Annotated in this window: 55 protein-coding genes and 1 tRNA gene (2 of these 56 only partly in view); 26 read left to right on the top strand and 30 right to left on the bottom strand. The window is 34.8% G+C overall.

From position 1 onward, the window contains the following. On the bottom strand, positions 1–628 hold the 5' portion of the coding sequence (locus ACHRWY_RS14870) for an alpha/beta fold hydrolase (RefSeq protein ID WP_395355679.1). It extends 137 nt beyond the left edge of the window; only the first 628 of its 765 coding nucleotides appear in the window; the start codon lies at positions 626–628; the stop codon falls past the left edge of the window. Between the two features lie 378 nt (positions 629–1006). Here ACHRWY_RS14870 and mraZ point away from each other — a divergent pair, with 378 nt between their 5' ends. The 17 genes from mraZ to ACHRWY_RS14785 all read left to right on the top strand — a co-directional run bounded on the left by mraZ (position 1007) and on the right by ACHRWY_RS14785 (position 19004). Next, on the top strand, positions 1007–1480 hold the full coding sequence (mraZ, locus tag ACHRWY_RS14865; RefSeq protein WP_395355678.1) for a division/cell wall cluster transcriptional repressor MraZ: 474 nt from the start codon (positions 1007–1009) through the stop codon (positions 1478–1480). Beyond that, a complete protein-coding gene (gene rsmH / locus ACHRWY_RS14860) occupies positions 1455–2363 on the top strand; it encodes a 16S rRNA (cytosine(1402)-N(4))-methyltransferase RsmH (protein WP_395355677.1) in 909 nt (302 codons plus the stop codon). The genes mraZ and rsmH overlap by 26 nt, the downstream gene beginning before the upstream one ends. Positions 2364–2379: 16 nt before the next feature. Further along, positions 2380–2727 (top strand): FtsL-like putative cell division protein, encoded by a 348-nt coding sequence (locus ACHRWY_RS14855; RefSeq protein ID WP_395355675.1) that lies wholly within the window; start codon positions 2380–2382, stop codon positions 2725–2727. Beyond that, on the top strand, positions 2718–4727 hold the full coding sequence (locus ACHRWY_RS14850) for a penicillin-binding protein (RefSeq protein ID WP_395355674.1): 2010 nt from the start codon (positions 2718–2720) through the stop codon (positions 4725–4727). The genes ACHRWY_RS14855 and ACHRWY_RS14850 overlap by 10 nt, the downstream gene beginning before the upstream one ends. Then, positions 4724–6187: a UDP-N-acetylmuramoyl-L-alanyl-D-glutamate--2,6-diaminopimelate ligase gene (locus tag ACHRWY_RS14845; protein WP_395355673.1), complete on the top strand. Its 1464-nt coding sequence runs from the start codon at positions 4724–4726 to the stop codon at positions 6185–6187. The genes ACHRWY_RS14850 and ACHRWY_RS14845 overlap by 4 nt, the downstream gene beginning before the upstream one ends. Before the next feature lie 49 nt (positions 6188–6236). After that, entirely contained in the window at positions 6237–7472 is a 1236-nt protein-coding gene (gene mraY / locus ACHRWY_RS14840; protein WP_395355671.1) for a phospho-N-acetylmuramoyl-pentapeptide-transferase, read from the top strand. 1 nt (position 7473) lies between these two features. After that, positions 7474–8805, top strand: a complete 1332-nt coding sequence (murD, locus tag ACHRWY_RS14835; protein WP_395355670.1) for a UDP-N-acetylmuramoyl-L-alanine--D-glutamate ligase — start codon at positions 7474–7476, stop codon at positions 8803–8805. Positions 8806–8887: 82 nt separating this feature from the next. Beyond that, entirely contained in the window at positions 8888–10195 is a 1308-nt protein-coding gene (locus tag ACHRWY_RS14830; RefSeq protein ID WP_395355669.1) for an FtsW/RodA/SpoVE family cell cycle protein, read from the top strand. Between the two features lie 42 nt (positions 10196–10237). Beyond that, on the top strand, positions 10238–11323 hold the full coding sequence (murG, locus tag ACHRWY_RS14825; RefSeq protein ID WP_395355667.1) for an undecaprenyldiphospho-muramoylpentapeptide beta-N-acetylglucosaminyltransferase: 1086 nt from the start codon (positions 10238–10240) through the stop codon (positions 11321–11323). Between the two features lie 153 nt (positions 11324–11476). Continuing rightward, entirely contained in the window at positions 11477–12826 is a 1350-nt protein-coding gene (gene murC / locus ACHRWY_RS14820) for a UDP-N-acetylmuramate--L-alanine ligase (protein ID WP_395355666.1), read from the top strand. Beyond that, positions 12813–13535 carry a cell division protein FtsQ/DivIB gene (locus tag ACHRWY_RS14815; protein WP_395355665.1) on the top strand — a complete coding sequence of 241 codons (723 nt, stop codon included), beginning with the start codon at positions 12813–12815 and terminating at the stop codon, positions 13533–13535. Before murC ends, ACHRWY_RS14815 begins: the two co-directional genes overlap by 14 nt. A gap of 6 nt (positions 13536–13541) precedes the next feature. Next, complete coding sequence (gene ftsA, locus ACHRWY_RS14810; protein ID WP_395355664.1) at positions 13542–14963, top strand: cell division protein FtsA; 1422 nt, start codon at positions 13542–13544, stop codon at positions 14961–14963. Between the two features lie 82 nt (positions 14964–15045). Next, entirely contained in the window at positions 15046–17046 is a 2001-nt protein-coding gene (gene ftsZ / locus ACHRWY_RS14805; protein ID WP_395355662.1) for a cell division protein FtsZ, read from the top strand. A 264-nt stretch (positions 17047–17310) separates the two neighbouring features. Beyond that, the gene (locus ACHRWY_RS14800) at positions 17311–17760 is read left to right on the top strand and encodes a GatB/YqeY domain-containing protein (protein WP_395355661.1); all 450 of its coding nucleotides are present in this window, start codon (positions 17311–17313) and stop codon (positions 17758–17760) included. A gap of 66 nt (positions 17761–17826) precedes the next feature. After that, positions 17827–17900: transfer RNA gene (locus tag ACHRWY_RS14795), tRNA-Arg, on the top strand. Between the two features lie 95 nt (positions 17901–17995). Continuing rightward, positions 17996–18319, top strand: a complete 324-nt coding sequence (locus ACHRWY_RS14790) for a hypothetical protein (protein ID WP_395355660.1) — start codon at positions 17996–17998, stop codon at positions 18317–18319. Beyond that, a complete protein-coding gene (locus tag ACHRWY_RS14785; RefSeq protein ID WP_395355659.1) occupies positions 18309–19004 on the top strand; it encodes a TauD/TfdA family dioxygenase in 696 nt (231 codons plus the stop codon). Before ACHRWY_RS14790 ends, ACHRWY_RS14785 begins: the two co-directional genes overlap by 11 nt. A gap of 144 nt (positions 19005–19148) precedes the next feature. On the opposite strand, the gene ACHRWY_RS14780 is transcribed toward ACHRWY_RS14785, so the two are convergent. Then, positions 19149–19760 (bottom strand): helix-turn-helix transcriptional regulator, encoded by a 612-nt coding sequence (locus ACHRWY_RS14780; protein WP_395355657.1) that lies wholly within the window; start codon positions 19758–19760, stop codon positions 19149–19151. Between the two features lie 433 nt (positions 19761–20193). On the opposite strand from ACHRWY_RS14780, the gene ACHRWY_RS14775 reads away from it, so the two are divergent. The 4 genes from ACHRWY_RS14775 to ACHRWY_RS14760 all read left to right on the top strand — a co-directional run bounded on the left by ACHRWY_RS14775 (position 20194) and on the right by ACHRWY_RS14760 (position 26503). Next, positions 20194–20691, top strand: coding sequence for a DUF2480 family protein (locus tag ACHRWY_RS14775; protein ID WP_395355655.1), 498 nt, complete (start codon positions 20194–20196; stop codon positions 20689–20691). A gap of 8 nt (positions 20692–20699) precedes the next feature. After that, positions 20700–21824 carry an efflux RND transporter periplasmic adaptor subunit gene (locus ACHRWY_RS14770; RefSeq protein WP_395355654.1) on the top strand — a complete coding sequence of 375 codons (1125 nt, stop codon included), beginning with the start codon at positions 20700–20702 and terminating at the stop codon, positions 21822–21824. A gap of 5 nt (positions 21825–21829) precedes the next feature. Further along, complete coding sequence (locus tag ACHRWY_RS14765) at positions 21830–24979, top strand: efflux RND transporter permease subunit (protein WP_395355653.1); 3150 nt, start codon at positions 21830–21832, stop codon at positions 24977–24979. A gap of 138 nt (positions 24980–25117) precedes the next feature. After that, positions 25118–26503: an efflux transporter outer membrane subunit gene (locus ACHRWY_RS14760; protein ID WP_395355652.1), complete on the top strand. Its 1386-nt coding sequence runs from the start codon at positions 25118–25120 to the stop codon at positions 26501–26503. 116 nt (positions 26504–26619) lie between these two features. Here the strand turns inward: ACHRWY_RS14760 and ACHRWY_RS14755 are convergent, their stop codons facing one another. The 11 genes from ACHRWY_RS14755 to ACHRWY_RS14705 form a co-directional block, all read right to left on the bottom strand. Further along, positions 26620–27360 carry a hypothetical protein gene (locus ACHRWY_RS14755; protein WP_395355650.1) on the bottom strand — a complete coding sequence of 247 codons (741 nt, stop codon included), beginning with the start codon at positions 27358–27360 and terminating at the stop codon, positions 26620–26622. 37 nt (positions 27361–27397) lie between these two features. Further along, a complete protein-coding gene (locus ACHRWY_RS14750) occupies positions 27398–28237 on the bottom strand; it encodes an SIR2 family NAD-dependent protein deacylase (protein ID WP_395355648.1) in 840 nt (279 codons plus the stop codon). 338 nt (positions 28238–28575) lie between these two features. Beyond that, entirely contained in the window at positions 28576–28914 is a 339-nt protein-coding gene (locus ACHRWY_RS14745) for a hypothetical protein (protein WP_395355647.1), read from the bottom strand. Between the two features lie 126 nt (positions 28915–29040). After that, the gene (locus tag ACHRWY_RS14740) at positions 29041–29580 is read right to left on the bottom strand and encodes a hypothetical protein (RefSeq protein WP_395355646.1); all 540 of its coding nucleotides are present in this window, start codon (positions 29578–29580) and stop codon (positions 29041–29043) included. A 76-nt stretch (positions 29581–29656) separates the two neighbouring features. Beyond that, the gene (locus tag ACHRWY_RS14735; RefSeq protein ID WP_395355644.1) at positions 29657–30652 is read right to left on the bottom strand and encodes a hypothetical protein; all 996 of its coding nucleotides are present in this window, start codon (positions 30650–30652) and stop codon (positions 29657–29659) included. A 13-nt stretch (positions 30653–30665) separates the two neighbouring features. Further along, positions 30666–31214: an STM3941 family protein gene (locus ACHRWY_RS14730; RefSeq protein ID WP_395355643.1), complete on the bottom strand. Its 549-nt coding sequence runs from the start codon at positions 31212–31214 to the stop codon at positions 30666–30668. 44 nt (positions 31215–31258) lie between these two features. Further along, entirely contained in the window at positions 31259–31888 is a 630-nt protein-coding gene (locus tag ACHRWY_RS14725; protein ID WP_395355642.1) for a hypothetical protein, read from the bottom strand. Between the two features lie 365 nt (positions 31889–32253). Then, positions 32254–33003, bottom strand: a complete 750-nt coding sequence (locus tag ACHRWY_RS14720; protein WP_395355641.1) for a hypothetical protein — start codon at positions 33001–33003, stop codon at positions 32254–32256. A gap of 39 nt (positions 33004–33042) precedes the next feature. After that, positions 33043–33915 (bottom strand): class I SAM-dependent methyltransferase, encoded by an 873-nt coding sequence (locus ACHRWY_RS14715; protein WP_395355640.1) that lies wholly within the window; start codon positions 33913–33915, stop codon positions 33043–33045. A 38-nt stretch (positions 33916–33953) separates the two neighbouring features. Then, entirely contained in the window at positions 33954–34715 is a 762-nt protein-coding gene (locus tag ACHRWY_RS14710) for an XAC2610-related protein (RefSeq protein WP_395355639.1), read from the bottom strand. A gap of 91 nt (positions 34716–34806) precedes the next feature. Next, positions 34807–35277 carry a DUF962 domain-containing protein gene (locus ACHRWY_RS14705; RefSeq protein WP_395355638.1) on the bottom strand — a complete coding sequence of 157 codons (471 nt, stop codon included), beginning with the start codon at positions 35275–35277 and terminating at the stop codon, positions 34807–34809. Between the two features lie 235 nt (positions 35278–35512). Here ACHRWY_RS14705 and ACHRWY_RS14700 point away from each other — a divergent pair, with 235 nt between their 5' ends. Continuing rightward, positions 35513–35746 carry a hypothetical protein gene (locus ACHRWY_RS14700; RefSeq protein WP_395355636.1) on the top strand — a complete coding sequence of 78 codons (234 nt, stop codon included), beginning with the start codon at positions 35513–35515 and terminating at the stop codon, positions 35744–35746. A gap of 707 nt (positions 35747–36453) precedes the next feature. Here the strand turns inward: ACHRWY_RS14700 and ACHRWY_RS14695 are convergent. The 4 genes from ACHRWY_RS14695 to ACHRWY_RS14680 form a co-directional block, all read right to left on the bottom strand. Then, positions 36454–36972: a DUF6756 family protein gene (locus tag ACHRWY_RS14695; protein WP_395355635.1), complete on the bottom strand. Its 519-nt coding sequence runs from the start codon at positions 36970–36972 to the stop codon at positions 36454–36456. Next, positions 36966–37772 (bottom strand): hypothetical protein, encoded by an 807-nt coding sequence (locus ACHRWY_RS14690; protein ID WP_395355633.1) that lies wholly within the window; start codon positions 37770–37772, stop codon positions 36966–36968. Before ACHRWY_RS14690 ends, ACHRWY_RS14695 begins: the two co-directional genes overlap by 7 nt. A gap of 26 nt (positions 37773–37798) precedes the next feature. Beyond that, positions 37799–38623, bottom strand: coding sequence for a hypothetical protein (locus ACHRWY_RS14685; RefSeq protein WP_395355632.1), 825 nt, complete (start codon positions 38621–38623; stop codon positions 37799–37801). Positions 38624–38727: 104 nt separating this feature from the next. Continuing rightward, positions 38728–39957 (bottom strand): TMEM143 family protein, encoded by a 1230-nt coding sequence (locus ACHRWY_RS14680; protein ID WP_395355630.1) that lies wholly within the window; start codon positions 39955–39957, stop codon positions 38728–38730. Positions 39958–40163: 206 nt separating this feature from the next. On the opposite strand from ACHRWY_RS14680, the gene ACHRWY_RS14675 reads away from it, so the two are divergent. Beyond that, positions 40164–40583 (top strand): hypothetical protein, encoded by a 420-nt coding sequence (locus tag ACHRWY_RS14675; RefSeq protein ID WP_395355628.1) that lies wholly within the window; start codon positions 40164–40166, stop codon positions 40581–40583. Between the two features lie 295 nt (positions 40584–40878). On the opposite strand, the gene ACHRWY_RS14670 is transcribed toward ACHRWY_RS14675, so the two are convergent. From ACHRWY_RS14670 to ACHRWY_RS14650, 5 genes are all read right to left on the bottom strand, one after another. Beyond that, positions 40879–41712, bottom strand: coding sequence for a GIN domain-containing protein (locus ACHRWY_RS14670; RefSeq protein WP_395355627.1), 834 nt, complete (start codon positions 41710–41712; stop codon positions 40879–40881). Positions 41713–41797: 85 nt separating this feature from the next. Beyond that, positions 41798–42529, bottom strand: coding sequence for a head GIN domain-containing protein (locus tag ACHRWY_RS14665; protein WP_395355626.1), 732 nt, complete (start codon positions 42527–42529; stop codon positions 41798–41800). Positions 42530–42532: 3 nt separating this feature from the next. Further along, positions 42533–44254, bottom strand: coding sequence for a PspC domain-containing protein (locus ACHRWY_RS14660; RefSeq protein ID WP_395355624.1), 1722 nt, complete (start codon positions 44252–44254; stop codon positions 42533–42535). Positions 44255–44257: 3 nt separating this feature from the next. Further along, complete coding sequence (locus tag ACHRWY_RS14655; RefSeq protein WP_008464689.1) at positions 44258–44590, bottom strand: PadR family transcriptional regulator; 333 nt, start codon at positions 44588–44590, stop codon at positions 44258–44260. A 139-nt stretch (positions 44591–44729) separates the two neighbouring features. Continuing rightward, complete coding sequence (locus tag ACHRWY_RS14650; RefSeq protein WP_395355623.1) at positions 44730–45209, bottom strand: DUF4870 domain-containing protein; 480 nt, start codon at positions 45207–45209, stop codon at positions 44730–44732. 231 nt (positions 45210–45440) lie between these two features. On the opposite strand from ACHRWY_RS14650, the gene ACHRWY_RS14645 reads away from it, so the two are divergent. After that, a complete protein-coding gene (locus ACHRWY_RS14645) occupies positions 45441–45893 on the top strand; it encodes a DUF4442 domain-containing protein (protein ID WP_395355621.1) in 453 nt (150 codons plus the stop codon). 156 nt (positions 45894–46049) lie between these two features. On the opposite strand, the gene ACHRWY_RS14640 is transcribed toward ACHRWY_RS14645, so the two are convergent. The 8 genes from ACHRWY_RS14640 to ACHRWY_RS14605 form a co-directional block, all read right to left on the bottom strand. Continuing rightward, entirely contained in the window at positions 46050–46208 is a 159-nt protein-coding gene (locus ACHRWY_RS14640) for a hypothetical protein (RefSeq protein ID WP_395355619.1), read from the bottom strand. Positions 46209–46321: 113 nt separating this feature from the next. Continuing rightward, positions 46322–46882: a hypothetical protein gene (locus ACHRWY_RS14635; RefSeq protein WP_395355618.1), complete on the bottom strand. Its 561-nt coding sequence runs from the start codon at positions 46880–46882 to the stop codon at positions 46322–46324. Between the two features lie 101 nt (positions 46883–46983). Further along, on the bottom strand, positions 46984–49221 hold the full coding sequence (locus tag ACHRWY_RS14630; protein ID WP_395355616.1) for a multicopper oxidase family protein: 2238 nt from the start codon (positions 49219–49221) through the stop codon (positions 46984–46986). 9 nt (positions 49222–49230) lie between these two features. After that, a complete protein-coding gene (locus ACHRWY_RS14625; RefSeq protein ID WP_395355614.1) occupies positions 49231–51768 on the bottom strand; it encodes a heavy metal translocating P-type ATPase in 2538 nt (845 codons plus the stop codon). A 230-nt stretch (positions 51769–51998) separates the two neighbouring features. Next, positions 51999–52517, bottom strand: a complete 519-nt coding sequence (locus ACHRWY_RS14620) for a helix-turn-helix domain-containing protein (RefSeq protein ID WP_395355612.1) — start codon at positions 52515–52517, stop codon at positions 51999–52001. A 44-nt stretch (positions 52518–52561) separates the two neighbouring features. Then, positions 52562–53092 carry a DUF3347 domain-containing protein gene (locus ACHRWY_RS14615; RefSeq protein WP_395355610.1) on the bottom strand — a complete coding sequence of 177 codons (531 nt, stop codon included), beginning with the start codon at positions 53090–53092 and terminating at the stop codon, positions 52562–52564. Between the two features lie 172 nt (positions 53093–53264). After that, positions 53265–53651 (bottom strand): hypothetical protein, encoded by a 387-nt coding sequence (locus ACHRWY_RS14610; protein ID WP_395355609.1) that lies wholly within the window; start codon positions 53649–53651, stop codon positions 53265–53267. A 73-nt stretch (positions 53652–53724) separates the two neighbouring features. Beyond that, positions 53725–54558 (bottom strand): AraC family transcriptional regulator, encoded by an 834-nt coding sequence (locus ACHRWY_RS14605; protein WP_395355608.1) that lies wholly within the window; start codon positions 54556–54558, stop codon positions 53725–53727. A gap of 102 nt (positions 54559–54660) precedes the next feature. On the opposite strand from ACHRWY_RS14605, the gene ACHRWY_RS14600 reads away from it, so the two are divergent. Further along, positions 54661–55827, top strand: a complete 1167-nt coding sequence (locus tag ACHRWY_RS14600) for an MFS transporter (RefSeq protein ID WP_395355606.1) — start codon at positions 54661–54663, stop codon at positions 55825–55827. A 634-nt stretch (positions 55828–56461) separates the two neighbouring features. Next, positions 56462–57671, top strand: the start of a protein-coding gene (locus tag ACHRWY_RS14595; protein WP_395355604.1) for a SusC/RagA family TonB-linked outer membrane protein. 2033 nt of this gene lie beyond the right edge of the window; only the first 1210 of its 3243 coding nucleotides appear in the window; the start codon lies at positions 56462–56464; its stop codon lies beyond the right edge, outside the window.

Genomic DNA, 57671 nt, shown 5'->3' with positions numbered 1-57671 from the left:
CATTCGGTGGGGTTACAGCATCATTTTTACCCCAAATAATACAGGTTTCTACTGTCATTTTTGGTAAATCCTTAGCCATATTATGACGAATGGCGCTTTTTGCAATCGTTAGGGTTTTGATCAGTTTGATACGGTCGTTAACGGTTGCGTAAACTTCGTCGATAAGTTCGGGAGTTGCAATTTTCGGGTCGTAAAATACATCTTCAGCTTTCTTTTTGATGTATTCATAATCCCCTCTTTTAGGGTAACTGTCGCCCATGGCGCTCTCGTAAAGTCCTGAACTTCCTGTAATTACAAGTCCTGCTACTTTTTCGGGATACAATTTAGTATGATAAAGTGCGATGTGTCCTCCTAAAGAATTTCCTAACAGTATAACTTTATCGTAACCCTTAAAAGTGATAAAATCCTTTACGTATTTTGCAAAGCTTTTTACGTTCGTTTTTAAAATACTTTGGGTGTATATTGGCAAATCCGGGATAACAACTTTGTATCCTTTTGTTGGGAAATATTCTGCTACAGCATCAAAGTTACTAAGGCCTCCCATTAAGCCATGTAAAATAACGATAGGAGTTCCTTCTCCAGCTTCATAATAGCTGTATTTGCCTTCTTTTTTGTAGTGTTTGTCCATTTAATTTAATGCCAATTTCAATTGGGACAAATATAGGGTTTAATAAATAAAAATGAATTTTTGGTACCGTTTTTTAACTAGATAATTTTAGTAGAATTTCTAACTATTTAAAAATCAGCTTTTATGGGTGTTTTTGGTGTGTTTCTTAAATGTTAAGAAAACTGCATTATAATTAATTTTTTAAGAAATATAGTGCATAATTTTTTTGATCTTTAATCGATGTTGTATTTAAACTAATTATAAGTTAAAGTATTGATTGTCTATAAATTAAAGCAGGTGGGGTAAAAGTGGTTAAACTTATTAACAAAGTGGTATTTAGTGGTAAAATGTGGTAATATTTTTTATATTTTTGCTGTATAACATATTAAGGTATTTTTCTTGAACACAATTGTTGGAACATATGAGTGTAAAGTCGATGCTAAAGGAAGGCTAATGATGCCTGCGCCCTTAAAAAAGCAATTGGCTTCTTCTCTTCAGGACGGATTCGTTTTGAAGCGCTCTGTTTTTCAACCGTGTTTAGAGTTGTATCCAATGGAAGAATGGAACCTGATGATGCAAAAAATCAACAAGCTGAATCGTTTTGTAAAAAAAAACAATGATTTCATTCGAAGATTTACTGCCGGTGTTAAAATGGTAGAGATTGATGCATTAGGAAGGTTATTGGTTCCAAAGGACCTGGTAGCTTTTTCAGGTATTTCTAAAGATGTGGTTTTTTCATCTGCGGTTAATATTGTGGAGATATGGGATAAAGATTTATACGAAAAATCAATAAGCGGCGAAGATATGGATTTTGCAGATTTAGCCGAAGAAGTAATGGGAAATATTAATGACGACGACAATGGAATATCATAATCCGGTTTTACTTCATCCTACAGTTGATGGTTTAAATATTAAACCTGATGGCATTTATGTAGATGTAACGTTTGGTGGCGGTGGTCATTCAAAAGAGATTTTGAAAAGACTAGGTCCCAACGGAAAGTTATTTGCTTTTGATCAGGATGAAGATGCGCTGGCAAATGCATTGCCGGATGAGCGGTTTACCTTAATTAATGAAAACTTCAGGTTTATAAAAAGATTTCTTCGTTTTCATGGTGTAAAAAGTGTTGACGGGATCTTAGCAGATTTAGGGGTTTCATCACATCAGTTTGATGTTCCGGAAAGAGGGTTCTCTACCAGATTTGATGCCGAACTTGATATGCGGATGAGTCAAAAAAATGATTTAAATGCTTATCGTGTAGTGAACGAATATGAAGAACAGGATTTACGTCGTGTTTTTTTTGATTATGGGGAGTTGAAGAATGCGCCCGTTTTGGCAAGAACTATTGTAGAGGCCAGAGAGCATCAGCCTATCAAAACCACAGATGAATTAAAAGACGTTCTGGCGAAATATTTACCGGAAAGAGTTCGAAATAAGATATTGGCCCAGATTTATCAGGCGATTCGTATTGAGGTAAATCAGGAAATGGATGTTTTAAAAGAATTTATCGAGCAATCGTTAGAGATTTTAAATCCGGGAGGAAGATTTTCAGTGATATCATACCATTCTTTAGAAGACAGACTGGTAAAAAGATTTATTAAAAACGGAATGTTTGAAGGAGAGCCTGAACGCGATTTTTTTGGAAACTTTTCTGTTCCTTATAAAACCATTGGGAAATTAATTGTTCCGGACGATGCTGAAATAAAAATCAACAACAGGGCAAGAAGTGCAAAATTGAGAATTGCTGAGAAGATATAATATATAGGTAGAAAAAATGAAGAGTGGAGTATTTGGAATATTAAAAGCAAGGTTTCTGATTAACGATGATGCAGTGAAAAACTGGCGCTTCATTGTTTTTATAATTCTGCTCGCTATTCTGATGATTGCCAATACGCAGCGATACGAACAAAAGGTTTTTGAAATAGCAAAGCTCAATAATGAAGTGAAAGAACTGAGATCTGAATTTGTAGATCGACGTTCAGAATTAATGAAATTAAAAATGGAATCGACCATCTCGGATAAAATGCTTGAAAAACAAATTTATCCATCAACGGTCCCACCGGTTAAAATAGAAGTTAAAAAAGAAGAAGAAAAAAGTTTCTTTAAAAGAATATGGCAGTAGACGATAAAAATATATCCTACAGAATTTACCTCGTAGCAGTTTTCATCTTTGTGATGGCAATTGCTATTGTTGTTAAGTTAACCAATATTCAATGGGTTGAGGGAGATCATTATAGAAAATTGGCGAAACAACGTACCGTTAGAAATTTTGTGATTCCGGCTAACAAAGGAAATATCTATTCTGCTGACGGAAGTTTACTGGCAACCTCAATCCCTAATTATGAGATTCGATTTGATGCTAAAGCGCCAAAAACAGAAACTTTTGAGAAATATGTAAAAGCATTATCAGATTCGCTGGCAACGGTTTTAGATAAATCAGGAAGTTATTTCGAAAAAGATCTAAGAAAAGCAAGGGCAAATAAAAATCGTTACTATTTAATTGCCCGTAATTTAAGTTATACTGAATATGTAAAAATAAAAGGATTTCCATTATTCAATCTTGGGGCTTTTAAAGGCGGGATTATAATCGAACAGGAAACGGTTAGAAAACATCCAATAGGAAAAATTGCTGAAAGAACAATTGGATACGATCGTATTGATCCGGCCACAGGAGTTGAAGTAGGAAAAGGAATTGAGTGGGCTTTTAAAAGTTATCTGAACGGAAAAGACGGTAAGATTTTAAAACAAAAAATTGCCAAAGGACAGTGGAAGCCGATACGCGATGTCAATGAAGTTGATCCTCAGGATGGTTTTGATGTAATCTCAACAATTGATGTTTTTATTCAGGATATTGCACATCACGCCTTATTGAAACAGCTTGAAGAATACGAGGCCGATCATGGTTGTGTGGTGGTAATGGAAACAGAAACAGGCCGTGTAAAAGCGATTTCGAATTTAGGAAGGGCAGAAGACGGATCGTATTATGAAACCACAAATTACGCTATAGCAGAATCTCATGAACCCGGATCTACTTTTAAATTGGTTGATTTGATGGCTATTTTAGAAGATAAAGTGGCCGATACAAGTACTGTTTTTGATAGTAAAGGTGGAGAAGTTAGGTATTACGGACGTGCAGTTCGTGATTCGCACAGAGGAGGTTACGGGAAAATCTCATTAGCCCGCGGTTTTGAACTTTCATCAAACACCGTAATGGTTCAGGCGGTTTATGAGAATTACAAAAGTAATCCGTCAAAATTTGTGGATCATATTAAAAATTTTGGATTGCATAAAACATTAGGATTGCATTTTCAGGGAGAAGGAAGAGCAATTATTCCGCATCCGGGAGATAAAAACTGGTCAGGAGTTTCGCTTCCGTGGATGGCATTTGGTTACGGAGTTTCGGTGACACCAATGCAAACCCTGGCATTTTATAACTCAGTTGCCAATAATGGTGTCATGGTAAAACCACAATTTGTTTCCGAAATTAAAGAGTGGAACAAAACCATCAAGAAATTTGATGTTGAAGTAATCAATCCAAGGGTATGTTCGCAGGAAACCATTAAAAAATTAAAAGCAGTTATGCTAAATGTGGTTAAAAAAGGGACAGGATCAAAGTTGTATTCGAAAGATTTTTCGATGGCTGGTAAAACAGGAACGGCACAAGTAAACTATGGAGGGAAAGAAGGAAAGTCGGCATTGTATTACGCTTCTTCTTTTGTGGGATATTTTCCTGCAGACCATCCAAAATATTCTTGTATTGTAGTAGTTCATAAGCCCAATACGTCTAAAAATAATTATTACGGAGCAGATGTTGCGGGGCCGGTTTTTAAAAGAATTGCCCAAAAAATATTTACAGATGCGCCATCGACAAATAAAATTAAGCAACTGGATTCTAAAATTACCAAACAAGAAATCAGTTACGATAAGTACGATGTAGAATCAAGAAAAAAACCAAGCCAGATTCCGGATTTAAAAGGAATGCCTGGAATGGATGCTATTGCTTTACTGGAGAACTTAGGTTTAAAAGTAAAAGTAAACGGAGTAGGAAAAGTAAAAAAACAGTCTTTGCAAGCTGGAGAAAATATTAGTAAAAACAGAACTATAGTATTAGAATTATCGTGAAAATACTGAAAGACATATTATATAAAGTAGCTATTGAATCTGTAACAGGTTCAACGGAAATCGATATACATAAAATTGATTTTGATTCAAGGAAAATTGAAGAAAAGGATGTTTTTGTAGCCATTCGCGGTTCGCTTTCTGATGGTCATGATTATATAGAAAAAGCAATTCAATTGGGAGCAATCGCAATTATTTGCGATACGTTGCCAGAGCATGTTGAAAAAGGAATTACGTATATTAAAGTAAAAGATACCAATACAGCATTGGCTTTTATGGCAGCTAATTATTTTGGAAATCCTTCTGAAAAATTAAAATTAGTTGGTGTTACGGGAACAAACGGAAAAACAACTATTGCGTCATTATTGTTTCAGTTGTTTGAAAAAGCAGGTTTTAAGGTTGGTTTATTGTCGACTGTAAAAATAATGGTGGATCAAACGGAATATAAAGCAACACACACGACTCCTGACTCGATAACGATAAATCATTACTTAAATGAAATGGTTGAAAGTGGAGTGACACATTGTTTTATGGAAGTGAGTTCACACGGAATTCATCAAAAACGTACAGAAGCTTTGCATTTTGTAGGCGGAATTTTTACAAACCTTTCGCATGATCATTTAGATTATCACCCAACGTTTGCAGAATATAGAGATGTAAAAAAATCGTTTTTTGATTCATTGCCAAAAACGGCTTTCGCATTGTCTAATATAGATGATAAAAATGGTCCCGTGATGTTGCAAAACACAGTTGCCAGAAAATTAACTTATGCCCTAAAGTCTTATGCCGATTTTAAAGCACAGATTTTAGAAAGTCAATTGTCGGGATTATTATTAAAAGTAAACGAAAATGAAGTTTGGGTAAAACTAATCGGGACTTTTAATGCTTACAACGTTTTGGCTATTTATGGAACGGCTATAGAGTTAGGGTTGGATAGTCTTGAGGCATTGCGTTTACTGTCTGATTTAGAGAGTGTTTCAGGGCGTTTTCAGTATATAGTTTCAGAAGGTAATATCACGGCAATTGTCGATTATGCACACACTCCGGATGCACTGGATAATGTTTTAAAAACGATTAATGACATCCGTACCAAAAACGAACAATTGATTACGGTTGTAGGGTGTGGCGGAAACAGAGATAGAACAAAAAGACCAATTATGGCTAAAATTGCAACAGATCTTAGTGATAAAGCAATTTTAACTTCTGATAATCCCCGAAATGAAGATCCTGAAGCGATTCTGGACGAAATGGAAAAAGGAGTTGAAGCCCATAATTATAAAAAAATATTAAGAATTACAGATAGAAAGCAGGCAATTAAAACAGCTTGTCAATTGGCTCAGTCTAATGATATTATTCTGATTGCCGGTAAAGGTCATGAAACCTATCAGGAAATAAACGGAGTTCGTCATCATTTTGACGATATGGAGACTGTAAAAGAAATTTTAGATCAATTAAACAAATAACTGTTTAGCTGAATATTTTAAAACAAAGAAAAACAAATAAACAAGAGATATGCTATACTATTTATTTGAGTATTTAGACAAAACACTTGATATACCGGGGACAGGAGTCTTTCAGTATATCACATTCAGATCGGCGTTGGCATTCATGCTTTCGTTGCTTCTGTCAACAATTTACGGAAAAAGGATTATTAACTTCCTGCGTAATCAGCAAGTTGGTGAAACCGTTCGTGAGTTAGGTCTTGCAGGTCAAAATGAAAAAGCAGGAACACCAACAATGGGAGGGCTTATTATCATTTTTGCAACGCTGGTGCCTGTTTTGTTATTTGCCCGTTTACATAATATTTATATCGTCTTGCTTATTGTAACCACTTTATGGATGGGAACAATTGGTTTTGTGGATGATTATATTAAAATATTCAAAAAAGACAAACAAGGTCTTAAAGGAATTTTTAAAGTTATCGGACAAGTTGGTTTAGGAATTATAGTAGGATCTGTTCTTTATTTTAATCCTGCTGTTACTGTTAGGACAGATACAGGAAGAACAGATATTTATAAAGCTTCGACTACAAATACGACTGTAGTTTTACCAGCTCCAGTTGAAGAAAAATCAACAGCAACCACAATTCCTTTCGTAAAAAATAATGAATTTGATTATGCTGAAGTTTTATCATTTTTAGGTGATGGCTATGAGAAATGGGCTTGGTTGGTTTTTATTCCGGTTGTTATTTTTATTATTACAGCGGTTTCCAACGGAGCAAATCTAACAGATGGAATTGACGGACTCGCTGCAGGAACGTCGGCAATATCTGTCCTGGCACTTGGTATATTTACATTTCTTTCGGGGAATATCATATTCTCTAATTATTTAAATATTATGTATATCCCCAATTCGGGAGAGATGACTGTTTTTATATCTGCTTTTGTAGGTGCCCTGATAGGATTCCTATGGTATAATTCTTTTCCGGCTTCTGTTTTTATGGGTGATACAGGAAGTTTGACTATTGGAGGAATAATTGCAGTTTTAGCAATTGCAGTTAGAAAAGAAATATTGATCGTTTTGTTCTGTGGTATTTTCTTGGCAGAAAGTGCTTCGGTAATTATTCAGGTCGCTTATTTTAAATATACAAAAAGACGTTTTGGTGAAGGCAGAAGAATTTTTCTGATGTCGCCATTGCATCATCATTATCAAAAGAAAGGATATCATGAAAGTAAAATTGTAACCCGATTCTGGATTGTTGCAATCATGTTGGCCATATTATCAATCGTTACTTTAAAACTTAGATAAGATGAGATTGGTAGTATTAGGAGGAGGAGAAAGTGGTGTAGGTACCGCTATTCTGGGGAAGAAAAAAGGATACGATGTTTTTGTATCTGATTTTGGTAAAATAAAAGAAAGTTATAAAGAAGTTCTTATCATCAATAAAATTGCCTGGGAAGAAGAGCAGCACACCGAAGACCTGATTTTGAATGCCGATGTGGTCATGAAAAGTCCGGGAATTCCAGAGAAATCTCCCATAGTAAAAAAGCTGATCGAAGCCGGAGTAAAAGTGATTTCTGAAATAGAATTTGCGAAGCCTTTTACAGAAGCACTAACAGTTGGAATTACAGGTAGTAATGGTAAAACAACGACAACGATGTTAACGCATCATTTGTTGAAATCAGCAGGTTTGAATGTTGGTTTAGGAGGAAACATCGGAAAAAGTTTTGCCTGGCAGGTAGCTGAAAATAAATACGATGCCTATGTTTTAGAACTTAGTAGTTTTCAGCTTGACGGGATTATAGATTACAGACCGGATATTGCTATTATAACCAATATTAGTCCGGATCATTTAGACCGATATGAATATAAATATCAAAAATACATCGATTCAAAGTTTCGAATAACAATGAATCAGACTGAAACCGATTATCTTATTTACGATGCAGATGATGAGGCAATTGCAGAATGGTTAAAAAATAATACAACAAAAGCAAAATTAATTCCTTTTTCATTGACTAAACAATTCGATGAAGGGGCTTCTATAAATAACAACAAAATGGAAATAAAGATCAACCAAGAAGAGTTTACAATGGAAACAGAATACATTGCGTTAGAAGGAAAACATAACATGAAAAACGCAATGGCAGCAAGCTCTGTAGCGAAATTGATGCAAATTAGAAATGCAACAATCCGCGAAAGTTTATCTAATTTTCAAGGTGTTGAACACCGTTTAGAAACCGTACTAAAAATTCAGAATGTTCAATATATCAATGATTCAAAAGCAACCAATGTAAACGCTACATTTTATGCCTTGGATAGTATGAATGTGCCTACAGTATGGATTGTTGGGGGAGTTGACAAAGGAAATGATTATAACGAATTAATGTCATTGGTTCGTGAAAAAGTAAAAGCAATTATTTGCCTTGGAGTTGATAATCATAAAATTATCAATGCTTTTGGAAATGTGGTTGATATTATGGTAGAAGTGAATAATATGACTGACGCTGTAAAAACAGCACAACGCTTAACAGAAAAAGGTGATGCTGTTTTATTGTCTCCGGCCTGTGCAAGTTTTGATTTGTTCGAAAGCTATGAAGACAGAGGAAAGCAGTTTAAACAAGCGGTACACAACTTGTAAAAAAAAGTTTCAGGTTTCAGGTTTCACGTTATGTGGGAGCCTGAAAGCTGAAACAAGAAAAACCTGAAACTAAGAAAAGATTATGAAAGAGCTGGTAAACAAATTAAAAGGAGATAGGGTAATATGGTCATTCGTGGCTTTATTGGCGTTGTTTTCGTTTATGCCGGTTTTTAGTGCGAGTAGTAATTTGGCATATATTGGTCACGGAACGGGAAATACATTAGGGTATTTGGTAAAACATTTGGCTCACGTTTGTATTGGTTTCTTGATTATTTATTGGGTTCACAGAGTGCCTTATCATTATTTTAGGGCGATTTCAAAAATAGCTTTGCCTGTAGTTTGGTTTTTATTGCTTTATACGTTGTTAAAAGGAACTGTAATTGCCGGAGCAAATGCAAGTCGATGGATTCAGGTACCTTTTATTGGCATAACGTTTCAAACGTCAACTTTGGCAGCTAGTATATTGTTCATATTTGTTGCGAGATATTTGTCTAAAACCAGAGAAGAAGACGAACCTTTTCAGGTTTCCTTGGTACAACTTTGGTTACCGGTATTTATTACATTGGCACTTATTCTGCCGGCGAACTTTTCGACCACAGCGTTGATTTTTTCCATGGTGATTATGTTGACGTTTATTGGTAAATATCCATTAAAATATATTGGTTTTATCATTGGTTCAGGGGTTGGAATGTTATTGTTTTTTCTTTTGGTAGCCAAAGCCTTTCCGGATTCGAGATTCTTTAGCAGGGTGTCAACTTGGGAAAGCCGTATCATGAACTTTACCACTGATAAACCGGATGAAGATGATTATCAGATTGAAAAAGCAAAAATTGCAATAGCATCCGGAAGATTAGGAGGGTTAGGACCGGGAAAAAGTGTTCAGAAAAACTTTTTACCACAGTCTTCTTCTGATTTTATTTATGCAATTATTGTAGAAGAATATGGTTTGGTTGGTGGGGTATCCATATTGGTTTTGTATTTGTTGTTGCTATTCAGATTTGTAATAGCCTCGCATAAAGCCAATACATTATTTGGCAAATTAGTCGTCGTCGGGCTCGGTTTCCCTATGATATTTCAGGCGATGATCAATATGGCGGTTGCAGTAGAATTATTGCCGGTAACGGGACAAACGCTTCCGTTGATTAGTAGTGGAGGTAGTTCGATCTGGATGACCTGTTTTTCTCTTGGAATTATCATTAGCGTGACTAAAAAAGAAGAAGAAATTGCCGAAGTGCAGGAAGAAAAAGAAAGACGTAAAGAAGCGCTTCAGCGGTTAATAGATAAGGAATTATCAGAAGATTTGCCTGCTGACGAAATATATGAAGAGGAAGGGATGTATTCAATTCAGGATAATTCCAGAAATCCGATGAATGCAGTTTTGAATAAATAAGGTTAAAAAGAATAATTTTTAAAGCGAATAACTTTTAAAAATATGACAAATTATAAATTCATATTAAGTGGTGGTGGAACAGGAGGGCATATTTATCCTGCAATTGCTATTGCTAATGAATTAAAAGCACAATTTCCGGATGCTGAATTTCTTTTTGTAGGTGCCAAAGATAAAATGGAAATGCAAAAAGTGCCTCAGGCTGGATATGAAATAAAAGGTCTTTGGATTGCAGGTTTACAAAGAAAGCTGACTTTACAAAATATGATGTTTCCGTTAAAACTGGCAACAAGTTTGCTGGAGTCCAGACGAATTATCAGGCAGTTCAAACCTAATGTAGTGATAGGAACAGGTGGTTTTGCCAGCGGGCCTTTATTGCAGGCAGCTGGAGGGGCAGGAATACCAACTGTGGTTCAGGAACAAAATTCGTTTCCCGGAATTACAAACAAGTTATTGAGTAAAAAGGCCAATGCCATTTGTGTAGCCTATGAAAATCTGGAAAGATTTTTTCCAAAAGAAAAGATTGTTTTGACTGGAAATCCGGTACGTCAGGATTTAATAGATATTGAAAGTAAAAGAGACGAGGCAATTGCTTTTTATGGATTAGACCCCAATAAAAAAACATTACTGGTTCTGGGCGGGAGTTTAGGCGCCAGAAGAGTCAATCAGTTAATCGAAAAAGAATTGCATCATATACTCTCGCAGGATGTACAGGTTATCTGGCAATGTGGGAAATTATATTTTGAAGATTATAAAAAGCACAATCAACAGAATGTAAGGGTTGTTGATTTTATTGAAAGAATGGATTTTGTTTACGCTGCAGCAGATGTGATTATTTCACGTGCAGGAGCATCATCGGTTTCAGAATTATGTATTGTAGGGAAGCCTGTCATTTTTATTCCGTCACCAAATGTAGCCGAAGACCATCAGACAAAAAATGCTCAGGCAATTGTAAATGCAAAAGGAGCTATTTTATTGAAAGAATCTGAATTGGACAATCAGTTTAGTATTGTTTTTGAAGCCTTGCTGAAAGATGACGGAAAGCAAAAACAATTGAGTGCCAATATTAAGAAACTGGCTATGCCAAATGCGACAAAAGATATTGTCAATGAAATTATAAAGTTGTTATAATGTAAGTTTTTCTTAAAATTATACAACATCAGTAAAAAGATAGAACGCTATTTTAGGCATTTTTGATTCCTGAAACAGTAAAAAATACAAAGGTTTAGTTATTAGCTTTTTAGAAAAATAAAAGGACTGTAACAGGCTCAAAAACAAATAGAAATGAATTTAGATCAAATACAAAACGTTTACTTTATTGGCATTGGAGGTATCGGAATGAGTGCCCTGGCCCGCTATTTTAAAAATATAGGGAAACAGGTTTCGGGTTACGATAAAACACCATCAATGTTGACAAGCGAATTGATTGAAAGTGGTATTGATATTCATTTTGAAGATAATATTAGTTTAATTCCAGGTGACTATTATGTAGAAAATACACTGGTCATTTTTACCCCTGCAGTTCCCGGAACGCATTCAGAGTGGAATTATTTTATCGAAAGACAATACGAAATTAAAAAGCGTGCTGAAGTTTTAGGCATTATTACCCAGGGGACTTTTAGTTTTGCAGTTGCAGGAACACACGGAAAAACAACCACATCAAGTATTTTAGGTCATATTTTATATGAAAGCGGTGCTGATGTTACAGCTTTTGTGGGTGGAATTGTAGAGAATTACAATTCAAATCTAATTGGAAACGGAAAAACGGTAACCGTGGTAGAGGCAGATGAATTTGATCGTTCGTTTTTGCATTTACATCCCAACATTGCCTGTATTACTTCTATGGATGCTGATCACTTAGATATTTATGGGACAAGTGAAGCAATTGAAGCTTCGTTTGTGGAATTTGCTTCAAAAGTAGAAGATAAAAATAAATTATTTATAACCAAAGAATTGCCGCTTGAAGGAGTGCAATGTGCTATAAATGAAGATGCTGTGTATAAGGCGTTCAATGTTCGTATTGAAGATGGAAGTTATGTTTTTGATGTGCAGACGCCATCAGAAATTATGAAAGATTTGCATTTTGGATTGCCTGGGAAACATAATTTAATGAATGGGTTAATGGCTATTGCTATGGCGAAAACTTTCGGCACCCCGACCGGGTCCATTGCAAAAGCCATTGCTTCATTCAGCGGAATCAGAAGACGTTTCTCCTATCAGATTAAATCCGATAAGTTAGTTTATATTGATGATTATGCCCATCATCCAACAGAGATAAATGCAGTACATCAGGCAGTTAGGGAGTTGTATCCGGGGCGTAAAGTATTGGCTGTTTTTCAGCCGCATTTGTTCAGCAGAACAAGAGATTTTGCAGATGGTTTTGCCGAAAGCTTATCTCAATTTGATGAAGTGTTTTTAATGGATATTTACCCGGCACGCGAGTTACCGATGGAAGGAATTACATCAGAGTGGTTGTTAGGTAAAATGACGAATTCGAACAGGAAAATTGTTGCAAAAAACGATTTATTAGCGCAAATTAAAGCCAGTGATGCGCCGGTAATTGTAACAATAGGAGCTGGTGATATTGGTGAAATGGTTCCGTCAATTAAAAAAATGCTCAATGAAAATATTTAACTGGACAAATATTAGATTAGTACTCATTTTGGGGCTTGTACTTTTTTTATATTCTTTTGCTCAGCATCGAAACGGGGATAGAAAACTGAAAAAATCTATGGTTGTTTTTGTAGGGGAAAATACGCTTTTTGTTAAGCCGGAAACGGTTAATAAATTGTTGATAGAAAATAAAAAGGACGCTTCCAGTATCCGAAAAGATGAAGTAGATTTGAATAAGATAGAAAAAAACCTTGATACGCAGGACATGATTGAAAAGTCAGATGTTTTTGTAAGTATCGATGGCGTTCTAAAAGCAGTAGTAAAACAGAAGACACCAATAGCGCGAGTTTATGATGGTGATCGCTCTTTTTATATTGATTATGAGGGAAATAAAATGCCCTTATCAGACAATTTTACTGCACGGGTTCCTCTTGTTTCGGGGGCAATAAATGGAAAAAATAACGAAGATTTAGCTGCTTTATTTCGCACAATTTATGACGATGCGTTTTTGAAAAAAAACATCATTGCAATACAAATTATGCCTAATGGCAGCCTAAAAATGTTTAATAGAAATTATAATTACGTCATCGATTTTGGAAGAACGATGAATGTTGATAAGAAATTTAGAAACTATAAAGCGTTTTTTCAAAAAGCTGTTTTAGATAGTACGTTATATAAATACAATAAAATTGACCTTAGGTTTACGGAACAAGTAGTTTGCACAAAATAATAGAAAATGGAAAAAGATAACATTGCAGTAGGTCTAGATATTGGAACGACAAAAATTGTTGCCATGATTGGCAAGAAGAATGAGTATGGTAAGTTAGAAATTTTGGGTATTGGAAAATCCAAAAGTCTGGGAGTTGCGCGTGGAGTGGTAAACAACATTACGCAAACGATTCAATCCATACAACAAGCGATACTTGAGGCAGAAAATAATTCAGGTTACAAAATTAAAGATGTGGTTGTTGGAATTGCAGGACAGCACATCAGAAGTATTCAGCATACAGATTACATCAGCCGTAATAATCCGGAAGAAGTAATTGGCGAAAAAGATATTCAGCTTTTGATTGACCAGGTAAATAAACTGGCCATGTTACCTGGCGAAGAAATTATTCACGTTTTACCGCAGGAATTTAAAATTGACGGACAATCTGAAATAAAAGAACCAATTGGAATGTACGGTGGAAGATTAGAATCTAGTTTTCACGTTGTAGTAGGACAGGCTTCATCCATCAGAAATGTTGGAAGATGTATACAGAGTTCAGGAATTGAGTTGTCAGGATTGACATTAGAGCCATTGGCTTCTGCAGATGCAGTTTTAAGCCAGGAAGAGAAAGAAGCGGGAGTAGCCCTTATTGATATTGGGGGGGGGACAACAGATTTAGCCATTTTTAAAGATGGTATTATTCGTCATACAGCAGTGATCCCTTTTGGAGGAAATGTAATTACAGACGATATAAAAGAAGGTTGTTCGATTATCGAAAAACAAGCAGAGCTTTTAAAAATAAAATTCGGATCGGCCTGGCCGGGGGAAAATAAAGACAACGAAATTGTTTCTATTCCGGGGTTAAGAGGCAGAGAGCCAAAAGAGATTTCGCTTAAAAACCTATCTAAAATTATTCACGCCCGTGTGGTAGAAATTGTAGAGCAGGTTTTTGCAGAAATTAAAGCTTACGGACACGAAGATCCCCGTAAAAAATTGATCGCAGGAATTGTTCTTACAGGTGGTGGAGCCCAACTAAAGCATATTAAACAATTAGTAGAGTACATTACGGGTATGGATACCAGAATTGGATATCCAAATGAGCATTTAGCGGGAAATTCAAGCGAAGAAATTTCCAGTCCTTTATTTGCAACTGCAGTTGGATTGGTAATGAACAGTATCGAAAATAGTACGCAAAGTGCTGTTAGAATGGAAATTGTAAATGAACAGCCAAAAGTAGTGTACAGAAATGTCCCTGCTCAGCCGCAACAGCCGGTACAACAACGATACGAAGTAGAAGAAAATTACGTTGAAAGAGTAGAAACTATTGAAGATTCCCGAGAAGTCAGGAATACTGCAACTAAGGAAGAATCTACGGAAACTAAAATTAGAAGATCATTTTTTGACCGATATGTCGATAAGATTAAAGATTTTTTAGACAACGCAGAATAAAATAAAAGAGAAAAGGAATTACTATTGGCCCCAAGTCAAGAAGTAAAAAATGTATTAAATAAGAATTTCAAAAACCAAAAAGATGATGAGCAACTCAGAATTTGGAAGTATTTCATTTGATTTACCAAAAAACCAATCAAATGTAATCAAAGTAATAGGTGTAGGCGGAGGAGGTAGTAATGCTATCAACCATATGTTTAAACAAGGTATTAAAGGCGTTGATTTCATCGTTTGTAATACTGATTCACAAGCACTACAAAACAGTTCAGTGCCGAACAAAATTCAGTTGGGTATGAACTTAACAGAAGGTCTTGGAGCAGGAGCAAATCCTGATGTAGGACAGCAATCTGCTATTGAAAGTATCGCTGATATCGAAAAAATGTTAGACCGTGGTACTAAGATGGTATTTATTACCGCTGGTATGGGTGGAGGAACAGGTACCGGAGCAGCTCCGGTTATCGCACAATTAGCCAAAGAAAGAGAAATCCTTACGGTTGGTATCGTGACTATTCCTTTTCAGTTTGAAGGAAAGGTACGTCAGGAACAAGCACTGTTAGGAATCGAAAAATTGCGTAAGCAGGTCGATTCGTTAATTGTCATTAATAATAATAAGTTAAGAGAAGTGTACGGAAATCTTGGTTTTAAAGCAGGATTCTCTAAGGCGGATGAAGTTTTGGCAACAGCCTCACGAGGTATTGCTGAAGTTATTACGCATCACTATACTCAAAATATCGATTTACGTGACGCTAAAACTGTTTTGTCAAACAGTGGAACGGCGATCATGGGATCTTCTGTTGCTGCTGGTGAGAACAGAGCGAAAGATGCTATCGTTTCGGCATTGGATTCTCCATTGTTAAACGACAATAAGATTACAGGAGCCAAAAACGTATTGTTGCTTATCGTTTCTGGATCAAACGAAATTACATTGGATGAGATTGGAGAAATCAATGATCACATTCAGGTAGAAGCAGGTCATAATGCTAATATTATCATGGGAGTTGGTGAAGACGAAACTCTGGGTGATGCTATTGCCGTGACTATTATTGCAACAGGTTTTGATGTTGAACAACAAAACGAAATTGTAAATACGGAACCTAAAAAAATCATTCATACGTTAGAAGATGAACAAAGAAGCGTTCATAATTTAACCAATAAAACGGTTACTTCTTTTGATTTAAATGCTGAAACACCTACTGCGAGATCAGAAGAGAAAATTGTTTTTGATTTAATGGAAGACACCCCATTTGCTGATACGGTTGCTCCCGTAATACCAGTTCCGGTTACTCCGGTTGCAGTGGCTCCATCAATCAATCAGGATGAATTAGTAGTAATGTCAGAGTTTATCAAAAACCTTGATGTAACATTCGAAATTGTGTCGCCTATTACAGACATCGATTTTACTATTTCAGCTCCGGAAGTTCAGGCTTTCCAGGAAATAAAACCTGTTCAGCAAAGAACATTTGAAAGAGAAGAACAAACTACTTTTTCATTTGATTTACCTCTTTTCAGATCAGAGCCGGAAGTTAAAAAAGAGCCGGTTGCCGAGCAGGAGAATAAGATTTTATTCGAATTATCAAATGAAACCCGTAATATAAAAGTTAATGATCCTGTACAATTTGTACCGGTTACAGAACTTTCGGATAAAGGAATCATCAAGTATTCGCTTGAAGAATATATGGAAGTGGAGCATGATCTAATGGCATCAAAACCAGTAGAAAAAGTGGTAGAAGAAGTAATTCCTGCGGAATTAAACATCACCATGAAACCAAAAGTTGATTTTGCCAGTGAAGCAACGTTTACCACTACTTCAGAAGCTTCTCCTATGGAATTGACAATTGAAGAAACTTTGCGTTTAAGAGCTGAAGAAAGAAGAAAGAAACTAAAAGAATTTAATTATAAATTCCACAATAATGTTTCCAGAATTGATGAACTTGAAAAAGAGCCTGCTTATAAAAGATTAGGTATAGATCTTTCAAATAATCAATCAAATACAACCAATTCAAGAATATCTGTTGGAACTGATAGTAACAATGATTTGCAATTGCGCTCAAACAATTCCTTTTTGCATGACAATGTAGATTAAGGTCGGAATCATAATATTAGGATAACCCGAAAATTGGATTTAATTTTCGGGTTATTTTTTTTATCTTCGCACAGAATTTAGAAATTTGACTTAAAAAGGCGGTATAATAAAAAATCTGGTCAGCTTAAGTAAAGTAGAAGGCTTATTGCAAAAAAAAGCTGATTTCGTTCATCCTGACAAATAACGATTATTGTTATACTCAGGATAAAATTTAAAATTAATATAATTGATTAAGCTTAGCTTATTCAGGTAAAAAATAAAAAGATGAGTTTACAAACATTAATCATGGACGAGATCAAAACGGCCATGAGAGCAAAAGATACTGTAGCATTAGAAGCATTAAGAGCGATTAAATCTGAAATGTTATTAGCTGCAACCGCATCTGGTTCTAAAGAAGAATTATCAGAAGATGAAGAAATTAAATTACTTCAAAAATTAGTTAAAACACGTAAAGAAAGCGCCAGAATTTTTACAGAGCAAAACCGTCCTGATTTGGCTGAGCCTGAATTAGCACAAATTGCTGTAATCGAGAAGTTCTTGCCTGCACAATTAAGCGAAGAAGAAGTAGAAGCTGTAATTGCAAAAATCATTGCAGAAACAGGAGCTTCCGGAATTGCTTCAATGGGAAAAGTTATGGGATTGGCTTCTGCTCAATTGGGCGGAACAGCTGAAGGAAAAACAATTTCTACAATTGTAAAGAAACTTTTAGTATAAAGAAACTTAGATTTTAGAGTTCAGATTAAATCTGAATTCTAAAATCATAAGGCTACAATAAAAAATGACCACGTAGTTCAACTGGATAGAATATCAGATTTCGGCTCTGAGGGTTGGGGGTTCGAACCCCTCCGTGGTCACTATAAATTTTTGAAAGCCTGAGAATGTAGATTCTCAGGCTTTTTTATATTAGTCACACAAGAGATAAAACTTAAAATAAATAAGCAAATAAGAGATGGAAATTGAATTTTTTTCAGAGTTGGACCCTAACAACCAAGAGCCTGTAATTTTAACTGTTCCTGATATTAGTGAAAGTTCTACAATTGGAGAACTCTTATCAAGGATTCATGAAATAACTGAAATTCCAGTTTATCGAGAGCTCAAATGGGGGGCAAATGTAGAGCGAATATCTTGCAGCTATTATTTTAAATGTGGAAATGAATTTGGGGAATTTAAAATGATTGAGGATTTGGAACAAAAAATCAGCAGCTTCCCAAAAAACGGATCTAAGAATGAATTAAGCTTATTTATTGATGGAGGTATCGGACTTGTTAACTAGTTTTGATTTTATTGAAAATTTTAATTATCAAAATATAATTGAAACCTTACAAAAAGGACAAGCCATAATTCTCATAAAAAATTTCCCTTTATTAGATTATGAATTTCAATCATTTATTAATAGTATTGGTAATGCTGTTAAAGAAAATAGAAACAATTGCAGGCAAGAGATTTTTGATGTAAAAATATCTAAGCAAAATAATTTTTTTACCTCTATCGCAAATTCACCTCTGGCATTTCCTCTGCATACTGATTGCGCTGATTTTGATACAATTCCTAATTGTGTCGGGCTTTTATGTGTTGAACCTGCCATTAAGGAACAAGGCGCAAATAACTTTATCTCTTTAGATAAAATAATAAGTCAATTACCTGAGACTAAAATTCATGACCTGCTCAATAAAAAATGGAAATTCAGAAATCAGTCCAGAAGTATTTTAAGTGTCGATAATGGAAGTTTTAAGATTTGTTATGACAGAATAACTATCGAATCATTTTCAGAGATAAATGACAAAGAAATAGAAGAATTAAATAATTTGGATAAGATTTTCGAAACTAATTCATTTAAAATTAAATTAAAAAAAAGAGATTTAATAGTATTTAGAAATGATTTATTTTTGCATGGGCGAGACGAAATAGATATCAACTCAAAAAGAGTCATCAAAAGAATACGGTTTAATGTAAGTTAAAGAATAAATTCTACAAGTTTTATTTTCCTGAATCAGAATATTTAAATTTCATTTAAAAACTTTAAGAAAAAAAATAATTATCGATGTATTTCTGGATTATAATTTTTAATAAACAGGCTAATGCCAGATGTATTTTATCACAAATTAATTAGACGTAATTTGGTAAGCGCATCTTCGTTCTCCTGAAATTATATGACTAATACGATTAATGATAACTCCTTTTCCCAACACCGATCTGAATGTATTTAATTCAGAAGAACAAAAGCCCTGACAAATTGTGGCAGCAGCACAAATAGGACAGTGGTTTTCAACAAAAAGATAACCTTCGTCATTCTTTGAGTATTCGGCCATATACCCTTCTCTGCTTCTTATCTCTACTAGTTTTTCGATTTTTTGTTCCAGATTGTTAATAGTATCAATTTCTTCATGATACTTCTTTTTCCCGGTCTCTTCATAAACATCAATTACCGTTTGCATGGTATCTCCGCCCATGGCACTAATAATGTTAATTAGTTTTAGTGTTAATTCGGCGTGGGTATCAGGAAACTTAGTATTTCCATTTGCTGTAAGGCTAAAAGTTTTTTGAGGGCGTCCCACGCCTTTAGATTCTTCCTGAGGCTCAATAAGATCGTCTTCGACAAGTTTAAGTAACTGCTGTCTAACACCTTCCTTGGTTATTTTAAGCTCATGTGCAATCTCGAGGGCCGTAAGAGAACCCCGCATTTTGAGCAACATTAAAATCTTATTTGTAGTCATAAATTAATAAAACAAGTATTTAGTTGTTTTATTATGCAAAAATATTAATTTTGCATAACTTATCAAAGCTGATGGGAAGATATTATTACCCTAATCTTAATCAGCATTGAGAGTTACAGTATTTATTAATACAAACTATAGAGAATGGTACCAGAATTACAATTGCCTCAAATTAGTTCCTGTAAGAGGATTGACTTACCTGTATACATCGTTCCGTACTGGAATGTGTTAATGAAAATCTTTAGATAGGACATATTCCCCATCAGAGATTTTAGAAATCTCAAAAATCTTTAATTAAGAATTAAATCGGTTTTACAAAATGTTCAGTAAGCTGGAATAACATTCAGTTTGGACGGGGGATACCTATGTCTAAAAATTAGCAAAAAATATTATTTAAAAACCACTAAAAACTCATTTTTTTAATACTCATGATATGGAAATAATAAATAAAATAGAGGCTTCGGGCATACAGACTCTTGATTTGCGATTGTACAAAGCCAGTGAAAAAGATTATGTCATATTTGATATTGTCCCTTTTCTTTTAGAAGATTTTCTATTGCAGGAAAAAGCATTTAGACAGGAAATGGCCCATATAGACTGGAGTCAGTTTAGAGGAAAAGATGTAGCAATCTGTTGCTCTAATGACGCTATAGTTCCGCTTTGGGCCTATGTTTTAATTAGTTCATTGCTTACTCCTCATGCGGCCATAGTGGTGTATAGTGCAGCCGGAAACCATGAAGGGCTTTTATGGATGGAAAGAATAAGAAGAATAGAATTTACAGCTTTTATCAATCAAAAAGTGGTGCTGAAAGCGAATTCATCCCTACCCGAAGAAATCCTTGTATTGGCTACAAGCCAGTTAATTAAATATGTGCAAACCTTAATGTGGGGAGAAGCAGGTTCTCCTCTAATGATTTACAAAAGAAAATAAACGATAAAATGAAAAAAATAATAGCAATCCTGTTTGCAGGAACACTTTTGATAGTTTCGTGTAATACGAAAAATACAGAACAAGCAGAGCAGCCAAAAGAATATCCAATACTGACATTAAAAGCTCAGAATGCCAGTGTTTCGGTAGAATATCCCACAACTTTAGAAGGGGAACAAACGGTTGAAATACGTTCTAAAATTGATGGATATATCGAGAAGGTTTATGTAGAAGAAGGTTCGGCTGTAGCCAAAGGACAAGCTTTGTTTAAAATAGATGCCAATAGTTATTTACAGGAAGTAAACAACAAGAAAGCAGCAGTTTTAGCAGCAGAAGCCAGTCTGGAAACAGCAGTCATCCAGACGCGAAGAACGGCAGCCCTGGCAGAAAAAAAGATTATAAATACCTATGAATTAACTTCTGCTAAAAATATAGAAAGAGTAAAAAGAGCCGAATTAAGCCAGGCCAACGCAGATTTGTCTGCAGCCAAATCTAAACTTGCTTTTACCAATATTGTAAGCCCGATAAATGGGGTAGTAGGAAGTTTGCCTTATAAAATGGGAAGTTTGGTAAGCAGCGCGGCTCCCGATCCTTTAACGACTGTTGCCAATACCAAACAGGTTTACGCTTATTTTTCGTTAAGCCAACAACAATTGAATTCCTTTTTGAGCCAATATTCCGGGAATCAATTAAAGGATAAATTCAAAAGCATGCCCGAGGTTTCACTGGTAACGGCTGACGGTGAAACATATTCATCAAAAGGTAAAATTCAAACGTTAAGCGGGGTATTAAATGCGAGTACAGGATCGGCTAATTTCAAGGCTGTTTTTCCAAATCCGGAAGGCAAATTGTGGAGTGGAGCAAGCGCAACGATTACTATTCCAACTCAATTTCAGGATGCGATTCTGGTTCCTAAAAAGGCCGTATTTGAAATGCAGGGACGCTTTTTTGTTTTTACTACAGATGCTAAAAATGTAGTACACAATACCGAAATAAAAATTAGAAACACAGCAACCGAAAAAGAATATGTAGTAACCGAAGGCGTAAAAGCCGGAGATACAATTGTTACAGATGGTCTTGGGGATTTAAGGGACGGAGTGAAAATCACACCAATAGTTTCTTCATCAAAAATATAAAAATCATGTTTAGAAAATTTATAGAAAATCCGGTATTATCTACTGTAATATCGATCATAATCGTGATTTTGGGATTGCTGGGATTAGCTTCATTGCCCATATCACAATACCCCGAAATTGCACCGCCAACGGTGGCTGTAACCGCTTCTTATCAGGGAGCCAGTGCCGATGTGGTCATGAAAAGTGTTATTGTGCCACTGGAAGAACAAATAAACGGAGTCGAGAATATGACGTATATGACTTCTACTGCCAGTAATAATGGTAGTGCGACAATTACCATATTTTTTAAACAGGGAACAAATCCAGATATGGCGGCCGTAAATGTTCAGAACAGGGTGGCCAAAGCTACTAGCTTATTACCAAATGAGGTTATTAAATCAGGGATTACAACAAGCAAACAATTGAGCAGTACAGCGTTCAGCTTTTTGTTGTACAGTAAAGATGGAAAATACGATCAAAAATTCCTTGATAATTATCTGCGAATAAATATAATGCCTGAGATGAAACGTGTTGAGGGAGTAGGAGCAACAGAAATTTACGGAACTCAGGAGTACTCCATGCGTATCTGGCTAAAACCTGATGCGATGGCAAATCAGGGATTAGTTCCGGACGATATTATTGCAGCATTGCAGGAACAAAATATTGAAGCTGCACCTGGAAAGCTTGGCGAGAACAGTACAGAATCTGTTCAATATGCCTTAAAATTTACAGGAAGACTTGAAAACCCGGCAGAATTTGAAAACATGATACTGAGAAGTGGAAAACAAGGCAGCTTATTGCGATTAAAAGATGTGGCAGATATTGAGTTTGGAGCTTTAGATTATACGACTTCACTGATTACACAGGGGAAAATTTCTTCGGGTGGGGCAATAAGCCAGATTTCCGGATCAAACGCCAGAGAACTGATTATCGCCTGTGAGGATATTCTAAAAAAAGCGTCCAAAGATTTTCCTCCGGGACTGGAGTATCATACGTTCTTAAATGCGAATGACTTTCTGGATGCTTCTATCGAAAAGGTAATCTCTACCATTATTGAAGCTTTTATTCTGGTTTTTATTGTAGTTTTTATCTTTTTGCAGGATTTCAGATCCACTTTAATTCCGGCGATTGCCGTTCCTGTATCCATTATCGGGACATTCTTTTTTCTGAAGTTATTTGGCTTTACCATTAATTTGCTAACCCTTTTTGCTTTGGTTTTGGCGATTGGTATTGTGGTAGATGATGCCATTGTTGTTGTCGAAGCGGTTCATGCAAAACTGGATCAGGGAGCAAAATCGGCAAAGAAAGCCACTATTCATGCTATGAGTGAGATTAGCGGTGCCATTATATCGATTACCTTAATTATGTCCGCGGTATTTATTCCGGTAACCTTTATTACAGGTTCGGCGGGAGTATTTTACAAACAATTTGGTTTGACCTTGGCGGTAGCCATTTTAATTTCGGCCATTAATGCCCTGACTTTAAGTCCTGCACTTTGTGCTATTTTATTAAAACCGCACGACTCTGAAAAATCAGGTCAGGCCAAAGGATTTTTACCAAGATTCTATGCTGGATTTAATGCTGCTTTTGATGCCGTTACTACAAAATATGTTGGCGGAGTTCGATTTTTGATTCGCAGAAAATGGATTTCTTTAGTTGCAATTGCAGTATTCGGACTGGTGTTTTATACTTTGATAAAAACGACGCCTACAGGTTTTGTACCAAACGATGATGGCGGGGCTATTTTTGGGAATGTCGTTTTGCCACCGGCTTCTACGCTGGAACGTACTCAGGAAATTACTAAAGAAATAGACAGTATTGCCAGAAATATTCCGGAGGTAGAACTTTCTTCAACACTCTCTGGAATGGATTTAATTCACGGATCCGGAGGTTCTTACGGCGCTTTGTTTATAAGACTAAAACCATGGAATGAGAGAAAGGGCAAAACTCAGGATGTGAATTCGATTGTGAGTCAGTTGTTTGCCAAAACAGCCCACATAAAAGGGGCCAGCATTATTTTCTTTGCAGCGCCAACCTTACAGGGATTTGGAAACAGCAACGGATTCGAAGTACAATTGCAGGATAAAACAGGAGGAAGTTATCAGAATTTTGATAAGAATATCGGAAAATTTATGGCGGCAATAAACCAGCGACCTGAAATTATGTATGCTACAAGTCCGTTTAATATTGGTTTTCCGGAAATGGAAGTCAATGTAAATGTGGCGAAATGTAAAGATGCGGGAGTATCTGTAAATACGGTATTAAATACACTTCAGGGATATTTTGGAGGAATCTATGCTTCTGATATCAATAAATTTGGAAAACAATACAGGGTAATGTTACAATCACCTCCCAATTACAGGGCCAAAGAAAGCGATATCAATAAAGTTTTTGTCAGAACCAGTCAGGGTGTAATGGCGCCCATTTCGGAATTTGTAACCTTAAAAAAAACATATGGGCCTGAATTTATAAACCGTTTTAATTTATTTACATCAACTACCGTTACAGGTTCACCAAATCCCGGGTACAGTTCCGGAGATGCCATTAAAGCCATTGAGGAAGTTGCAGCACAAACATTAGAAAGAGGTTATGCCTATCAATTTTCAGGTTTGACCAAAGAAGAACTTTCGAGTGGAAGTCAGACTACTTTAATCTTCGGTCTTTGTTTACTCTTTATTTACTTCTTGTTAAGTGCGCAGTACAAGAGTTATATTTTGCCTTTTTCGGTATTATTATCCTTGCCAATAGGACTTGCGGGTGCTTTTATATTTGCGAATCTTTTTGGGGTCGACAATAATATTTTTCTTCAGATCAGTCTGATCATGCTAATTGGTCTTTTGGCAAAAAATGCAATTCTTATTGTAGAGTTTGCATTATTGCATCGCTTAAGCGGAAGAAGCCTTGTGCAGTCGGCTATTTTTGGGGCAAAAGCCAGATTGAGGCCAATTTTAATGACTTCTTTTGCCTTTATCTTTGGGTTAATCCCGTTAATGATTGCTACAGGGGCAGGAGCTTTAAGTAACAGATCAATTGGTACAGCTGCTGTTGGCGGAATGTTGATTGGTACATTATTCGGTGTTTTCGTAATTCCGGTATTGTTTATCATTTTTCAGTCTTTACAGGAAAAAGTAGGAGGAGTCAAAGAACCTGTTCATGAGCCAAGAATATTGGATTAGGAAAGTTGACAGATACAAAGAAACAGCTTTGCGGACTTTGGCTGAAATTTTCAGCTTAAATAAACTTTGTGAGCTTGTGGTTAATTTTTAGCCAAATAAAAAAACAAACCCCAATGGGGTATTTAAAAATATATTAGAATGAACCAATACAACTATAAAATAACAGTCATTTTGCTGATTGCTGCCAGTATCTGGAGTTCGTGTAAAATCACCAAACCCTATGCTAAACCTGCAATTACAGTAAATTATCGTAAGGCTGAAAATAAGGATACAACAAATATGGCAAACATGAAGTGGCCGGAGATATTTCCTGATGCTGCATTGCAAAAACTTATTTCTGACGGATTGGCTGCAAATCTGGATTTAAAGATTGCCGTCGAACGTATTAACCAGGCTACAGCCCAGCTTAAGCTCAAAAAAGCAGCTTTTTTGCCTTCAATAGACGGAAATGTTTCAGTAAAAGAATCCAGACTTTCTTTTCCGCAGGGATTTGGACTTTTTGACCGGTCTACGCAATATGATTTAGGGGTTGTTGCAGGATGGGAAATAGATGTTTGGGGTAAATTAAAAAGCGCCAAAAAAAGTGCTGTAGCCAATCTATTAGCTACTGATGCTGCAAAACGCGCGGTCCAAACCCAACTGATTGCCAATATTGCCCATTCGTATTATGAGTTGCTTGTACTTGATGAACAGTTAGAAGTTCTTAAAAAAACAGCGAAGAACAGAGAAACCGAGGCTGAAACGATTAAAGTTCTTTTTGAAAACTCTATTATCAACGGAGTAGCGGTGGTACAGAGTGAAGCCAACTTTTATGAAGCTCAATTAGCCATTCCGGATATCGAACAAAGGATAACCGAAACAGAGCATGTTTTATGCGTACTTTTGGCAAAATCTCCAACCAGAATTGAACGTAGTACTCTGGAACAGCAAAAGCTTATCTATGATCTTAAAATAGGAGTTCCGATGCAACTTTTGGCAAACAGACCAGATGTGGAACAAGCCGAATATAATTTCAGAACTGCATTTGAAGAAAGCAACGTAGCAAGGGCTTATTTTTATCCCGCCCTTACTATTAACGGAGCAGCCGGTTTTTCCAGTTTTGGATTAAAAGACTGGTTTACAAACGGAGGGCTTTTTGCCAATATAGCGGGAGGTTTAACGCAGCCTGTTTTTAATAAAGGCATCAATAAGGCAAGACTCACTACAGCATTGTCTTTACAAAAAGAGGCACTGCTTAATTTTGAGCTTTCCATGTTAAAAGCAAGTGAGGAAGTTTCGAATGCATTGTCTAAATATGATAATGCTACATTAAAAGAAGAAAAAAGGAAAAAGCAACTGGAAGCTTTATTGAAAGCTGTAGCATTTAATAAAGAATTATTGAACAATGCTACAACAAATTATACAGATGTATTAACCGCCGAACAAAATTTGTTAAATGCCCAATTGAAAGGAATTGATGATCAAAGCCAAAAACTGCATGCCGTTGTCAATTTATATCGCGCCCTTGGTGGCGGCTGGAATTAATTAAGGGTACAGTACATTTTATGCTTAAAAAAAACAATTTCAAATTTCAAATTTTGACCGTTCAGGTGTAGAAATCAAAAGATCTGTTTCGCAATGAAACAGGTCTTTTGTTCTTCTTATATACTGCTGTCGAATACTAAATTCTGCCTGTGCTGTTCCTTCCAAAAAGCATGATGTACTAATTTGTTTTCTGCCAGTAATTTCAATTGATTATCTCTCATATCTACACCTACAATAAAACCAAGTTTATTATAATAGGCAACATCCAGTAAGTTTAAGAAACCTTCTGCACGTTGATTGTCTTCAAAATGTAAATTTTCTTTGTCAAGATACAGCAGTTCAACATCTTCATTTGTTATCCAGTTTGTAATTCCCATTCTATCGTTAGACAAAAAATCATTCCAATGGTCAAGTTCTTGAACAATAGGATAGCAAAGTGTTTTTATCGGGATATTAAAATTTCGGGATACGCCACCTTTACCCAGTATTAAATAGGGAAAGAAGTCAGCGCAGGTCTTAAACAAATAGTACTCCAAAAATTCACTAAACTCATAGTGGCCTTCTAAACTAGCCAAAAAAAGATTTTGATGATCATTGTTAGTACCTTTATGAAATTTATGGTGTATTTTAAAAGTTTCGTCTAATCCGTTAGAAATCGAAATAATTTTTTCAATGTTGTATTCAATAAGGCTATTGATTTTTTCAGAAGATAAATGGGAAATACCTCCAAGATAGTAATGTTTTAAAAATTCCCGACAGGCTTCAGTCAAATCACCGGTTTCTCCTTTTAGCTGCGGAACCACTTCTTTATAAAATTTTTTATCGTCAAATAAATGTAATGTACACCAATATCCCATTTTCGTTGCTGATTATTAAAGGAGCTAAAAGCACACTTTAAAGTGTATGTTTTTTTAAATTTTCGTTTAGTATTTCTTTTATTTCTTTTAAAGCTGTAGTTGAAGTCTCCCGAATACTAATTTTATTTTTCTTGTCTTTGATTAAGGTTGTAAACAAATTGTCTTCGGTATTAATGTCCACAATAGTTCCGCCGTATTTTAAAGTTGTCTCGGCAATTGCCATGGGCAAATTGGTCGCTCCTGACGTTCCCACAATAAAAAGGATACCTGAATTTTTAGCTATTTTTAAAGAACTGAACTTTTTATTTGTTTTCTCATCATAACGTTCATCAAACCACAAAATATTCGGTCTCATCCAACCTCCGCATTCTTTGCATTTTAACAATTCAATATCTCTTTCAGACAAGTCTTCGTTTATATCTTTTCCCTGAATTTCAACAGGAAGATATGCTATTTCCTTACAACCATCAGCACATTTAATTTCTCTGTTATTGCCATGTATCTCATAGATTCTTTTTGTTCCGGCACGTCTGTGGAGGTTGTCGATATTTTGAGTGATTAAATGAAATTTATCCTGCAAAAGATTCTCAATTTCAACTATTTCACGATGGCTTTGATTGGGTTCTGCATTTTCGAACATCTTTTTTCTAAAAAGAGTATATTGCCAGACCTCTTCGGGATTTTCTTTAAAATATTTAAAAGTCCCAAATTCTTCCGGTTTATGAAATTTAGTTCCTTTGACCCAGATACCATCTGTTCCTCTGTAAGTAGGTATGCCACTATCGGCCGAAATTCCGGCTCCGGTTAAAAACGTGAATAGATTTTTATTGTTTTTAGTATAAACCTGTTTTATAATTTCATCCAGTTGTGTTTTCATATCCTGATTTGATAAATGCTGGCTATTTCAACAATAATAAAGCTTCTCTAAAACGAAAAGGGTTGAATTTTATGCCACAAGTTTGTCCTTCTGCGCAGCTAAGATATGAAATGTTTTTACCTGAAGTAGCAGTAACGAAGAAACTTAAACACAGTGGCAAACTAAGCCGTTTCAGGCTGAAGTGTCATATCATAATTGAATCTGACTTTCTGAGGTTGTTTTTCAGGAGCTGTTTCCAGCCATCTCATATCCTTTGCCTGCTAAGGATATTGTTCCTGTATGGACTGAAGATCAATTTTTTTAAGAAAAACTTCTGGATAGTAAACACCCTGTGATTGCTATTCTAATGTAATGTTTACATCATCAATGATAAGTTTTTTTACTTCAATATTAAGCGTTGAATTGCCATTCTCTAAGGTATCTGTCAAAGAAGTAAGTGATGCAGATTTAAAATCAAAAACCTGCTCTGTTTTTCCTGTAGTGGCATTTTGTAATTTTACGGTACCATCCATTAAATTAGAGCGCTTAGATCTCCATTGAAAAATAAATTTATCCGGCCTTCTTTTTAAGTATACATAAAATTGGGCAACTGTTGTACTGTCTCTATCGTATATAGTGTAGTAAAAGGAGTCAACTTTATATTTAACTGTTTCACCCGATGATGATTTTAGTGTCATTTCTATTTTATTTTGTGCAAATGAGGTTACCGAAAAAAAGAAGCAAAAGATCAGGCAATAAAAAGATATTTTCATGTTATTAAATTATATTATTAAAAATGTGTAAGCTGAGTATAGAATAATTTTTTAAAAGAATTTGGCGTCTAAATTATGTTTCTGTGCATACGCTTTTGCAATTGTAATAAGTGTTTCAAATTTTTCGTTAGCCTCTTTACTGTGTGCTGCATCAAAAGCAATAATGGCATTAGTAATAACATCTTCAGAAGCTTTTTGATCTTTTAATTTGGCAATTTGTATGTAACCTTCTTTTTCTCTGGGGATCACATAGGCAAACAGGCCAAGAGAAGCTGTAACAATCTCTTTGTTGTCCTCATTTAATTTTATTTTTTTGATAGATTCTTCAGCCTGTTCGAGATAGCTGATTTTAAATTTAAAATAATCTTCATACGACGATGGCACCATTTTCTTTTGAGAGGCATCGTAAACCTCTGGGGTTTCTTTTAGCAGATGATGAATGTCCATGCTTCCAAATTTGGTTAGCATATTAGTATTGAGTACCGTTTTTTCAAATATTTTTTCAGGAGATTCAGGGGTGCAGCCTGTTACTAAAAATAGTGTAGCTACTAATAGAAAGAATGCTGAGGTTGATTTTTTATTCTTTTTCATGCGTAAAATATTTCTTTTGTTGTTATGGTGGTCAGTTCAGTACAGGAAAAGATGTGTACTAAAAACTATAATGTTATTATTGTTTAATAAAAGTATTGTATTCCTGAACAGCGTTGTTATAAGAGGTGCTTACAACGGAATAAGTGCTGCTTATATTTTGTTGAGACGCTTTTGTTTTTATTTTGTCAATCACAGTTTGCAATGTTGTACCCGTGGTATTGCATTCCCTGAAGAACTTAGTATATACTTCTTTATAATAGATATCACTAAGTTTAGAAAAATCTATATTCTTATCATTTATTTTTTGAGTGATAAGGGCTTGTACAGTGGCTAATTTTGTGTTTATGCTTTCCAGATCTGCGTTTTCATCATTTAGCATCGTACTTACTTGTTGTAAACCATTTAAACTTTCTTTCATTGGAATAATGTAAGCGGCAAGTTTATTCTTTTTCAGTAAAACCAGTTCGGCCCTGTCTCCTGCATTTGAGGCTATTTGAGCGAACTCATTCCAATACAGGCGACATTGTTTAATGTTCGATTGCATACTGTCTTTCAGGACTGTATACTGAGAAAATTTTGTGTCATTTTTGTATGCTGCTTTAGAAAAATAATTACTGATCTCAGCGCAAAAAGCATTTGTTTTATCGTAATGCAAAAGTGCCTTTGTACTTAGGTGCTGTAAATTCTGTTTTTCAGGAATTGCGGGAATATTTTTAAGAGTAGTTCTGTTGGCTTTATCATTTTCAGGCGGAAGAGAGTTTCTGTCACAACCAATGTAAAAAGGCTGTATGTTGGGATTGCGTTTTAGTTTTGCTACATTTTGATCAGCATAATTGTCTAGTGTACTTTGATGTGATTTTAAAGCATTTACATAACTATTATGCAAATCAATCACGGCATTACTGTATTTAATAATGGCATAAGCCTGCTGGTCTGTAATAGCATTACTACTTGAAGCAGTATTTTTGGTTGTTGTTTTTGATGTTGTTGTTTTCTTTTGTGCGACTGTGATGTTGCAAATTAAAGCCAGAATTGTCGTTATTAATAGTGCTTTAGATTTTGTGTCATACATAATTTGATGGTTATTAATTTTTTTCCTGTGTTGTTTCGATCATCTGATAAATTGTTTTCCTAAGCATTGTGATGTCACAATCCATCATTGCTATTTCGATGTTAAATAATGCATTGTTGTTGCTATCACTAAATTTTAAAACTTTTTTACGTACCCTGCTATTGGTTATTTTGTTGATATAAAACGCATGCTCTTTTGCTAAAATGGTTAAAAAATAACTGTTTAGAATTTTTATTTCTTTGCAACCTGTAATGTCACTCCAGGGCACCAATCCAATTTCAGAATAGGGATTAACAAAAAATTTTATGCCTTGTTCTGAAAGGGTTAAGAGAGGATTGTTATTCTTTATATTTTTAGTTTCTCCTATTATACCACCTATAATAAACGGGATACAGACTGGTAGAAGAATTACTGCTTTTGGGTAATAATAATCTTGTGTGAAAAAATGCCCACTGGCATACCAAAAAGCCCAAATACAGGCAAAAGTCAGAATGATATAAAGGTTTCTTTTTGAACGGGCTCCTTTTTTATTGGTATAAATACTAAAAGGTAAAGTTTGCATTATGATGAGATAAGTTGAGTTAATAATTATGTTTTTGAAATAAATCAATACTTTAATAACTGTTGATTTGCTTTCATTTTTTCTATTTCTTTCATTTCTTCTTCCGTTATTTTGTAATTTTTATATTCTTTTTTAAAATCGTCAAGTCGAAATAATTTAGAACTGCCTCTGCTTTTTGTTTCAGGGTGGATTTCTATTGTCTCGGGAAATTTCCCAACCACACTATGTTCCCATGAATTCTCAATAAATACAGCATCTTTTATCCTAAATATGCCATAGTAAATGCTATTGTCCACAGTTATTGATCTTGCCATTGAATCGTGTATCCTGTCCATCAATTCATCTGGTTTATCTATCGAATAATATTCAGTTACCTCTATATATGTAGCACCGGTAGCATTCAGTAAATAATTATATTGGTTATAATCGGATCTTATTGTAAATGACTTTTTAGTTCCTCCATCGGTTTGAACAGTATGATCACCTTTTGGTAAAGCAAGAGCAAATTTGTACTCTTTGGGTTTAACTTCATATTTTATAGTATCGTCTATTACCACTTGTATTGTTTTTTGGGTAGGGTTGTCAATATAAAATCCTTTAGGTCTGTCAAGAAAACAGCTTGCCAGGGTTAGTAAACTTGCAATTGTCAGGATTATTGCTTTAAAGTTTTTCATTTTATTAGTATGTAGTTTTGGTTTAATGTACTATATGTGGCGTGTATCAATTTCATATTTTGAAAATACATTTACCAGGATTTATGTAAACTGGGATAGTTAAAAAAAAAGGTAAATAATGTTTTACCCTCTGGGAGCATATTCATCGCAAAGAGCCAGGTATTGCTGTTTGTGTCTAAATAGTTTATAAACAATCAACCTGCAAAATTGTAGCAAAAGTAAAATGAAAAAGAAAAGACAGAGTCCTCTAAAAGCCATAAAACTAACAGAATAAGGTTTATTTTGTTTTTGAAGCAATTACCGGGTTTCGTAAAAACGAAAAAAAGAAGTAAATTCTATTGTGGAACGAGGTCAAAAAAGAGTAGTTATTCCTCCAATATTGTTTCGGTATCGACAGGATTGTTTTCCTGATACAATTTTTGTCCAATTTTGCCCTGATCTCCTAAAGCGCGGCCTTTTATCAGCCAGGCAATTCCGAAAGCAAAAAGCGAAAGCGATTCAAAAACCACAGTCGAATAGGTAAACCATTTTAATTGTGCAGCAACGGGAACCGTGACAATGAAAACTAAAATAGAATAGCCGCAAACTCTGTAAATATTATTCTCGTTTAGCATACTTTTGGTAATCCCCGTTTTGTTTTCCTGACCAATGGTAAAAACATTAATGGCCAGTAAAGCCAATATCAGGAAAAAGAGTGCGGCAAAACCATAATGAAGATATCCGAGCCATTTTTCGGGAGAAGGAATCAGGGTATAGATCTTAGCTTTAAAATCATCCGGATTTGTGGGAATCAAAGCTACGCCCATAGCCATAATTCCGGCAATATTTGTTAGTATATTATCATTCTTTAGGATCGAATTATTTCTATAGCCTTTATAGCAAATTAAAAATAAACCTACCGCGCACAAAGTCCCGGTGAAAATTTCCCTGAGATTGGTATAATAATAATCACTGATAGAAAACTGAACAGGAGTTTCGAAAAAAGGGATCAAAGACAAGCCCACTAAAAGTATGGGCAGGCTAATGCCTAAATAGCCAATAGCCCGTCTGATTCTTCTGTAAGTAAAAATATCGTAACCCTCGGGTTTAATTTCATTGTTTACAGCTGTCTTCATATGGGATACTATTGATTAACAATACATAAAGGTAAGACGTTATTGTTTTATTCCAAGGGCTGTTCTGTAAAACTCGTAACCGTTTTCGGTTCTGCCGGGGACATATTTTTTGCGGTATTCGTTTGCCCCTGAATCTTCGGTTAATTGAATATCAAATTGATTGAGATAATCCGGTAATTCGGCTGGTATAAAACCAAATGTCCATTGCTCTTCAAGTTTATTAAGGTCTTTTAATAATTTTTCGCCACCTAAAAATGATTTCGGGTTTTCCAGAATGTCCTTATGTACGTACGTAAATATGACATGCGAGCCCTTGGCAAATTTTGAAATAAAGCTAAAAGTACTTTTGATGGCGGCTGAGGTCAGATAGTTGGTTACACCTTCCCAGATTACAGCTGCAGGCTGACTAAAATCGATTTGATGTTGTGCTGCCAATTGGTCAAGATCCTGTTTGTTGAAATCGATTTGAAGAAATTGAATGTTTTCCGGAATTTTCCCCAGACGATTTTTATAGGTTTGAATTTTAAAATTTGAAGTATTTGGATGGTCAATTTCTATAACCGGAACAGATTTTATAAAGTCAAGACGCAGTGCCCTCGTATCAAATCCTGCACCTAAAATAATAACTTGTTTTACACCATTTAAAATGGCATTCTGAAGCAAATCATCAATATATTTTGTTCGGGCGATTCCAGAAGAAAAAGCACCGGGAACTTTTTTTTGTATCGTATTTTCAAGGTACTTTCTCACCACGGCGTATTTAGAAAGGCGAGTGGCCAGCCTTAATTTTTGATCCAGAAAATGAATGGCATAAGGATCTGAAAACAAACGGTCTTTTGCCTGTAATCGTGTTTCTAACGCCCGGAATAAAGCCATATATTGGGCTGTTCTACTGGTTTTATCTGCTTTCATGAAAGAATACTGTTATTTAAAATAAGATTATTTTATATTTAGTCAGAATGGCTGTTTTCAATTAAAGGATGGTAATTTTTGTATCGGATATAAACTGCTAAGTCAGGCACAGTTTCTTTCTTAATGGTTTTATGGTTGCCCTTTTTATCTACCACATAAATTTCTCTTTGGTTATCATCTAGTGAGACACCGGCAAACTCTCGTAAACTGTCTTTTTCTATTTTTAAAAATACCGTTGAACTCCCGCCATACACCATCCAGGCATCGACACAATTTAAAAGTTTATTGTATTGTAAATTTGGATAATTCTCAGCGTTTTTCATCAAAATAAATTGCTTTTTCACTGGATCAAAAACCAAGAGTTTCCTAATCTCGTTTGCTCCTCTTGCAGCAACAGAGGATTGAAATGTAAGGTCTTTAAAACCATCATTATTGAAATCTTCAAGCTTAGGGTCAATATTCGTTATACCATCTTTCAGATATTCAAGTTTTTGTTTTGAAGACCATTTGTTTTTTCTTTTTTCAAACAAATGAACTACAACATATGTGCTGTCATTATTTCTAAGCTGATCGACAGTAACTTTAAAATTTCCTTTAGTTCCAATTTGAGTACTGTCTGAAAAACTTTCGATGATAAGATTTTCGGTTTTTATTTCAGGTTTAACTTCCGGTTGTACACTTACTTTTTTTACAATTGTCTTTTCAGGTATACGGACTGTTTTTTCTGTTTTTTTTGGAGTACATCCCATAGCAGAAAACAGGACTAAAAGCAGTGATAATTTTGTTAGCTTGGTATTCATTTACGATAGTATTAATGTTTGCCCGGGTACCGCTTAATTCCAAAAAAAGGATAAGAGGCTCCATTTTTTTCTAAAAAACGAAACATATAATTTAATTTGATTTCTTCGAAAATAAATTCTCGACAACCCACGCCGGGCCAATTAATAAAAACTGAAGATCTTTTAAGAACGAAGGTTTTTTGCCTTCGATATTATGTCCGTAGAATTGTCCGATCCAGGCGATTACAAACACACCAATAGAAAATATCCACAACGGAAATACCTGAGAAATATAATAATTGACAACAAGGCAAATCGCAGAGAAAACCGCAATTTTAGCAGCCATAGCAACGGATAATCGAATGTAGAATAATAGGACAAAAAGCAAAACGATAAATGCCCAGTTTTCGATAATAGGCGCATTTAGTTTTAAAGTATTGGCAATAAAACCACTCGGAATACTCATTAATAAACCTACTATTGAAAAGTAAATCGCCGGAACACAAATATAGTGTATCGCTTTGTTTTTTGGGTTTTGATGACTTACAGCATATTCTGCAAACCATTGCTCTAATGTTCTCATTGTTTTGGTTTTAAGGTTAGTTGCGTAAATCTAATGAAATTTCTTTTCGGTTGATCGATCAAAATGTAAATATGATTTCCTGCCCGAACGGAGAAACTCTTGTTGTGTTTTTTAGCAAATATCCTCAAAATAGAGAGTATGTCCTATTTTAATATTCTTATAACTTCTTGGGGCCATCAAATGGGTTCGTCTTTTTTAATTTTGAAGCTTTAAAATAATCTTTAAATAACAGGTTATGAAGTCAGGAGAAATAAAAAAGGAATTACCAATGCTCGTTTATATATTTCCGGAAAACAGGGAAGTTCAGACCAGTAGGACGAGAAGAAAAATTGAGCGTTATGATTATTATAAAACGAATGGTTATGCCGGAAAAAGAAAAGAAAGGCTAGCTTTAATTTTTGGCTCCTTTATTCTATTTACGGCATTTGCTTCATTTATAGCGCTAATTGTAATGACTGTTCTGATTTAGAAAACAGTTATAAAACCTACTTCTGCTACTCAAAACCTTATCTTACCATTTATTATTTTATAAGACAGTATAAGGTCTGTGATATTACATTTTTGAATTTATATAGTCCATTACTATAAAAGGTAAAATGGTAAAGGCAAAGAAAAGTAAGATTGTATAGATACCATCCGGTAATGAAGGAATGGGTCTGTCAATAACCGGTTCCCGTTGAGCGAGTTTTATAAAAATAATCCGTAAAGGTTTCTGAATTATTAAAAATGATACAGGATGAAAAGTGCCCAAGAGCACAAGGTTTAAGCTAAAGCTTGCAAAATATTACGCTATAAAGATGCAATAACTGGAAAAAACAACTGATATAAGAAGACAGCAATTGTAGTATTTATTGACCTGCAACATTTTATAATCAATAAAGAACCAGGTTCCAAGTGCTAACCCGAAAAAGAAAGTTGTTTTAAAAAACAGGTAATAGTCAAATAGTAAAGTGCTTAAACTGATAATAAAAGCGATTAAAGCACTATACAATTTGAAACTAAAGTAATTGTTAGTACTATTTTTTGCTTTTTTTCTCATTGAAAGTAATTAAATTAAGTTTAAAAGCAGGGAAGAAGTAATCTGCCATTTTCTTTTAGTTTCTTATAAGGTTTTCAACTTCGCTGGTAGTAATCAAATTAAAATTTTATTCTGTTTGCTCTATTGAAAAAGAGGAGTTATTGATTTTTAATTTCCATTAGTTTCAATTTTGTTGTCATTTTTTCTCCTGTTGCTATCAACGAGTCGTGATGATTGATACAAATTAACCATTCATATTTTTTTGAAACTAAATAAAGTTCATCAAACCAACTTTCATTAATAATCATCTGAATGGTCTTTATTTTTCCCTCATAGAACCAAAATTTATTTGCTTCATTTATAGTCTCATTTACGATGTACCAAACTGTTTCCGATTCGTCAATAAGTTTGTCTAAATAGTTTTCAGGACGTTCCGGTAAATTTGAAAGGGAAAAGGTGTCCAGTTTGAAAAAAATCCACAACCAACGTTTTTTTTTACTGCTATATCCTGAGGTACAAAAAGAGCGATATATTTTTTCTTCTATTTTGTCCCACTTATCATAAATAGACAAAGGTCTAAATTCCGTTTCCGGTATGTTTTTACTTTCTGTAATTTGAGCTATTTCAGTTCTCAATGAAGCCCATTCTTTTCTTAATAAATGTCTTTTTTTTACCATTCTCGTTCGGTTTCAATTATTTCGATTGCCTCATTTTCTGAGAGACCTTTGCGAATTGCGATTTCAACAAGTTTGTCATAAATATTTTCGGCTTCGATAGTGGTAATGAAATTGAATTTTTCTTCTATTTTGTTTATAGAAGTAATTGCCTTTTTTAATTCTTTTTTTACCCGTTTTTCTTCCGTGATTGTATCAAAATTGGTTAATGCTTTTTCTGTTTTTAAAATACAGTCTGCATCTGCATATTCAATCCATTCCTGAAAATAAATTGGAGTGATCCATTTTCTTTTTTGTGATTTCTTTTTTTCATCTTCGAGTAGCGCCCAAATTATCGTTTGAATCGATAGTGGAGTATGAGATATTTGTATTCCGTCACTATTGTCTATGCTCTCTGCAGGCATACTGAACTGATACGCTAATTTGGGAATAAATTCTTCACTTACTTCTGTATTCGCAAAAAATGTAAGTTTGAATTTATCTTTATAGTCGTAGTGCATCAAATTTTTATCAAACTGGATATTTGGTTCTTTATTCCAAATACTGGCGTAAAGTGTGGTTTTCTTCCAGATGTATTTTGGCAGATATACTTTCTGTAAATCCAATTCTTCTATTGAATTGGGTAGTACTGTAAAGGTTTTATCAAAAACAACAATAAAGTAACCAAATTTATACTCAATATCGTATGGAGGCGGTACGTTTTCTGCAATATGAATGATTTGCATGAAAAAATATTTCTTGTTTATTAGTACAAAAAATACATCTCCTTTATTTATGTTTTCTGCTGCTATATCGTTTTTCATGAAAGATGTTTTCTATTGATTAACTCTTATTGCTGAGCTTTTGGAGTTTCCAATATTTCGTTTTTAAATTCTTTTGTTAGAATTGGGTATAAATCTTCAAATTGAAAAATTTGTATTGGTGTAACTTGTATGTGTTCAACAGGATACCATTTTTTTACATAATTAAGAATTGCTTTTTTTGCTTTTTCATTTTCACCTTTCAGGACGAAGAGTCGGGAGGCATTAATATGATGATCTTGATTAATTAAGTTTTCAGCATATTTTTCGTAGTATGCTAAGCTCTCGTCTGTATTTCCTTTTTCAAGCATAAAGTATAATAAATATTCGGCCGCCTGAGAACTTTCATAAGTTAATTTAGGTCTGTATTCTTTTAACTGAGCAATAAAGTCTGATATCGGTTTTCCTTCATTAATGACTTTAAGGAGGTTTTTGTCGATCTTTAAATTCTTTTCACCTTTAAGTTTAGCCAAATGTTGATTTACCTGATGTCTGTAAACATTGATTCTATGTTCAGGTAATCCTTGTTTTTCTTTTTCTGTTAAATAGTTACTATAGAATTTCTCCGCTCTTATCGTATTATTGGTGCTCATTGCTGCACTTGTGTAAGCGAAAAAATGTTCAAATAAAACATTTCCCGCATACCACTGCTCATCAAAAGGCAGCGCATTTTCGTCATTTGTCATCGCATCTTCGTAGTTGCTTTTGAAATAACTTATTTCTGCTTTCGCTATATTTTTTTGAGGCTCAAAGTCTTTAATTTTCGAAAGTTGTTCCAAACCCTGCTCAATTTGTCCACTTCTTAAAACATCAAAAACATCGCGTAATTTTTTAGGTATTTTTACGATTTCCATAATTTTTTAAATTTAGTGAAAATTAAAAAGAATTAGAAAAATAAAAATACTTTTCAGGGTATAAAAGTATTACGATAAGACAAGATTTGAATTAACTTAAAAACTTACTTCTGATTATATTCAAATACATTATCCCACAATTCATCAATTGTAACGAGTGATTGTTCTAAGGGGACAACTTCCCATTTTCCGTTGGTTTCTATGCCCAGACCAATATTTTTCAATTTCAGCAGGGCGTCCTGAACATCAAAATCAAGATCGGTATGCAGTTTTGTGGCAAACCAGGATTCTATTTGGGCATCGAGTTCGTCTGCCGTCAACGGATTTTGGCTTTTGTATAAAAAGGTATACGCCAGAATCGTTTCTTTAAGCACTTCTTCTTCAGATGAGTTTAAGAGCGAATAAAAAGCACCGCTATTGTTTCCGAGATTTTTAAAATACAAACTGTCCGAGAGTATTTTGGAGTATTTTATTTTTTTATTGACAAAGTTGCTGTATTGACGAAACAAGTACAATGACAATATTCCAAGTGCAATTAAACCCTGATTTAGTGAAGCTTTACTGTTTAATAAATTGATGGTCTCGCCGGATTGATACGCCGCATACATGCCAATTAAGGCCGGGATTACGGTGGTGCTTAATAATGAGATTCCGCCGCCAATACCCGGAACCCAAAAGAACAGTTTGTCTTTGGTAGACATTCTGGGAATTGCATTTGGAAATATTGTTTCGATATCGTTTTTAGGAACACGTTTAAAGATTTTTAAGGCCACAGATCCGGGTTCTATTGGCATTTTTCCCAGTTTGACTTTGTTTTCTTTAATGTAATCAGGATCGCTGTAATGCAGATAAATCAGAACACGATCGTAGTATTCGATCTCAATTTCTTTTTTCCAGAAAATATATTTTTTGACCTTTTCTTTGGCCTTGTGTTGACCGCGGACATACAATTCATAGTCTTTGAAAGCATTAAAATCAATCGAAAGATCTAAGCCTATTAAATCAGATTCGTTGAAAGCTTTGTCTAAAGTTTCCTGATCAATACGGGAATAATTGCCTTGTTCTAAAACCGTAAGCAACGTTTTTTTGAAAACCGAAAAATCACTTTTCCCTATAAAACTTTTACGTTCTTTTTCGCTTAAATCGGGATCGAATAAAGCATAATTTTGCTTTAGGCTTCGGTTAAGGTTAAAAGCTTCGTAATGAAAATAATGCTCAATGATATCAAATAGCTTTTTAAAGTCATCGACTTTTTTTGAATCTTCGGCAAAAGCATTGAGTTGTTGTTCGAGTAAGAATTCCTTGTTAAAGGGAATATAATGTTCTCGTATCATATCGGTTTTTGGGGATTTTTTGGAGGTTCAAGTTTCAAAGCGGCAAATATACAAAGGTTTTTTTTAAAGGTGCACGGTATGGGTATTACATAATGATTCTGTAAAAACTGTGAAAAGATTTTCCTGTTTATTGTTGTAAATTTGATGGGAAGATTCTTTTTTAACAAGGGATCAAATTTAAAATTTAAAGCAAATTTTTACCGGATATGGAAAATATTAAAACCACTAAAACTCAAAATTTCTTTAGAATACTGTTGGGGATTTTTATGATTACTGCAGCCATTGGTCATTTTACTTTTCAAAGAGACGATTTTCAGGCGCAGGTTCCTGACTGGGTTCCGCTTGATAAAGATCTTGTGGTGATACTTTCCGGAATTGTAGAAATAGCACTTGGTTTGGCCATGATATTTTTAACCCGTTATAAAGTACAGGTTGGAATTGCGCTCGCCTTATTTTATGTGCTGGTTTTTCCCGGCAATATCGCCCAATATTTAAATGGCACCAGTGCTTTTGGCCTCGATACAGATCAATCCCGATTGATACGCCTGTTTTTTCAACCAGTATTGATTTTAGTAACTTTATGGTCAACAGGTGCAATTGCATATTTTAGGGGGGTGAAAGAATAGTTTCAGGTTTCAGGTTTTTATAGTTTCAGGTTGTTGGAACGTTGTGCCTAAGACAACCACACATAAAAAAAATCCATTTGTATTTACAAATGGATTTTTTTTATGTGCTGAAACCTGAAACCTGAAACCTGAAACCTGAAACCTGAAACCTGAAACCTGAAACCTGAAACCTGAAACCTGAAACCTAAAACCTGAAACCTGAAACCTGAAACCTGAAACCTGAAACCTGAAACCTGAAACCTGAAACCTGAAACCTGAAACCTGAAACCTGAAACCTGAAACCTGAAACCTGAAACTATTTAATCTTCTTCATCAATTTTGCTTCTTCAGAAAAACGCGTCAGTGTGATGGCTGGACTTCCAAAAAGTGAAAGTTCGGCTTTGTCGCCAAGGGCAATTGTAATTGTAGTATCGGCAAGAACAGTTCCCATAGCATAATTTTCTGCAGTAACGTTAGCTTCTTTTAGTGTAAATTTTGTTCCTGTAAAGACTGAATTATTATCTAAACGAATAGTTGCTTTTTCGGCAATACCTTCAATGGTTGCAGATGATTTTTGATACAAATCGCATTTGAATTTTATGGCAGAAACTAATGTTTTAATGGTAGCATTTTTGCTCAGTTGTAAATTGGCTTCGTCTGACTTTAAATTCAATTCTGTTCTTGATTTATCATCGGCAAACAGGGTGAATTTTTTCGAATTTACGTTTAGGAACAATTTCGAATAATCAAAACTATTAAAAGTAATATCGTCCAGCTGAAGTTCCTGAATGGCATAAACTGAAGCATCATTTTTGGCAATAACCGTTTTTAAGGATTTGGTATAGGTCACACGCACAATTAGTTTTTTGAAAATAGTACTTTCTTTTGAGGTGTATAAACGCAATACTTTTTCTCTTAAATCCATGGCGACAATATCATGTAAATTATCGTCGGCTTCAATTTTAATTTCGTTTTTTTCTCCTCGTTCCAAATAAACTTCTAAGTTGTCATCGGCTTCAATGCCATCAAATTCTCCTACTTCTTTTATTGAAGTGGTCACGATTTTAGATCCTTTTATTTTTTCTCTTCTTTGAGCAAAAGTTAACGTCGTAACCAATAATAATAGGAGTAGGGCTGTATTTTTTTTCATTAATTCTAGATTTGATTTTCACAAATATAAAAAAATCATCCACTTTCGATGAATGATTTTTTTATATTTAACAGATAAATAAGGTTTATCCCTGGCTGATACTTCCTCCTGAATTTGAAGTTTTCTCGATTGTTTTAGGTGCGTTGTTGTAATTGACACTTGCTCCGCTGGATGCCTCTGCTTTCAATTTTACAATAGGGTGAACATTTATGCTGGCCCCGCTTGAAGCTTCCGCATGAATATCATTGGCCAATAACTGACCTGCATTTACATTGGAGCCGCTTGATGCCGAAATATTGAATGTCAATGCCTTTCCTTTTATGCTAATAGTACTTCCGCTTCCGGAATCAGCAGAGATATTGTCAGATTCTACATTAACATCCATCGTCGCTGCACTTGATGTTTCTAAATCTATATTTTCGCCCTGAATTAGTCCTTTGTTTGATACCGTTGAAGCACTTGAGGCTTCTAACTTGTTGATTTTTGGCATTTTTACAGTTACTTTTTTGGTAATATCTCCAAAAGAATTGTATTTGCATTTAATGATCAGCGTTCCGTTTTCAACTTTTGTCGTAATTTCTTTTTGTAAATTGTCATCTGCTTCTACAACAATTTCAGTGACATCAGATTGTTCGATTACCAAATCGATCGCGTTGCTTACAGATACCTTGGTAAAATCTCCCTGAACAATTCTTTTTTCCTTAGTAACATTTCCGCTTCCTTCAATTGAGTTTACGTTAAAGTTACAAGAGGCAAACAATAATGCGGTAATAGTCGCAACTATGAATTTCGTAATATGAATGATTATTTTTATCATGGCTTAGTTAATTTTGATTATAACTCCGTTTTCGTCAGTGGTTAGTCTTCCTTTGGTTTTTTTTCCGTTTAAAATTTCTTTTCCATTAATTTTAACCGAAACTTCGTTTACAGTATCGTTATCAACACCGTTTTCTTCGTCTGCATCATCAAAGTCATGCTCTTCTGATGGGCAATTCAAACATTTAATTTTTGAACCTTCAACTTTGTAATTGTAATCACCACTAAAGTGCAGGTTAAAGAATTCATTTTCAGATTGATCATAATCTTGTACAGAAGCGTCTGGCTTGAAAAGTTGTCCTTCCGGTAAGTACAAATAGATATCAACTTCCTGACCTCTGAATTTGTTTTTTACATCTGTAAGAAAATAATTATCCAAAATTAAATGATTTCCTTTGATTTGAAACTTATAATTAATTTTTTCTGCTCTTTGTTTTGCGCTTATAAATGAATTTCCACGGGCACTTTTTTCGATCTGAATATAAGGAGCAGCTTCATCAGTATGTAAAACATGTAAACGAACATCATTGGAATAGATTAACTGATTGTTGGCTGAATCCTGTACGAATTCAAATTCTCTGTAGTGATTCAAATCTTTTGCGTAATAGTCATTGTACCTGAACTTTACAAACAAGGTGTCTTTTGTACTAATGTTAAGTGCTTTTTTCTCTACTGTTTTATTATCGTATGAAATTTCAGTCGCTTGTTTGATTCCGATGCTGATAGCGATGGCAACTGCAATAATCCAAATAGCTAACAAGGTATATTTCACGATATTCCCGATAGATTTTAAGTTTGGAGATAACAATTTGAAGCCTAAAAGCGTCAAAAAGAAAAACGGAATTCCAACGGCAAAGAACATTAATAAACCAAATGACCAGATAGGATAATCTGTAAAGTTTCCGGCTTCAATGAAATTTTGCCATGGAAAATCAACAAAAACATTAGTTCCTAAAGTAAAGACCCCAATTAATAATGCGATTAAAACACTTATTCCTGACACGATTAAGATTACGCCTAAAAACTTTGCAAAGATTTTAAAAATGGTCATGATAAAGTCTCCAAATGAACTACTTATTCTCTCAGCTCCCGACTTTACCTGGTTTCCCATTTTGTCATAATCGGCATTTTTGAATTTGTCAGATAGTGATTCAATTTCTTCACGAACCTTTTTTTCAATGTTCGAAATAGTAACCGGTTCCCCTGTCATTTCCAGTTTTTCAGATGTTGTAACGGCTTCCGGAGTTACGATCCAAAGAACGAAGTAAGCTAAAATTCCGGTTCCAAAACCTGCAAAAACAAATATTAGGAAGATGATTTTTATCCAGACAGCGTCAATTCCAAAATAATGTCCTAAACCGGTTGCTACACCACCAATCATACCTTTTTCTTTGTCACGGTATAATTTTTTATGTTTTCTGTTGGTATAATCATTATAAGACTGGTTTGATTTTTCTTCGTCTTCCAGGATATAGTCTTCCGGTTGTCCCATTACTACAATCACTTCATCAACATCTTTCAGTCCTACAACATGTTTGTCGCTTTTTTGTTTCTCCAATAATAATTCAGAAACACGCATTTCGATATCTTTAATGATTTCATCTTGTCCGGATGAGTTGTTTAGCGATCGTTTTATAGCGTCAAAATAGCGTGTCAATTTTAAATATGCGTCTTCATCGATGTGAAAAACCATACCGCCTAAGTTAATATTTACTGTTTTGTTCATGACTTATTGATTTTGATTGGTGATTAGATTTACGGCATCAGACAATTCTGTCCAGGTTCCGCTGAGTTCGTTTAAAAATGTTTGTCCTATTTCGGTTAATCCATAATATTTTCGTGGTGGTCCTGAAGTCGATTCTTCCCAACGATAATTAAGCAAACCGTCGTTTTTCAGCCTGGTTAGAAGCGGGTAAACTGTTCCCTCAACAACTAGTAATTTTGCGTTTTTTAAAGTGTCTAATATTTCTGATGTGTATGCGTCTTTCTCTTTTAATACAGATAAGATGCAAAACTCAAGAACACCTTTGCGCATCTGTGCTTTTGTGTTTTCAATGTTCATAATTTCATTTTGTTTTTTTTAGATTGAACAATTCGTTTTTTGATTGATGATGATTGATGATTTTGATTGATGATTGATTTCGAAACAATTCGTGTTGATTGCCTGTAAAGTTTCGACTATAACTTTTAATTTTAATTGATTACTTTATAAAAGGAATCGTGATCGGATATTTATATAATTCTCCGTTTGAAGCTTTTATTGAAGCATAAATCACTAAAAAGAACTCAACAAATTTTAAAACTCCAAAAAGTAAAACTGCTGTCGCCCCAATACTTAAAATTCCAATGTTCCCATCGATGTTTAGATTTCTGATGATTAAATCTTCATCGTTAAAAACGGTATTAATTGGAAGGTTTTTTAAGAGTACAAATGCAAAAATTGGAATCGCAATTAAAGCTAAAACTAAAGTGTAAAGCAAAAGACTTAATTGAAAATTTAAGGCCTGCTTTCCGTGATGGTTTACAAATTTAGATTTGTCTTTGTAACTCGTCCAGATTAATATTGGGAAAATATAATTCCCAAAAGGAACGATGTACTGACTTAAAGTACTTAAATGTGTGAACGTTGCAATGTTCTTTTCTGATGTGGTTTCCATGATGAGTGGTGTTGTTGTTTCCATGATTAAAAGTATATAGTATTTTCTTATGCAAATATATGTCTAAAAGACAGTATCTTGTTTTGCATAGTACCAAATATTAACAAAATATTAACAAATATAGGATTTAAAAACAGAGTATAATACGCTGAAAATCATTCGGAATCATTGGTTTTACTGGTATTTTTGGAAAGTAATTGCAATTTATTGTGCGTGCATAGTTTTTTTGTATTTTTACATAAAAAAATACATATCATGGCAATATCAGTTTCTAAACTCAACAAATTTGTGTTATTCAAATTACCATCAGCATATATTTGCGGTGTTCGTGTAAAGGCAATCGACGAAGATAGATGCGTGGTAAGTGTAAAACACAGATGGATCAATCAAAACCCTTTTAACTCCATGTATTTTGCAGTTCAGGCAATGGCGGCAGAGTTAACAACGGGAGCATTAGTGATCTCACAAATCCAGCAAAGCGGAAAAAAGATCTCGATGTTAGTAGCAAACAATAAAGGTAACTTCACCAAAAAGGCTACAGGAAGAATATCATTTGTCTGCAACGACGGACATTTAATTGCCGATGCTATTAAAAGAACAATAGAAACAGGTGAGGGACAAACCTTCTGGATGAAATCTATAGGGACAAATGAAGAAGGAGTTCAGGTTTCTGAAATGGATTTTGAGTGGAGTGTTCGAATTAAATAGGTTTTGTCACAGATTTACAGCTTAAAATAATTTCTTTACGAAAAGCTTTGACAAAGTTTTTTTTCCACGACCCGAGCGATAGCAAACACGCAAAAAAAAAACATAAAAAAGGCCCCGAATATATTCGGGGCCTTTTACATTTACTGCTTATTACAATTATTTTTTAGCGCAGCATTTTTTGTCTTTTTTGTCATCTGTTTTTTTGCAGCAGGACTCTTTTTTAGCTTTTTCTTTTTTAGGTGCTGGTTTTGTGTCTTGTGCTTGTACACCAATTGTAAATAAAGCGATGGCTAAAACGGCAAATAATTTTTTCATTTTTTGTATAATTTAATTGTTAGGTACTTTTTCTTTTTTGATTTTAATATAACGGCCTTTGTGCATTTTGAAAAGACGTATGTTGATAATCTTTTTGTAAAATGTAAAAGTTATTATTCTGAGTAATATTGAGAAACCCATTTTTCAAAATCAGTTTTGTACATTTTTTGTGCATTTTCTAAAATTGAATATGTTTCATCTGTAGTATATACGGGATCCTGATTAAAGTTTTCTTTAAGCCATAATTTATATTCCGCCAGGCCTTCACTTTCTTCGTAATCGTTGTCTTTGTAAAAATAAACTTCTTTATGACTAACTGTAATTTCAGTATCAAAAGTCAATAGCTGCATCAATTCGAAGATATTTTTTGCTACAACATGATAGCCTCCTTCATCACCAAAAACGACTACCGGCAATTCGTTTAGAGATTTATTTTCGCCATTATTCCACAGTACATACATCGATCCAGAACAGTTTGCCTGTGCAAAAGGCATCAACTTGTCTAAAAAATCAGGATCTTTAGACCAAGTTGCTATTCCTGATTTGTCATCTCTGAGTAATCCGAAACCCTGAGAGTAATTTTCGAATCCTAGTTCTTCGTTTATCTCTAGAAATAGTGCTAGTTCACCTGTAATCGAATCATTGAAATTCTTTTTAAATTTATTTATTTTCATAATTTTATATTTTAAAAATGAATTTCAAATATAAAAGGTTCAATTCTTTAAATGAGCTTATTAAAATTAAAATTATATCAGAATAAGGTTAATGTTAGATCTTAATAATTCAAATTCAATCCAAAGCCAACTCCCATATCGCTGTCATAATGTGTTGTGATTCCAAAGTTTCTTGCCACAATATATTTTAAACCGGCCATATATTCTTTATCGGTATTCCACATTAAATTCATTCTTAAACGTCTGGAAAGGGGAATGTCTTTTCGTTCAAATTGTATTCTTACATTACCATCAGTATAAACTTCAACCTGAGCTTTTACAAGCATGGGCAAAGTATATTCGATACCTGCACTAAAAACCGAACGATTGTCTTTGGTATTGGTTTGCCCAAACATATTTTGTTCCTGTTCGTCCATGCCCATTCTTCTGTAGCGCCAGTCAAAGCCTATAAAAGGCATAAACCATTGCATTTTGCCAATATAGCGGCCAATATGCGTTTCGGTTTCATAACCGTGTTTGTCATTATAGCCCAGTCTCCATTCGGTTCCAATGCTCCAGCGTGTGTTACCTAACATTGCTTCTCCGTCGTTTCCGTTTGAAGCAAAATCATTTTCGGCCATAAAATGAAACATTCTGTCATCCATCTTTAGCATTTTATAAGCCATTTTGGGATCATGGATCAACGGATTCGGTGCAGAATTTTCATAACTAAAAATACGTCCCATTCCCGCCATCATGTGATATAAGATATGACAGTGAAAAAACCAGTCACCATCGGCATTAGCCTGAAATTCTATGGTGTCGGTTTCCATTGGCATAATATCAATCACATTTTTTAGCGGAGAATAATCACCATGTTCGTTCAGAATCCTGAAATCGTGTCCGTGCAAATGCATTGGGTGACGCATCATCGATCCGTTGTACAATACAATCCTGACGTTTTCGCCTTTTTTGATTAAGATTTTGTCCGTTTCAGAAATTACTTTATTGTCTAAACTCCAAACATAACGGTTCATGTTTCCGGACAATTCGAAACGTAATTCTTTTACGGGCGCATCTTTTGGTAATGTTGTTATTGTGGGAGATTTTAACATTTCATAATTCAGCGTTGTAATTTCAGCAGCTTCTGTAGTATCAGTTGACATTTTCATCTCTGCCATATGGTGACCCGCATGATTTTCCATCTTCATTGATTTATCTTCACCGGAAATTTCAGGATACATTACGGCATTCATGTCCATTTTATTAAGGGACATTTTCATGCCCATATCATTCATTTCGCCATTCATCTTCATCATATCATTCATCATTTTCATCCCTTCAAAATATTTTAATTTTGGAAGATGTTTGACAGGCTGTTTTGTGCCGTCACCAAGAAACAAAGAAGCAGATCCGGTTCTGTCTTCGGCTGTAGCCAAAAAAGCAAAGGACTTTTTATCTTCAGGAATTGTAACGACAATATCATAGGTTTCAGAAACGGCAATAATTAATCGATCGACTTCTACAGGTTCAACATCGTTCCCGTCGCTGGCCACAACGGTTATTTTTCCGCCGCCATACGTGAGCCAGAAATAACTCGAAGCACCTCCGTTTGCAATTCGCAGTCTTACTTTATCACCTGCCTTAAACTGCGAAAGCTGGTTTTCGTTTTTTCCGTTAATTAAGAATTTCTCATAATAGACATCACTCACATCCATGGCATTCATGCGTTTCCATTCGTTGGTGACTTTTGTCGAAAACTGACCGTGTTTTATGGCTTCGGCATAACTTTGAGTGGTTCCTTTTTTTATCGCAAACCAATCGTTGGCATTGTGCAGCATTCGTTGTACATTCTCCGGTTTTAAATCGGTCCATTCGCTTAAAATAAGCGGGACAGTTGGCAAATCATCGATTCCTTTTCTAAAAGTAGGGTCGTCTTTCTTTTTGTTGATGATAAAAAGTCCGTACAAACCAATTTGCTCCTGCAAACCTGAGTGGCTGTGATACCAATAGGTTCCGTTCTGGATAATGGGGAATGTATATTTATGAGTTGTTCCGGGTTTTATGGGCATTTGAGTCAAATATGGAACGCCATCTTCTTTATTGGGCAGAAACAATCCGTGCCAGTGCAATGCCGTATCTTCCTTTTTTAATTCGTTGTGGACATAAATTTCGGCAATATCACCTTCAGTAAAAGTTAATGTTGGCATCGGAATTTGTCCGTTAACTGCAATAGCCCGTTTTTCTTTTCCGGAAAAATTGACAATCGTGTCCCGAACGTATAAATCGTAGCGGACTACTTTTTGTGCTTGTGCACTAAAGGCGATCAGAAAGACGATAAAAATAGTATATAGTTTCATTTTAATTTTTTAAAGATTTAGATTTCGTAATCGCAAAGCATTTACAATTACTGAAACCGAACTCAGGCTCATAGCCAGCGCCGCTAACATTGGCGAAAGCAAAATCCCGAATACAGGGTATAAAACTCCCGCTGCAACAGGCACGCCTAAAACATTGTAGATGAAAGCAAAGAATAAATTCTGTTTGATGTTTTTCATTACCGAATAACTTAGTTTCTTCGCTTTTACAATTCCGTTTAAGTCCCCTTTTACCAGCGTTATTTTAGCACTTTCAATCGCAACATCAGTTCCGGTTCCCATTGCAATTCCTATATTCGCCTGGGCTAAAGCCGGAGCATCGTTGATTCCGTCACCTGCCATGGCAACAATTTTGCCTTCGGCCTGCAAACGCTGAATTTCTTTCAGTTTGTCTTCTGGCAGACAATCTGCTTTAAACGAGCTCAGATGCAAATGATCAGCAACAGCTTTGGCGGTATTGCCATTGTCACCTGTCATCATCATTACTTCAACACCCTGATCGATTAATTCTTTGATCGCTTTTGCGCTGTTCTCTTTAATCGCATCTGTAATGGCTACGTATCCCAAAACAAGATTGTCTACAGCGATATAAGAAACCGTTTTACCCAAATTTTGTTCGGCAATAATTTTATTTTCAATATCATCAGAGACCGAAGCGCCTACCTGATTCATTAGTTTTTTGTTTCCTAAAGCTACCTTTGCGTTTTTTACAGTTCCTGTAACTCCTTTTCCGGCAATGGCTTCAAAATCAGGAACTTCAAGAATCGTTTGGTTTTTAGCTTTAGCAAAATTAACTACGGCTTGTGCTAAAGGATGTTCGCTATGCTGATTAAGGGAAGCGATTTTTTGCAATAAATCATCTTCGTTATTTTGAATGGCATAGATCTTTTCTACAGATGGTTTTCCTTCGGTAATCGTTCCGGTTTTATCAGTGATTAAAACATCTATTTTGCTCATGTTTTCGAGTGCCTCAGCGTTTTTTATCAGGATACCAAATTGTGCGCCTTTGCCCACGCCCACCATTACAGACATTGGAGTGGCTAATCCTAAAGCACAAGGACAAGCAATGATTAATACGGCAATAGCATTAATTAATCCGTAGATATAAGCCGGTTCAGGACCAAATTTCGCCCAGGCGAAAAAGGTTAGAATGGAGATGATCACAACCGTTGGTACAAAATATTTTGCTACACGATCGGCCAGTTTCTGAATTGGGGCCCTTGAACGGCTTGCATCATTTACCATTTGGATTATTTGAGCCAACAGGGTTTCTGAACCTACTTTTTCGGCAATCAAGACAAATGATTTTGTTCCGTTTATGGTTCCCGCAATTACAGAATCTCCCGCTTTTTTATCAACCGGAATAGGTTCTCCGGTAATCATGGCTTCGTCGATACTGCTTTCTCCGGTTGTAATTTTTCCGTCTACGGGAATTTTTTCTCCCGGTTTTACACGAAGTAAATCGCCCTTTTTAATAGTATGAATCGAAATTACTTTATCATTTCCGTTTTCTACCAAAGTAGCCTCGGTAGGGGCTAATTTTAATAATGCTTTTATGGCACCGTTTGTTTGTCCGTGCGCTTTGGCTTCTAGTAGTTGTCCTAATAAAACCAATGTAATAATCACGGTTGCAGCTTCAAAATAAAGAGGAATGGTTCCGTGATGCGATTTGAATTCGGATGGGAAAATATCAGGAAAGAACATTCCGGCAATACTGAATAAGAATGCCACACCCGTTCCAATCCCAATTAGCGTAAACATATTTAAATTCCAGGTTATGATGGATTTGTAAGCACGTACAAAAAACATCCAGCCTGCATAAAAAAGTACCGGAATCGAAAATAAGAACTGAACCCAATTCCAGCTTTCAATAGACATTACCTTATAAAGGGGATTATTCGGGATCATTTCTGACATCGAAATAATAAAGACGGGAAGCGTGAATAGAATCGCAATCTTCATTTTCTTTAATAAGTCCGTATATGTTTTGTTTTCTTCAGTTTCCGAAGCCTGGATCGGCACCAGATCCATACCACAAATGGGGCAATCTCCGGGTTCGTCTGAAACAATCTCCGGATGCATGGGACAGGTAAATTGCGTAGCGTTAATAGCAACTTCCGGAACTAAATCCATTCCGCAAACCGGACAATCTCCGGGTTTGTTATAGGTTTTATCGCCTTCGCAATGCATTGGGCAATAGAAAACGCCGGTCGTATTATGATTATGAGTTGTAACTTTTTTTTTATGTTCATGACCAGCGTGATTCTCTTTCTTCTGACCTGAACAGCAGGATTTAACGTCTGGTTCTGAAGTGTTTTTAGAAGAAGTCATTTCAATAGTATATTTTCCGGCTTCGGTTAAAACTTCCCGAAATTTTTCGGTAGGAACATGTTTTTCCATTGTGATTGTTGCCAACGGAGGATTTAAAGTTACTTCTGCCTGAATTCCTTCAACTGAATTCAACGTTTTTTCAACTTTTTTACGGCATCCATCGCACGACATTCCTGAAATTATATATTGATGAGTCATTGTTTTTGTTTTTTTAGTATTACAATGCAAATTTCCGAAGTAAGATTTACAACGGTTTGTATAATTTTGAGAATGATTTGTAATATTTAGGAAAGCATCTTTAGCCGCAAAGGGCGCAAAGGTTCTTATATATGCCTGGTTTTATAAAAACGCAAAGTTCGCAAAGCTATTCTTATACAACTTTGCGGGCTTTGCGTAAAAAACATTGCGAATTTTGCGGTTAAACAATATTACAAATTCTCTATCTGAATACGTTTTTTGTCTTTCAGTTGTTTGAAATAGGTGGGTGTGAAACCGGTGATTTTCTTGAACTGATTACTAAGATGTGCTACATTACTATAGTTTAACATGTCGGCGATTTCGCTTAACGAAAGCTCATTGTAAATCAGCAACTCTTTGACTTTCTCGATTTTCTGGCTGATAAAATATTTTTCAATGGTAATATTTTCAATTTCTGAGAAAAGATTGCTTAATGTACTATAATCCTGATTGAGGTTTTCGACCAAATAATCAGATAAGTTGATTTTGAGTTCGTTGTTTTTATGATGAACCAGATCGACAATAAGGTTTTTTACTTTTTCTATGGTTTTACTTTTTTTATCATCGATAAAATCAAAACCTAATGACTGAAGGTTTTTAAGTAAAATTTCTTTCTGGATATCTGTAATAGCATCTTGCAGTTCGACTTCGCCTAATTCAACAGAAATAGTCTGAAGCCCGAGTTTTTCAAACTCAGACTTCACAACCATTTTACAGCGACCGCACACCATGTTTTTGATGTAGAGCGTCATATTTATTTGATGGTTTCAACCACGTTTCCGCAAGTAAGCATCGAAGACCCATAATATGGATTCTTAACTGCTTTTTCTTTGCTTAACCAGTCAGCATCTGCCATTGGGCAATATTGTTTGTATACTGTTTCAGTTGATTTTGAAACCTTAATAAGCTCGTAAGTATTTTTAGAAAGCGATTTAAAAGTTTCACGTTGTTTTTTTAAATCTGAAGTGGTTGAAATACTTTTAGCATCAGCAGTTAATTTTTTTACTACTTTCATCCAGGCAGTATGCTCATTTGTTTTTAGTTTATCCATTTTTATAGCAGTAATTGCTGCTAATAGATCTGTGGCTTTCGCCGAAGTTAACTTCGCATCACTTTTTATTAAAGCATCTTTTACCGTAAAATAGGCATCATAAACGCTTTGTAACTGACTTGAATCAACTACTTCATTTGTAGATGTTGCTGTTTGTACTGAATTTGCCTGAACGAAATTTGCAGCGCATAATAATGTGATTACTACTGCTATAGTTGCTATTGAATTTTTCATTTGATGTGTTTTTTTGATTAGAGAAAGTAAAATCTCCTATAAGTTAAATGTTTTATTCCTAAAATTTTATTGAAAATCAGGTCTTGCTAAGTGGCAGACATAAAGTTTAATGTTTTTCTTCGAGCTTTATCTTCTTTGTGTCAAAACACAATTATGGCTGTCAGAAATACCATTATTTTATTTTTGGTGGTGACCAGATAGAAGTAAAACCGGCAGAAATACGACTATTTCTGTAATATGGAGTTGTTTTCTCAACAGAGAAATTGAATAAATTAGTATTGAAATCAAACTCGTTTAGTGCAATGAGGCTAAACTGCAGTCCAGAGGCAGTACAACCGGAATGATCGCATTTTCCGTTGCAGCCATGTTGGTCTTTTTTAGAATCATTTTTCTTTTTGCAACAATCTTTCCGGCAGGAATCAGAAGTTTCCTTTTTAGAGGTTTCTTTCTTTTCGCAAGACATTTTTTCGTTAGTTCTCCCACATGCATAACCCGAACCGGACATCAAAAAGAAGCCAAGAGTTAAGAAAAGAAATACTATTTGAATTTTTTTTGCCAATTGCAACCGATTTTTTGAAGTACAAATTTAAAGATTTTTTTTAACAGCTGCTATTTATTTACCATTTCAAATATTATGTTTTCTTAAAATCAGTTGGTTTCATGTTTTTTCTCTTTTTAAAATAATTAGACAAATGACTTTCATCTGTAAATCCAAACTCATATGCTATTTGTTTTATAGGCAATTGATTGTTGTGAATTCGTTTTTCGATCAAAGTCGTTCTCAAGTTATGAATATAGTCGCGATAACTAATAGCAAAAGTCCTTTTGAAATAAGCGCTAAAATAAGTTTCTGCAATATTAAAATGACTGGCAATGACTTTTATCTGCACTAGTTTTGGATTGTAAATGTTCTGATGAATATAAGAAGTGATTTGCTCGTTATCTATAGAATTTCCTTTAACTACAAGGTTCATGCCGCGCATGGTTTCTTTGATTAGCCCAAAAATTGAAAGAATCTGGTAAAATACAATAGGTGAATTTGAAACATCGGTTTTGCAATTATAGGCAGCAATGTTTTCGATCGTATTTTTTAATATCGTTTTGCAGGGATCATCTAATTTAAGAATCGTTTCTTTTAGTGTTTTATCACGCATGAAACTTTCGGGGGTATGAATTAAAAATTCGTCGCAGGTCAGATTCTGTTTCGAATTAAAATAGTTATCGGTAAACTTAATATAAAAGAAACGAGTGCTTTTTTTGATATCAAAATAATGCTCATCTTCAGGTGAAATCACAAATAAATCACCGGATTTATACGGAAGCAGGTTTTTGTTTAAATGATGAATACCACTTCCTTTTTTAATGTAAATGATTTCATAATACGTATGCGTGTGAGGCGGAAGGTGAAATTTCTCATCTTCAAATTCATCAATAACAAGCGTTTCAAATTGATTTAATTTCGGCATAACTTAAATATACAAGTTTATGTCGTAAATATACAACTAAATTTGAGCCTGACAGTGTTAAATTTGCAGCATAGAAAATCTATTCCTTTCTTGTAAAAACAAATGAAAAAAAGTCTTATTGCACTCTCATTAGGAGGTTTAACGATCGGTATAACCGAATTTGTTATGATGGGTTTGTTGCCAGATATAGCCTCAGATATGAAAGTTTCGATTCCGGTTGCCGGATATTTAATTTCAGCTTATGCACTTGGAGTGGTGATTGGTGCCCCCTTATTAGTCATCTTAGGAAGAAATCTTGCTCCAAAAAAGATGCTTTTAATTCTCGCGTTGATGTTAACAGTTTTTAATGCACTTTCGATTATTGCACCTACTTATAACTTTTTATTCGCCTCCAGATTTCTTTCAGGATTACCGCACGGTGCCTTTTTTGGAGTGGGAGCGGTAGTCGCAAGCCGTTTGGCTGATAAGGGCAAAGAAGCACAGGCTATTGCGATTATGTTTTCGGGTTTAACCCTGGCCAATTTAATAGGTGTGCCTATTGGTACTTATATAGGACATCATTTTATTTGGCGTTATACTTTTGTACTCATTGCTATTGTGGGATTACTGACCTTTTTGTTTATTTCTTTATGGATGCCCAATCTGGAGAAAAACGGAGATGTAAATATGAAAACGCAATTACAATTCTTTAAGAAGACCGAAGCCTGGTTAATTATCGGAATTACCGCAATTGGGTTTGGAGGTTTGTTTGCCTGGATAAGTTATATAGCGCCGCTATTAATAAATGTATCTAAATTTTCAGCCGAAGATGTTTCTTATATTTTGATTCTGGCTGGTTTGGGAATGGTAGTAGGGAATTTTCTGGGAGGGAAACTGGCTGATAAATACTCACCGGCACCTACTGTATTAGCTTTGCTGTTTGTAATGTCTGTTGATTTAATTTTGGTTTACCTGTTTTCTTCTTATCAATATGTTTCCCTGTTCCTTACTTTTTTAACGGGAGCTATTTCTTTCTCTGTTATTGCACCTATTCAGATGTTAATGATCAGAACGGCTAAGGATGCTGAGATGATTGCTTCGGCGGCACTTCAGGGGAGTTTTAATATCGGAAATGCTCTGGGAGCCTTTTTAGGAGGACTGCCTTTGGCTGCCGGATATAGTTATGCGTCTCCAAATCTTATTGGTTTGGGCATGGCTGTTATTGGTATGGTGATTACGTTTATTTTGATGCAAAAACATAAAAGCAATTTGCAACTGCAACACGCTTAATGATTTAATAAAATCCCTTATTAAGATTAGCCCTTAAACCCAATTGGTTTAAGGGCTTTTTTATGCGCAATTGTGATCTTTTTTCGCTGCAAATTCTATTTGTAGTATGCTGTATTTGTTATTAGTAAGAATATGGTGTCATGAAATTGAGAGGGCTGCTTTGATTTTGATTGTCTCACTTTAAAATTAACAGCTTAATTATGAAAATTTTTGATAATGAAGCTGTTTTTAAATGTAGAAATAACACTTAATAATACTGCAATTAGTTTTAGTGTAATCGATTGTTTTTTTTGTAAAATCGCAACAAATCATGAAATATTAAAAATATATTTAATATTTATAGTGAACTTAAATTACACATGTCATATAAAAAAGGGGATTTATTTTTGATATTTTATTTTTTTTAGGAAATATTTATGAATTTTAATTTTTTATCTAAAAAAAATATTTATGTTTGTGTAATCGATTACAACTTTAAAATAGGTGTTAAAATTTCGGTATTAAGAGTACCTGAATGCCGAAAGATTATTTCTAAAAACCGGAATTAAGGGTTTCAATTATTTTAGAAAAGTTATAATCGAGAAATAACCACAAAAAACCACTTAAAAACAATTAATAACTTAAACAATCAACCATGAATTTTAAAGATTTATTTAACAAAGGAGCAAACTGTTGCTTTGCAGTTGTTTTCTTACTGTGTTTACTGATGAGCAATCAAATGAATGCACAGACTGTAACGCTTGAAGGAACAGTAAAAGATGCTGCAGGATTAACTTTACCTGGTGTTAATATATTAGAAAAAGGAACAAAAAATGGTACTTCTACAGATTTTGACGGGCGTTATAAAATAAAGCTCAGCAATCCTAAAGCAGTGTTAACTTTCTCTTTTATTGGTTTTAAAACGAAAGAAGCAGGAGTTGACGGAAAAACTAAAATTGATGTTATTTTAACTGAAGATTCTAACAGCCTGAATGAAGTTGTTGTAATTGGATATGGAACTTCAAAAAAATCTGACTTAACAGGCGCCGTGTCTACCATTTCGGGTAACGATCTGAAAAAAGTGCCAGTGGCAAATGTCGCTGAAGCCTTAACAGGTCGAATTGCAGGTGTACAGGTGACCTCATCAGAGGGTTCTCCGGATGCAGATATCAGAATCAGGGTTCGTGGAGGTGGTTCGCTTACTCAGGATGCTTCACCTTTGATTATTGTAGATGGGTTTCCTATAAATAATATGAACGATATTTCTTCATCTGATATTGACTCCATGACCGTTTTAAAAGATGCTGCTTCGACTGCAATATACGGATCACGTGGTGCAAATGGAGTAATTATCATTACAACAAAAAGTGGAAAAGATGGTAAAATTGCAGTAAATTTTAACATGTTTTATGGTATGAAAAAGATGGCAAATGAAATCGATGTTTTGTCGCCTGAAGATTATACGAAATGGCAATACGAATATGCTTTGCTTTCTCAAACCGGAACAAAAGTAGCTTCTGATCCATCTTCATATACCAGATATTTTGGGAATTGGCAGGATCACGATATGTACAAAGGGCTAAAGGGAGATGATTGGCAAAAACAAATTTTTGGCCGTACAGGAGAGGTACAAAGCCGTGATTTAGGAATTAGAGGAGGAACTGATAAGCTTAATTATAATTTTAATTTTGCTCACTATGATGAAAAGGCGATTATGATAGGTTCCAATTATAAAAGAAATAACCTTGCCCTTGCTTTAAAAAGTAAATTAAATGATAAGATTGATGTTGCTTTTACGATGCGTTATTCAGATACTGAGATTGATGGCGGTGGTGTAAATGAGCAAAATGAAAAATCTTCATCAG

It is taken from the genome of Flavobacterium sp. FlaQc-48 (assembly GCF_044007335.1).
Classification (GTDB): domain Bacteria; phylum Bacteroidota; class Bacteroidia; order Flavobacteriales; family Flavobacteriaceae; genus Flavobacterium.
Note: the sequence above shows the minus strand (reverse complement) of the source record. Positions and strands in the feature narration are given on the sequence as shown.

Coding starts and splice junctions, on each gene's coding strand:
- rsmH (WP_395355677.1), top strand. CDS start 1,455: ATGACGACGACAATGGAATATCATAATCCGGTTTTACTTCATCCTACA.
- ACHRWY_RS14855 (WP_395355675.1), top strand. CDS start 2,380: ATGAAGAGTGGAGTATTTGGAATATTAAAAGCAAGGTTTCTGATTAAC.
- ACHRWY_RS14850 (WP_395355674.1), top strand. CDS start 2,718: ATGGCAGTAGACGATAAAAATATATCCTACAGAATTTACCTCGTAGCA.
- mraY (WP_395355671.1), top strand. CDS start 6,237: ATGCTATACTATTTATTTGAGTATTTAGACAAAACACTTGATATACCG.
- murD (WP_395355670.1), top strand. CDS start 7,474: ATGAGATTGGTAGTATTAGGAGGAGGAGAAAGTGGTGTAGGTACCGCT.
- ACHRWY_RS14830 (WP_395355669.1), top strand. CDS start 8,888: ATGAAAGAGCTGGTAAACAAATTAAAAGGAGATAGGGTAATATGGTCA.
- murG (WP_395355667.1), top strand. CDS start 10,238: ATGACAAATTATAAATTCATATTAAGTGGTGGTGGAACAGGAGGGCAT.
- murC (WP_395355666.1), top strand. CDS start 11,477: ATGAATTTAGATCAAATACAAAACGTTTACTTTATTGGCATTGGAGGT.
- ACHRWY_RS14815 (WP_395355665.1), top strand. CDS start 12,813: ATGAAAATATTTAACTGGACAAATATTAGATTAGTACTCATTTTGGGG.
- ftsA (WP_395355664.1), top strand. CDS start 13,542: ATGGAAAAAGATAACATTGCAGTAGGTCTAGATATTGGAACGACAAAA.
- ftsZ (WP_395355662.1), top strand. CDS start 15,046: ATGATGAGCAACTCAGAATTTGGAAGTATTTCATTTGATTTACCAAAA.
- ACHRWY_RS14800 (WP_395355661.1), top strand. CDS start 17,311: ATGAGTTTACAAACATTAATCATGGACGAGATCAAAACGGCCATGAGA.
- ACHRWY_RS14790 (WP_395355660.1), top strand. CDS start 17,996: ATGGAAATTGAATTTTTTTCAGAGTTGGACCCTAACAACCAAGAGCCT.
- ACHRWY_RS14780 (WP_395355657.1), bottom strand. CDS start 19,760: ATGACTACAAATAAGATTTTAATGTTGCTCAAAATGCGGGGTTCTCTT.
- ACHRWY_RS14775 (WP_395355655.1), top strand. CDS start 20,194: ATGGAAATAATAAATAAAATAGAGGCTTCGGGCATACAGACTCTTGAT.
- ACHRWY_RS14770 (WP_395355654.1), top strand. CDS start 20,700: ATGAAAAAAATAATAGCAATCCTGTTTGCAGGAACACTTTTGATAGTT.
- ACHRWY_RS14765 (WP_395355653.1), top strand. CDS start 21,830: ATGTTTAGAAAATTTATAGAAAATCCGGTATTATCTACTGTAATATCG.
- ACHRWY_RS14760 (WP_395355652.1), top strand. CDS start 25,118: ATGAACCAATACAACTATAAAATAACAGTCATTTTGCTGATTGCTGCC.
- ACHRWY_RS14755 (WP_395355650.1), bottom strand. CDS start 27,360: ATGGGATATTGGTGTACATTACATTTATTTGACGATAAAAAATTTTAT.
- ACHRWY_RS14750 (WP_395355648.1), bottom strand. CDS start 28,237: ATGAAAACACAACTGGATGAAATTATAAAACAGGTTTATACTAAAAAC.
- ACHRWY_RS14745 (WP_395355647.1), bottom strand. CDS start 28,914: ATGACACTAAAATCATCATCGGGTGAAACAGTTAAATATAAAGTTGAC.
- ACHRWY_RS14740 (WP_395355646.1), bottom strand. CDS start 29,580: ATGAAAAAGAATAAAAAATCAACCTCAGCATTCTTTCTATTAGTAGCT.
- ACHRWY_RS14735 (WP_395355644.1), bottom strand. CDS start 30,652: ATGTATGACACAAAATCTAAAGCACTATTAATAACGACAATTCTGGCT.
- ACHRWY_RS14730 (WP_395355643.1), bottom strand. CDS start 31,214: ATGCAAACTTTACCTTTTAGTATTTATACCAATAAAAAAGGAGCCCGT.
- ACHRWY_RS14725 (WP_395355642.1), bottom strand. CDS start 31,888: ATGAAAAACTTTAAAGCAATAATCCTGACAATTGCAAGTTTACTAACC.
- ACHRWY_RS14720 (WP_395355641.1), bottom strand. CDS start 33,003: ATGAAGACAGCTGTAAACAATGAAATTAAACCCGAGGGTTACGATATT.
- ACHRWY_RS14715 (WP_395355640.1), bottom strand. CDS start 33,915: ATGAAAGCAGATAAAACCAGTAGAACAGCCCAATATATGGCTTTATTC.
- ACHRWY_RS14710 (WP_395355639.1), bottom strand. CDS start 34,715: ATGAATACCAAGCTAACAAAATTATCACTGCTTTTAGTCCTGTTTTCT.
- ACHRWY_RS14705 (WP_395355638.1), bottom strand. CDS start 35,277: ATGAGAACATTAGAGCAATGGTTTGCAGAATATGCTGTAAGTCATCAA.
- ACHRWY_RS14700 (WP_395355636.1), top strand. CDS start 35,513: ATGAAGTCAGGAGAAATAAAAAAGGAATTACCAATGCTCGTTTATATA.
- ACHRWY_RS14695 (WP_395355635.1), bottom strand. CDS start 36,972: ATGGTAAAAAAAAGACATTTATTAAGAAAAGAATGGGCTTCATTGAGA.
- ACHRWY_RS14690 (WP_395355633.1), bottom strand. CDS start 37,772: ATGAAAAACGATATAGCAGCAGAAAACATAAATAAAGGAGATGTATTT.
- ACHRWY_RS14685 (WP_395355632.1), bottom strand. CDS start 38,623: ATGGAAATCGTAAAAATACCTAAAAAATTACGCGATGTTTTTGATGTT.
- ACHRWY_RS14680 (WP_395355630.1), bottom strand. CDS start 39,957: ATGATACGAGAACATTATATTCCCTTTAACAAGGAATTCTTACTCGAA.
- ACHRWY_RS14675 (WP_395355628.1), top strand. CDS start 40,164: ATGGAAAATATTAAAACCACTAAAACTCAAAATTTCTTTAGAATACTG.
- ACHRWY_RS14670 (WP_395355627.1), bottom strand. CDS start 41,712: ATGAAAAAAAATACAGCCCTACTCCTATTATTATTGGTTACGACGTTA.
- ACHRWY_RS14665 (WP_395355626.1), bottom strand. CDS start 42,529: ATGATAAAAATAATCATTCATATTACGAAATTCATAGTTGCGACTATT.
- ACHRWY_RS14660 (WP_395355624.1), bottom strand. CDS start 44,254: ATGAACAAAACAGTAAATATTAACTTAGGCGGTATGGTTTTTCACATC.
- ACHRWY_RS14655 (WP_008464689.1), bottom strand. CDS start 44,590: ATGAACATTGAAAACACAAAAGCACAGATGCGCAAAGGTGTTCTTGAG.
- ACHRWY_RS14650 (WP_395355623.1), bottom strand. CDS start 45,209: ATGGAAACAACAACACCACTCATCATGGAAACCACATCAGAAAAGAAC.
- ACHRWY_RS14645 (WP_395355621.1), top strand. CDS start 45,441: ATGGCAATATCAGTTTCTAAACTCAACAAATTTGTGTTATTCAAATTA.
- ACHRWY_RS14640 (WP_395355619.1), bottom strand. CDS start 46,208: ATGAAAAAATTATTTGCCGTTTTAGCCATCGCTTTATTTACAATTGGT.
- ACHRWY_RS14635 (WP_395355618.1), bottom strand. CDS start 46,882: ATGAAAATAAATAAATTTAAAAAGAATTTCAATGATTCGATTACAGGT.
- ACHRWY_RS14630 (WP_395355616.1), bottom strand. CDS start 49,221: ATGAAACTATATACTATTTTTATCGTCTTTCTGATCGCCTTTAGTGCA.
- ACHRWY_RS14625 (WP_395355614.1), bottom strand. CDS start 51,768: ATGACTCATCAATATATAATTTCAGGAATGTCGTGCGATGGATGCCGT.
- ACHRWY_RS14620 (WP_395355612.1), bottom strand. CDS start 52,517: ATGGTTGTGAAGTCTGAGTTTGAAAAACTCGGGCTTCAGACTATTTCT.
- ACHRWY_RS14615 (WP_395355610.1), bottom strand. CDS start 53,092: ATGAAAAATTCAATAGCAACTATAGCAGTAGTAATCACATTATTATGC.
- ACHRWY_RS14605 (WP_395355608.1), bottom strand. CDS start 54,558: ATGCCGAAATTAAATCAATTTGAAACGCTTGTTATTGATGAATTTGAA.
- ACHRWY_RS14600 (WP_395355606.1), top strand. CDS start 54,661: ATGAAAAAAAGTCTTATTGCACTCTCATTAGGAGGTTTAACGATCGGT.